General features: G+C 61.4%; 55 protein-coding genes (2 of these 55 running past the window's edge). 38 read left to right on the forward strand and 17 right to left on the reverse strand.

What is annotated here, in order from left to right:
* The 3 genes from gap (ACW9UO_RS04080) to ACW9UO_RS04090 form a co-directional block, all read left to right on the forward strand.
* A protein-coding gene (gap, locus tag ACW9UO_RS04080; protein ID WP_457087706.1) for a type I glyceraldehyde-3-phosphate dehydrogenase crosses the window boundary here: on the forward strand, positions 1-280 show its 3' portion. 725 nt of this gene lie to the left of the window's left edge; the window shows 280 of its 1,005 coding nt (coding positions 726-1,005); its start codon lies off the left edge, out of view; the stop codon is at positions 278-280.
* Positions 281-508: 228 nt separating this feature from the next.
* Complete coding sequence (locus tag ACW9UO_RS04085) at positions 509-1,174, forward strand: cytochrome b/b6 domain-containing protein (protein WP_457087707.1); 666 nt, start codon at positions 509-511, stop codon at positions 1,172-1,174.
* The gene (locus ACW9UO_RS04090; protein WP_457087708.1) at positions 1,116-1,706 is read left to right on the forward strand and encodes a helix-turn-helix transcriptional regulator; all 591 of its coding nucleotides are present in this window, start codon (positions 1,116-1,118) and stop codon (positions 1,704-1,706) included. Before ACW9UO_RS04085 ends, ACW9UO_RS04090 begins: the two co-directional genes overlap by 59 nt.
* On the opposite strand, the gene ggt is transcribed toward ACW9UO_RS04090, so the two are convergent.
* Positions 1,600-3,429, reverse strand: coding sequence for a gamma-glutamyltransferase (gene ggt / locus ACW9UO_RS04095; RefSeq protein ID WP_457087709.1), 1,830 nt, complete (start codon positions 3,427-3,429; stop codon positions 1,600-1,602). The genes ACW9UO_RS04090 and ggt overlap by 107 nt on opposite strands.
* A gap of 160 nt (positions 3,430-3,589) precedes the next feature.
* Between ggt and ACW9UO_RS04100 the strand changes: the two genes are divergently transcribed.
* Both ACW9UO_RS04100 and gap (ACW9UO_RS04105) read left to right on the forward strand, forming a co-directional pair.
* On the forward strand, positions 3,590-3,733 hold the full coding sequence (locus ACW9UO_RS04100) for a hypothetical protein (RefSeq protein ID WP_457087710.1): 144 nt from the start codon (positions 3,590-3,592) through the stop codon (positions 3,731-3,733).
* 109 nt (positions 3,734-3,842) lie between these two features.
* Positions 3,843-4,844, forward strand: coding sequence for a type I glyceraldehyde-3-phosphate dehydrogenase (gene gap, locus ACW9UO_RS04105; RefSeq protein ID WP_457087711.1), 1,002 nt, complete (start codon positions 3,843-3,845; stop codon positions 4,842-4,844).
* A gap of 108 nt (positions 4,845-4,952) precedes the next feature.
* On the opposite strand, the gene coaD is transcribed toward gap (ACW9UO_RS04105), so the two are convergent.
* The 3 genes from coaD to ACW9UO_RS04120 form a co-directional block, all read right to left on the reverse strand.
* Positions 4,953-5,447, reverse strand: a complete 495-nt coding sequence (coaD, locus tag ACW9UO_RS04110) for a pantetheine-phosphate adenylyltransferase (protein ID WP_457087712.1) — start codon at positions 5,445-5,447, stop codon at positions 4,953-4,955.
* A gap of 69 nt (positions 5,448-5,516) precedes the next feature.
* Positions 5,517-5,954: a CBS domain-containing protein gene (locus ACW9UO_RS04115; RefSeq protein WP_457087713.1), complete on the reverse strand. Its 438-nt coding sequence runs from the start codon at positions 5,952-5,954 to the stop codon at positions 5,517-5,519.
* Positions 5,955-6,027: 73 nt separating this feature from the next.
* The gene (locus ACW9UO_RS04120) at positions 6,028-6,927 is read right to left on the reverse strand and encodes a LysR family transcriptional regulator (RefSeq protein ID WP_457087714.1); all 900 of its coding nucleotides are present in this window, start codon (positions 6,925-6,927) and stop codon (positions 6,028-6,030) included.
* Between the two features lie 112 nt (positions 6,928-7,039).
* Here ACW9UO_RS04120 and ACW9UO_RS04125 point away from each other — a divergent pair, with 112 nt between their 5' ends.
* The 8 genes from ACW9UO_RS04125 (at position 7,040) to ACW9UO_RS04160 (ending at position 15,296) form a co-directional block, all read left to right on the forward strand.
* Complete coding sequence (locus ACW9UO_RS04125) at positions 7,040-8,539, forward strand: CoA-acylating methylmalonate-semialdehyde dehydrogenase (RefSeq protein WP_457087715.1); 1,500 nt, start codon at positions 7,040-7,042, stop codon at positions 8,537-8,539.
* 246 nt (positions 8,540-8,785) lie between these two features.
* The gene (locus tag ACW9UO_RS04130; protein ID WP_457087716.1) at positions 8,786-9,205 is read left to right on the forward strand and encodes a hypothetical protein; all 420 of its coding nucleotides are present in this window, start codon (positions 8,786-8,788) and stop codon (positions 9,203-9,205) included.
* An 88-nt stretch (positions 9,206-9,293) separates the two neighbouring features.
* Positions 9,294-10,421, forward strand: coding sequence for a carboxylate-amine ligase (locus ACW9UO_RS04135; RefSeq protein ID WP_457087717.1), 1,128 nt, complete (start codon positions 9,294-9,296; stop codon positions 10,419-10,421).
* Entirely contained in the window at positions 10,418-11,065 is a 648-nt protein-coding gene (locus ACW9UO_RS04140; protein ID WP_457087718.1) for a DUF2161 domain-containing phosphodiesterase, read from the forward strand. The genes ACW9UO_RS04135 and ACW9UO_RS04140 overlap by 4 nt, the downstream gene beginning before the upstream one ends.
* A 115-nt stretch (positions 11,066-11,180) precedes the next feature.
* The gene (locus tag ACW9UO_RS04145) at positions 11,181-12,323 is read left to right on the forward strand and encodes an acyl-CoA dehydrogenase family protein (RefSeq protein WP_457087719.1); all 1,143 of its coding nucleotides are present in this window, start codon (positions 11,181-11,183) and stop codon (positions 12,321-12,323) included.
* The gene (locus ACW9UO_RS04150; protein ID WP_457087720.1) at positions 12,320-13,366 is read left to right on the forward strand and encodes an enoyl-CoA hydratase/isomerase family protein; all 1,047 of its coding nucleotides are present in this window, start codon (positions 12,320-12,322) and stop codon (positions 13,364-13,366) included. Before ACW9UO_RS04145 ends, ACW9UO_RS04150 begins: the two co-directional genes overlap by 4 nt.
* On the forward strand, positions 13,363-14,235 hold the full coding sequence (mmsB, locus tag ACW9UO_RS04155; protein ID WP_457087721.1) for a 3-hydroxyisobutyrate dehydrogenase: 873 nt from the start codon (positions 13,363-13,365) through the stop codon (positions 14,233-14,235). The genes ACW9UO_RS04150 and mmsB overlap by 4 nt, the downstream gene beginning before the upstream one ends.
* 56 nt (positions 14,236-14,291) lie before the next feature.
* Entirely contained in the window at positions 14,292-15,296 is a 1,005-nt protein-coding gene (locus tag ACW9UO_RS04160; protein ID WP_457087722.1) for a hypothetical protein, read from the forward strand.
* Between the two features lie 49 nt (positions 15,297-15,345).
* Here the strand turns inward: ACW9UO_RS04160 and uvrA are convergent, their stop codons facing one another.
* The 3 genes from uvrA to dksA all read right to left on the reverse strand — a co-directional run bounded on the left by uvrA (position 15,346) and on the right by dksA (position 20,041).
* A complete protein-coding gene (gene uvrA, locus ACW9UO_RS04165; RefSeq protein ID WP_457087723.1) occupies positions 15,346-18,225 on the reverse strand; it encodes an excinuclease ABC subunit UvrA in 2,880 nt (959 codons plus the stop codon).
* 144 nt (positions 18,226-18,369) lie between these two features.
* A complete protein-coding gene (locus ACW9UO_RS04170; RefSeq protein ID WP_457087724.1) occupies positions 18,370-19,545 on the reverse strand; it encodes an FAD-dependent oxidoreductase in 1,176 nt (391 codons plus the stop codon).
* Between the two features lie 73 nt (positions 19,546-19,618).
* Positions 19,619-20,041, reverse strand: a complete 423-nt coding sequence (gene dksA / locus ACW9UO_RS04175; protein ID WP_457087725.1) for an RNA polymerase-binding protein DksA — start codon at positions 20,039-20,041, stop codon at positions 19,619-19,621.
* A gap of 181 nt (positions 20,042-20,222) precedes the next feature.
* Between dksA and ACW9UO_RS04180 the strand changes: the two genes are divergently transcribed.
* The 7 genes from ACW9UO_RS04180 (at position 20,223) to ACW9UO_RS04210 (ending at position 26,037) form a co-directional block, all read left to right on the forward strand.
* Complete coding sequence (locus ACW9UO_RS04180) at positions 20,223-21,062, forward strand: AAA family ATPase (RefSeq protein WP_457087726.1); 840 nt, start codon at positions 20,223-20,225, stop codon at positions 21,060-21,062.
* A 522-nt stretch (positions 21,063-21,584) separates the two neighbouring features.
* Positions 21,585-22,049: a GNAT family N-acetyltransferase gene (locus ACW9UO_RS04185; RefSeq protein ID WP_457087727.1), complete on the forward strand. Its 465-nt coding sequence runs from the start codon at positions 21,585-21,587 to the stop codon at positions 22,047-22,049.
* Positions 22,050-22,052: 3 nt separating this feature from the next.
* Entirely contained in the window at positions 22,053-23,429 is a 1,377-nt protein-coding gene (locus tag ACW9UO_RS04190; protein WP_457087728.1) for a DUF2927 domain-containing protein, read from the forward strand.
* Positions 23,430-23,477: 48 nt separating this feature from the next.
* Positions 23,478-23,645, forward strand: coding sequence for an apolipoprotein acyltransferase (locus ACW9UO_RS04195; RefSeq protein ID WP_457087729.1), 168 nt, complete (start codon positions 23,478-23,480; stop codon positions 23,643-23,645).
* A 7-nt stretch (positions 23,646-23,652) separates the two neighbouring features.
* Complete coding sequence (locus ACW9UO_RS04200; RefSeq protein WP_457087730.1) at positions 23,653-24,837, forward strand: vWA domain-containing protein; 1,185 nt, start codon at positions 23,653-23,655, stop codon at positions 24,835-24,837.
* Between the two features lie 226 nt (positions 24,838-25,063).
* Positions 25,064-25,432, forward strand: coding sequence for a hypothetical protein (locus ACW9UO_RS04205; protein WP_457087731.1), 369 nt, complete (start codon positions 25,064-25,066; stop codon positions 25,430-25,432).
* Positions 25,429-26,037 carry a DedA family protein gene (locus tag ACW9UO_RS04210; RefSeq protein ID WP_457087732.1) on the forward strand — a complete coding sequence of 203 codons (609 nt, stop codon included), beginning with the start codon at positions 25,429-25,431 and terminating at the stop codon, positions 26,035-26,037. Before ACW9UO_RS04205 ends, ACW9UO_RS04210 begins: the two co-directional genes overlap by 4 nt.
* A gap of 22 nt (positions 26,038-26,059) precedes the next feature.
* Here ACW9UO_RS04210 and ACW9UO_RS04215 read toward each other — a convergent pair whose 3' ends face one another.
* Positions 26,060-26,254, reverse strand: coding sequence for a hypothetical protein (locus tag ACW9UO_RS04215; RefSeq protein ID WP_457087733.1), 195 nt, complete (start codon positions 26,252-26,254; stop codon positions 26,060-26,062).
* A 291-nt stretch (positions 26,255-26,545) separates the two neighbouring features.
* Between ACW9UO_RS04215 and ACW9UO_RS04220 the strand changes: the two genes are divergently transcribed.
* Entirely contained in the window at positions 26,546-27,232 is a 687-nt protein-coding gene (locus ACW9UO_RS04220) for a M48 family metalloprotease (protein ID WP_457088598.1), read from the forward strand.
* Between the two features lie 219 nt (positions 27,233-27,451).
* On the opposite strand, the gene ACW9UO_RS04225 is transcribed toward ACW9UO_RS04220, so the two are convergent.
* Positions 27,452-27,991 carry an RSP_2648 family PIN domain-containing protein gene (locus ACW9UO_RS04225; RefSeq protein WP_457087734.1) on the reverse strand — a complete coding sequence of 180 codons (540 nt, stop codon included), beginning with the start codon at positions 27,989-27,991 and terminating at the stop codon, positions 27,452-27,454.
* A 93-nt stretch (positions 27,992-28,084) separates the two neighbouring features.
* Positions 28,085-29,278 (reverse strand): RSP_2647 family RNA methyltransferase, encoded by a 1,194-nt coding sequence (locus ACW9UO_RS04230; RefSeq protein ID WP_457087735.1) that lies wholly within the window; start codon positions 29,276-29,278, stop codon positions 28,085-28,087.
* A gap of 173 nt (positions 29,279-29,451) precedes the next feature.
* Here ACW9UO_RS04230 and edd point away from each other — a divergent pair, with 173 nt between their 5' ends.
* Together edd and eda are read left to right on the forward strand one after the other, a co-directional pair.
* A complete protein-coding gene (edd, locus tag ACW9UO_RS04235) occupies positions 29,452-31,257 on the forward strand; it encodes a phosphogluconate dehydratase (protein WP_457087736.1) in 1,806 nt (601 codons plus the stop codon).
* A gap of 75 nt (positions 31,258-31,332) precedes the next feature.
* The gene (gene eda, locus ACW9UO_RS04240) at positions 31,333-31,977 is read left to right on the forward strand and encodes a bifunctional 4-hydroxy-2-oxoglutarate aldolase/2-dehydro-3-deoxy-phosphogluconate aldolase (protein ID WP_457087737.1); all 645 of its coding nucleotides are present in this window, start codon (positions 31,333-31,335) and stop codon (positions 31,975-31,977) included.
* Positions 31,978-32,309: 332 nt separating this feature from the next.
* On the opposite strand, the gene ACW9UO_RS04245 is transcribed toward eda, so the two are convergent.
* Positions 32,310-32,573 (reverse strand): hypothetical protein, encoded by a 264-nt coding sequence (locus ACW9UO_RS04245; RefSeq protein WP_457087738.1) that lies wholly within the window; start codon positions 32,571-32,573, stop codon positions 32,310-32,312.
* A 2-nt stretch (positions 32,574-32,575) separates the two neighbouring features.
* Entirely contained in the window at positions 32,576-35,356 is a 2,781-nt protein-coding gene (locus tag ACW9UO_RS04250; protein ID WP_457087739.1) for a bifunctional [glutamine synthetase] adenylyltransferase/[glutamine synthetase]-adenylyl-L-tyrosine phosphorylase, read from the reverse strand.
* Positions 35,357-35,492: 136 nt separating this feature from the next.
* On the opposite strand from ACW9UO_RS04250, the gene ACW9UO_RS04255 reads away from it, so the two are divergent.
* The 4 genes from ACW9UO_RS04255 (at position 35,493) to ACW9UO_RS04270 (ending at position 37,964) form a co-directional block, all read left to right on the forward strand.
* On the forward strand, positions 35,493-35,969 hold the full coding sequence (locus ACW9UO_RS04255) for a YbaK/EbsC family protein (RefSeq protein WP_457087740.1): 477 nt from the start codon (positions 35,493-35,495) through the stop codon (positions 35,967-35,969).
* 100 nt (positions 35,970-36,069) lie between these two features.
* Entirely contained in the window at positions 36,070-36,546 is a 477-nt protein-coding gene (locus tag ACW9UO_RS04260) for a DUF2852 domain-containing protein (RefSeq protein WP_457087741.1), read from the forward strand.
* Between the two features lie 51 nt (positions 36,547-36,597).
* The gene (locus ACW9UO_RS04265; RefSeq protein WP_457087742.1) at positions 36,598-37,038 is read left to right on the forward strand and encodes an RDD family protein; all 441 of its coding nucleotides are present in this window, start codon (positions 36,598-36,600) and stop codon (positions 37,036-37,038) included.
* 104 nt (positions 37,039-37,142) lie between these two features.
* Positions 37,143-37,964 carry an arginyltransferase gene (locus ACW9UO_RS04270; protein WP_457087743.1) on the forward strand — a complete coding sequence of 274 codons (822 nt, stop codon included), beginning with the start codon at positions 37,143-37,145 and terminating at the stop codon, positions 37,962-37,964.
* Positions 37,965-38,048: 84 nt separating this feature from the next.
* Here ACW9UO_RS04270 and ACW9UO_RS04275 read toward each other — a convergent pair whose 3' ends face one another.
* The 3 genes from ACW9UO_RS04275 to ACW9UO_RS04285 form a co-directional block, all read right to left on the reverse strand.
* The gene (locus ACW9UO_RS04275) at positions 38,049-40,403 is read right to left on the reverse strand and encodes a TRAP transporter large permease (RefSeq protein WP_457087744.1); all 2,355 of its coding nucleotides are present in this window, start codon (positions 40,401-40,403) and stop codon (positions 38,049-38,051) included.
* A gap of 12 nt (positions 40,404-40,415) precedes the next feature.
* A complete protein-coding gene (locus ACW9UO_RS04280; protein ID WP_457087745.1) occupies positions 40,416-41,339 on the reverse strand; it encodes a TRAP transporter small permease subunit in 924 nt (307 codons plus the stop codon).
* A gap of 110 nt (positions 41,340-41,449) precedes the next feature.
* A complete protein-coding gene (locus ACW9UO_RS04285) occupies positions 41,450-42,532 on the reverse strand; it encodes a TRAP transporter substrate-binding protein (protein WP_457087746.1) in 1,083 nt (360 codons plus the stop codon).
* A gap of 239 nt (positions 42,533-42,771) precedes the next feature.
* On the opposite strand from ACW9UO_RS04285, the gene ACW9UO_RS04290 reads away from it, so the two are divergent.
* The 4 genes from ACW9UO_RS04290 (at position 42,772) to ilvN (ending at position 47,690) form a co-directional block, all read left to right on the forward strand.
* Positions 42,772-44,208 carry a cache domain-containing protein gene (locus tag ACW9UO_RS04290; RefSeq protein WP_457087747.1) on the forward strand — a complete coding sequence of 479 codons (1,437 nt, stop codon included), beginning with the start codon at positions 42,772-42,774 and terminating at the stop codon, positions 44,206-44,208.
* On the forward strand, positions 44,205-44,843 hold the full coding sequence (locus ACW9UO_RS04295) for a response regulator transcription factor (protein ID WP_457087748.1): 639 nt from the start codon (positions 44,205-44,207) through the stop codon (positions 44,841-44,843). Before ACW9UO_RS04290 ends, ACW9UO_RS04295 begins: the two co-directional genes overlap by 4 nt.
* Before the next feature lie 463 nt (positions 44,844-45,306).
* Positions 45,307-47,061 carry an acetolactate synthase 3 large subunit gene (locus ACW9UO_RS04300; RefSeq protein ID WP_457087749.1) on the forward strand — a complete coding sequence of 585 codons (1,755 nt, stop codon included), beginning with the start codon at positions 45,307-45,309 and terminating at the stop codon, positions 47,059-47,061.
* A gap of 65 nt (positions 47,062-47,126) precedes the next feature.
* Positions 47,127-47,690: an acetolactate synthase small subunit gene (gene ilvN / locus ACW9UO_RS04305; protein WP_457087750.1), complete on the forward strand. Its 564-nt coding sequence runs from the start codon at positions 47,127-47,129 to the stop codon at positions 47,688-47,690.
* 112 nt (positions 47,691-47,802) lie between these two features.
* Here the strand turns inward: ilvN and ACW9UO_RS04310 are convergent, their stop codons facing one another.
* Complete coding sequence (locus ACW9UO_RS04310; protein WP_457087751.1) at positions 47,803-48,171, reverse strand: hypothetical protein; 369 nt, start codon at positions 48,169-48,171, stop codon at positions 47,803-47,805.
* 297 nt (positions 48,172-48,468) lie between these two features.
* Between ACW9UO_RS04310 and ACW9UO_RS04315 the strand changes: the two genes are divergently transcribed.
* On the forward strand, positions 48,469-49,230 hold the full coding sequence (locus tag ACW9UO_RS04315; protein WP_457087752.1) for a helix-turn-helix domain-containing protein: 762 nt from the start codon (positions 48,469-48,471) through the stop codon (positions 49,228-49,230).
* 56 nt (positions 49,231-49,286) lie between these two features.
* Here ACW9UO_RS04315 and ACW9UO_RS04320 read toward each other — a convergent pair whose 3' ends face one another.
* The gene (locus tag ACW9UO_RS04320) at positions 49,287-50,999 is read right to left on the reverse strand and encodes a divergent polysaccharide deacetylase family protein (RefSeq protein WP_457087753.1); all 1,713 of its coding nucleotides are present in this window, start codon (positions 50,997-50,999) and stop codon (positions 49,287-49,289) included.
* Positions 51,000-51,168: 169 nt separating this feature from the next.
* Here ACW9UO_RS04320 and ACW9UO_RS04325 point away from each other — a divergent pair, with 169 nt between their 5' ends.
* The 6 genes in view from ACW9UO_RS04325 to ACW9UO_RS04350 are tightly spaced (each overlapping or abutting the next) and all read left to right on the forward strand, a layout consistent with a single transcriptional unit that may run on beyond the window.
* A complete protein-coding gene (locus ACW9UO_RS04325; protein WP_457087754.1) occupies positions 51,169-51,750 on the forward strand; it encodes an anthranilate synthase component II in 582 nt (193 codons plus the stop codon).
* Complete coding sequence (gene trpD / locus ACW9UO_RS04330) at positions 51,747-52,763, forward strand: anthranilate phosphoribosyltransferase (protein ID WP_457087755.1); 1,017 nt, start codon at positions 51,747-51,749, stop codon at positions 52,761-52,763. Before ACW9UO_RS04325 ends, trpD begins: the two co-directional genes overlap by 4 nt.
* Positions 52,760-53,413, forward strand: coding sequence for a uracil-DNA glycosylase (locus ACW9UO_RS04335; RefSeq protein WP_457087756.1), 654 nt, complete (start codon positions 52,760-52,762; stop codon positions 53,411-53,413). Before trpD ends, ACW9UO_RS04335 begins: the two co-directional genes overlap by 4 nt.
* The gene (gene trpC / locus ACW9UO_RS04340; RefSeq protein ID WP_457087757.1) at positions 53,410-54,219 is read left to right on the forward strand and encodes an indole-3-glycerol phosphate synthase TrpC; all 810 of its coding nucleotides are present in this window, start codon (positions 53,410-53,412) and stop codon (positions 54,217-54,219) included. Before ACW9UO_RS04335 ends, trpC begins: the two co-directional genes overlap by 4 nt.
* The gene (moaC, locus tag ACW9UO_RS04345; RefSeq protein WP_457087758.1) at positions 54,212-54,688 is read left to right on the forward strand and encodes a cyclic pyranopterin monophosphate synthase MoaC; all 477 of its coding nucleotides are present in this window, start codon (positions 54,212-54,214) and stop codon (positions 54,686-54,688) included. Before trpC ends, moaC begins: the two co-directional genes overlap by 8 nt.
* On the forward strand, positions 54,685-55,708 hold the 5' portion of the coding sequence (locus ACW9UO_RS04350) for a molybdopterin molybdotransferase MoeA (RefSeq protein ID WP_457087759.1). 155 nt of this gene lie beyond the right edge of the window; 1,024 of the gene's 1,179 nt are visible here — the first part of the coding sequence; it begins with the start codon at positions 54,685-54,687; its stop codon lies beyond the right edge, outside the window. The genes moaC and ACW9UO_RS04350 overlap by 4 nt, the downstream gene beginning before the upstream one ends.

A 55,708-nucleotide genomic window follows, 5' to 3' on the forward strand; every position in this document is an offset into this window, starting at 1 on the left:
TCTGACGTTTCAGGCGGGCAAGGATGTCACCGTTGAGGACGTCAACGAAATCGTGCGCGAGGCCGCCGCTGGACACATGGGCGCGGTCCTGTCGTATGACCCCGAGCCCAAGGTCAGCGTTGATTTCAACCACACGCCGCATAGCTCGATCTTTGCGCCGGACCAGACCAAAGTTGTTGGCGGGCGCATGGTTCGCGTGCTGGCCTGGTATGACAACGAATGGGGATTTTCGGTGCGTATGGCCGATGTCGCCGGTGTCATGGGCCGCTTGCTGCACTGATCCTTCCGACCTCACCCAACCCCTTCCGCCAAAGCGCCCGCCCTCACCGGCGGGCGTTTTGCATGGCACACCGGGATTTTGCCCAAAAAACCCGAAACCGGCGTGAACCCAAGTTATACAGCGCCGGATTTGGGCCTTTCGGTGGATGTCATACAAAAGCGTCACAGGGTTATGTCAAACGGCACCCCAAGGCCGCGCCCTGCGGCGTACCGATGATTGAGGACCCGTATGGACCAGACCGCCCCCCAAATCGCAGCCCAAGACTCACAGACCTCAGGTGGGATTCGCGTTTGGGGGCGCATGGTGCGGCTGCTGCATGCAACGATGGTGCTAAGCTATGGTGCCGGAGTCTTTGTTTATGCGCCCGGCAGCACCGGGCATGTGGTGGCCGGTGGTGTGCTGGCGGTTGCGCTGGCGCTGCGGGTGATCTGGGGGCTGATGGGGCCGTATGACGCCGCGCTGTCGAAACTGCGCCCGTGTTGGACGGATATGCGCGACCAGATCAAGGATCTGTGGACCGGCGAAAAGCGGTTTGATATCGGGCTGTCGCCGCTGGGCGTGGCTTTGGCGGTGAACCTTCTGGCCACGATGGCGGGTGTCGCGATCAGCGGCGTGGCGCTTGGCCTCTTGGCCGCATCTGGCGACGGTCTGCTGGCGGACCTCCACGAAGCACTGGTGCTTTGGGCCAACCTGTCGATTGCGGCGCATGTGGCGGCGGTGATCTGGTCTAGCCTCAAAACCGGGGTCAACCTGCTTTGGGCGATGGTTAGCGGTGTCAAACCCCTGCCCGATGCCGTATATTGGCGCGATGAGCGAAACCCCGTCTCCGCGCCCGTTGCATCTGGTCTTGGTGATCCTCGCCCAGATCCTGAGCGCGACGTATTTCGTCGGTGACATCCTCTATGACATCCTGACCGAGGATATCTTTGCGCCCGAAGAGGCCGATCTGTTGCCCGAGGCGCTGATCACCCTGACGCTGGTGCTGGCGATCTATTTCGAGGTGCGTTTCCTGCGCATGCTGACCCGGCGCAAGACCGCGCTGGAACGGCAGGTCAATATCGCCGCCGGGGCGCTGCATGAGGTGATCGCGGATCATTTCGACGCTTGGGCCCTAACCCCGGCAGAGCGCGACGTGGCGCTGTTCACGCTCAAGGGGCTGACGATCCCCGAGATTGCCAGCCATCGCGGATCGGCCGAGGGCACGGTAAAATCCCAGCTTAACGCGATCTATCGCAAGGCCGATGTGGCCGGTCGCGGCGCGCTGTTGAGCCTGTTGATCGAGGATCTCATGCACGCGCCGCTGTTGGAAAATGGGGCCGCTACTCTCCCAGAGCAATCCCCTCACGTCGCGGATCAGCCCCCCCAGACAGACCAGCAGTCGGGCCACCAGTCGGACCACCAGTCGGGCCCTCTGCCAGCGAAATAGCGTGCAGTCCCGAGGTCAGCCCGCGCGCGCTGACCTCAAACCCCATCGCTTCGAGGTCAGCGGTCAGCGCCTCGGCGTCGGTGCCCGCCTCAACATCATAAGTGCCGAACCGGTTGACCAGATGCGGCATCGCCACGGCCTGTTGCACGTCCATCCCCCAATCCAGCACCGCAATGATCGATTGCGCCACATAGCCGATGATCCGGCTGCCACCGGGGCTGCCTGTCACCAGAACCGGCGCGCCGTCTTTGAGCACAATGGTCGGTGCCATGGACGAACGTGGGCGTTTGCCCGGCTCGACCCGGTTGGCGATGGGCATGCCATCGGCATGGGTGCGGAATGAAAAATCGGTCAGCTCATTGTTGAGCAGGAAGCCGCGCACAAACAGCCGCGAGCCGAAGCCGTTTTCAATCGTGGTGGTCATCGACAGCGCGTTGCCCTCGGCATCGACAATCGAGATATGCGAGGTCGACGGCAGCTCGATGCTCTCGTCATCGGCCCACAGCAGCGCGTGATCATATTCCGGCGTGCCGGGGCTTACCTCGGGCAGCGCATCATCGCCCTGCAAGAGTTGCGAGCGCTCGTCGAGATACGGCGCCGCGACAAGGCCCCCGGTCGGCACCGGTACGAAATCGCTGTCGGCCATGTAACGGCCCCGATCGGCAAACGCGAGCCGCGAGGCATCGCCAATCAGCCGCCAAGCCTCGGGCGACTGCGCCCCAAGCGCGGCCAGATCATAGCGGTCGAGCATCCCGAGGATCTGCCCCACGGTCAGCGCGCCTGACGAGGGCGGCCCCATGCCACAGACCTCATGCGCGCGGTACGGCACGCAGACCGCCGGACGCTCTTTGACCGCGTAAAGCGCCAAATCGGTGGTCGACAAAACGCCGGGATTGCCATCGGCGGTGCGCACGGCGGCGGCGATATCCTCGGCCACCGGCCCGGTGTAAAACGCATCCGCGCCGCCCGCAGCAATCAGGCTCAGCGTCTGGGCATAAGCGTTGTTAAACAGGATGTTGCCTTCGGCAAGCGGCCGGCCCTCTGGCATGAAATACGCGGCGGTCTCGGGAAAGCGCCCCAGACGCTCGGCATCCTCGGAAATCAACTGCGCAAGGCGCGGCGACACTGGGAACCCCTCGGTGGCATGCACAATCGCCTGTCCGAAAAGGTCGGCCCAATTGGCCTTGCCCCAGCGGCGATGCGCCTCTTCCATCAGCCGTGGCGTGCCCGGCGTGCCCACCGACCGCCCGCCAACAACCGCATCCCAGAACTGCAAAGGCTCGCCTGCATCGTCCTGAAACAGCCGGGGCGTTGCCGCCAACGGCGCGGTTTCGCGGCCATCAAGCGTGGTGACTTCGCCGCTGGCGGCGTCATACCAAACCAGAAAGGCACCGCCCCCCAGCCCCGAGGATTGCGGCTCGACCAGCCCAAGCATGGCCTGCACCGCCACCATCGCATCCGCCGCGCTGCCACCGGCGCGCAGCACCTCTGCCCCGGCCTCGACCGCAAGCGGATTGGCGGCGGCCACTATCCAGGTGTCGGCCTTGACCGGTGTGCCCGCAGCCTTGGCCGCCATCGCGGCATTGGCGGCGGGGCTCAGCATCTCGAACGCGGAGGATACGGAAATCTCGGCCTCTGGGGCGATCTCATCGGTGGCCTGCTGCGCCGCCAAAGGCCACCCGGCGACAAACGCCAACATTGCAAATCCGGTGATCTGTTTCATCGTGCCAACTCCCAATCGTCCCATTCAATCACAGGGAGAGCCTGCCACCATTTTACCCCAAGTCAAACCCTCATTTGCCCCGCACAGCCCCCGGACACATTTCGCGGTTGCCCCCTGCGACACTCTGCGGCAGGTTCGGGCCAAATCGGAGCCTGACACCATGACCAACCGCATTGCCTTCTATATGGGACTTGCCATTTTGGCTGCTATAGCGGTGGATTACACGCTTTACGGAACCACGCATTTTCTGTTTCTATCCAAGAAACTTTTCGAACTGATCGAGTGGGTCGCATTCTGGCGTTAAGGCCAGCGATTGACTTTCGCACGCAAATACGTTTGTTAGCGTTAACAGAAATCTGAATCGACGGGCGGCTTGGTCCGCCCATTCATAGCGTAAAGTTAGGGAGAACATCATGGCTGTCAAAGTTGCCATCAATGGATTTGGACGCATCGGCCGCAACGTTCTGCGCGCCATTATCGAAAGCGGCCGCACCGACATCGAAGTCGTGGCGATCAACGATCTTGGTCCGGTCGAAACCAACGCGCACCTGCTGCAATACGACAGTGTTCATGGCCGCTTCCCTGTCGAAGTGACCACCGGCGACGACTGGATTGATGTGGGCCGTGGCAAGATCCGCGTCACAGCCGAGCGCAACCCCGCCGACCTGCCCTGGAAAGACGTTGATGTCGTGCTCGAATGCACCGGCATCTTCACCTCGAAACAGGCCTGCCAGGCGCACCTCGACAACGGTTCGTCGCGCGTTCTGATCTCGGCTCCGGGCAAAGACGCTGACAAAACAATCGTTTACGGTGTAAACCACGACACGCTGACCGCCGAAGACCTGATCGTGTCCAACGCGTCTTGCACCACCAACTGCCTGTCGCCAGTGGCCAAGGTGCTGAACGACACCATCGGCATTTCCAAAGGCTTCATGACCACCATCCACAGCTACACCGGCGACCAGCCGACGCTGGATACGATGCACAATGACCTGTATCGCGCCCGCGCCGCCGCGTTGTCGATGATCCCAACGTCGACCGGTGCCGCCAAGGCCGTTGGCCTCGTGCTGCCGGAACTGAACGGCAAGCTTGACGGTGTCGCGATCCGCGTCCCCACCCCGAATGTCTCGGTTGTGGATCTGACGTTCGAAGCCTCGCGCGCAACCACAGTCGACGAAATCAACGCTGCGATCCGCGCTGCTGCCGATGGCCCGCTGAAAGGCGTTCTGGGCTATACCGACAAGCCGCTGGTAAGCTCGGATTTTAACCACGATCCGCATTCGTCGATCTTCCATTGCGACCAGACCAAAGTCATGGACGGCACAATGGTGCGTATCCTCAGCTGGTACGACAACGAATGGGGCTTCTCCAACCGCATGGCCGATACCGCCGTTGCGATGGGCAAGCTGATCTAAACCGCTTCGATTGCACACTGAAAAGCCGCCAGACCTGATGAGGTTCTGGCGGCTTTTTCATTTCTACATCAGCACGTTGCGACGCGACATTACAGCGGCACGCGAAGATTACTTACCGTAGCGTTCCTTCAGCGCCGTGTTCACCGCCGGCGTGACGAATTTGCTAACGTCGCCGTCCAACCGCGCGATTTCCTTGACCAATTTCGAGGCGATGGCCTGATGCCGCGCCTCGGCCATCAGGAACACGGTCTCGATTGAATCGTCGAGCACCCGGTTCATGCCAACCATCTGATATTCATACTCAAAGTCCGCCACCGCGCGCAGACCACGAATGATCACCCCGGCCCCAACATCGCGGGCACAGTCGATCAGCAGGTTCTCGAACGGATGCGCGACAATCTCGGTCTCGGTGTGTTCGGCGAGTTGCGCGCACTCGTGTTCAAGCATCGCAACCCGCTCTTCGAGCGTGAACAACGGGCCTTTGTCGCGGTTGATCGCCACGCCAATCACCAGTCGGTCGACCAATGCGGTGGCCCTTCGGATGATATCAAGATGGCCTTCGGTGATCGGGTCAAAAGTGCCGGGGTAAAGGCCAATACGCATGAAAATTGTTCGCTCGTTTCAGATCGTTTTCAGGGTCTTGAAGGTATCAGCTTGAAAATGCAAGCGGGCCTAGTGGCCCATAATCATGCCTTCCAGCGCGTCTTTTTCCATCGCCAATTCGGACAGTCGCGCCTTGACCACATCGCCGAGCGTGATCAACCCGACAAGTTCGCCATCCTCGATCACCGGCATGTGGCGAAAGCGGCCTTCGGTCATCCGGGCCAGCACGCTGTCGGCCTGTTCATCGCGGGTGGTGGTTTGCAGGTTCGAAGTCATGTGATCCGCGACCTTCTCATCAAGACAGCTCGGCCCGATCTTGGCCAGCTCGCGCACGATGTCACGTTCCGACAGGATGCCCGAGGCGGTTTTGCCGCCGTCGTCGGATATGATCACTGTCCCGATCCGCTTTTCCGCAAGGATTGCGGTCGCTTCCGAGACAAGCGTGCCAGAGGTCACGGTGACCACAGAGGTATCCGCCTTGGACTTGAGAATTTGCTGGACCAGCATGTCGCGTTCCTTGCCTTCGTTGTTTCTCTCAGCTTTCCCGCAAGTCCTTCTGCTGTCAAGCAATCCCCGAGACTTATTGCACCAAGGCCTCTAACCGGGCCAGTTCCGCGCGCATTTCACCGGCCAGCGCGGCGGCAAAGCGGTTCATCCGGTCCAAACGCCGGTCATCCGCGTGCCGAACAAGGTAAAACGCCCGCGAAAGGGAAACGTCCTGCGCCAGAACCTTGCGCAACTCAGGGGCAAACGGCAGCGCAAAGTCGTGAACGAATCCGACGCCGCCGCCCTGGCGCAGCCAATTAAGCTGGACCGAGACCGAATTTGACGCCAGTTGCACCTGATCGAGCCCCATTTCAGACAGGTAATCCAACTCGCGGTCAAAGATCATGTCCGCAATATAGCCAACGATGCGGTGGCTTTTCAGATCGCTCACCTCGGTGATCTCGGGGCGTTGATCAAGGTAGTCGCGCGCCGCCGCGATGTGCAGGCGATAGTCGGCAATCTTCTGCACGCTAAGCCGCCCCGCCGTGGGTGGGCTGACCGAAATCGCCAGATCCGCCTCGCGCTTGGACAGGTTGACCACGCGTGGCTGCGACAGGATCTGGATTTCCAGCTCGGGATTGTCGCGCGACAGCGCCGCGCAGACCTGCGGCAGCAGAAAGTTGGCACAGCCGTCCGGCGCGCCAATGCGAATTTGCCCGCTCAGCCCGCCGGTTTCACCCGCCAGCGCCTCGGCCGCGCCTTGCGTGGCAAGCTCGGCCCGTTCCGCGTGGGGCAACAGCCGCTGCCCTGCATCGGTCAGCGCGTAACCCTGCGGTGACTTGGCAAACAGCGGCTGGCCCAACGTCTGTTCCAACCGGGCAATCCGCCGCCCCACCGTGGCCGGATCAATCCGCAGACTGCGCCCGGCGGCCGAAAGGCTTTCATGCCGCGCCACTGCCAGAAAGATCCGAATGTCGTCCCATGAGTCCATCACAGTGCCCTAGCAGAGAGCTTTGCATAAATGCAAAACCTGTTTGGAATATTGCCGCTTCCCGTAGCGAATTTGCAAGACTATCGTATCGTCAACCGAACTGGAGGAGACCCCCATGGAAATGATCAAAAACTACATCGACGGTGCCCTTGTTGAAAGCACCTCGACCCGCACCGCCGACGTGATGAACCCCGCCACCGGCGAAGTGCAGGCGCAGGTCAGACTGTCGAGCAAAGCCGAGCTGGACGATGCCGTGGCCCGCGCCGCCCAAGCCCAGAAGACCTGGGGCGCCACCAACCCGCAGCGCCGCGCGCGGGTGATGATGAAGTTTGGCGCGCTGATCAACGAGAACATGGACAAACTGGCCGAGCTGGTCAGCCGCGAGCACGGCAAGACCCTGCCCGACGCCCAAGGCGATGTGCAACGCGGTCTCGAAGTGGTCGAGGTGTGCATGGGCGCGCCTGCGATGCTCAAAGGCGAATACACCGACAACGGCGGCCCCGGCATTGACCTCTATTCCATGCGCCAGCCGCTGGGCGTTGTGGCCGGGATCACCCCGTTCAACTTCCCCGCGATGATCCCGCTGTGGAAAATGGCCCCGGCGCTGGCCTCGGGCAACGCGATGATCCTCAAACCGTCCGAGCGGGTGCCCTCGACCTCGCTGATGCTGGCGGAACTGCTGAAAGAAGCGGGCCTGCCCGATGGCGTGTTGCAGGTGGTGAACGGCGACAAGGAAGTTGTCGATGCGATCCTCGACAATGAGACAATCGCCGCCGTTGGCTTTGTCGGCTCGACCCCAATTGCGCAGTACATCTATGGCCGCGCCGCGAATAATGGCAAGCGCGCCCAATGCTTTGGCGGTGCCAAGAACCACATGATCATCATGCCCGACGCCGATCTCGACAAGGCGGCAGATGCGCTTGTTGGTGCCGGTTTCGGCGCGGCTGGCGAACGCTGCATGGCGATTTCGGTCGCGGTTCCGGTGGGCAAGGAAACTGCCGATGCGCTGATGGAACGGCTGATACCGCGGGTCGAAAAGCTCAAGGTCGGGCCGTATACGTCGGGCGACGATGTAGATTTCGGCCCGGTCATCACCGCGCAATCCAAAGCGCGGATCAACGGTCTGGTCGACAGCGGTGTCGAGCAAGGGGCAAAACTGGTGATCGACGGGCGCGACTTTAAACTGCAAGGCTATGAAGACGGATTTTTCGTTGGCCCTTCGCTGTTTGACAACGTCACGCCGGACATGGACATCTATAAAGAAGAGATCTTTGGCCCGGTGCTGAGCCAGGTGCGCGCCGAGACGTATGAAGATGCGCTTAATCTGATTATCGACAATGATTATGGCAATGGTACTGCCATTTATACCGCCGATGGCGACACCGCGCGCGACTTTGCCCATCGGGTGAATGTTGGCATGGTCGGGATTAACTTTCCGATTCCCGTGCCGCTGAGCTATCACACCTTTGGCGGGTGGAAAAAATCGGCATTTGGCGATCTCAACCAATACGGTCCCGATGCATTCCGTTTTTATACAAAAACAAAAACCGTGACCGCACGCTGGTTCTCGGGGATCAAAGACGGCGGAGAATTCAACTTCAAGGCGATGGACTGACGTCTCGCAACCATTTGAAAACATGTATCATGGGCGGCCGTCTGGCCGCCCTTTTTCGTGTCGCTCGTTAGCATTCGCAAAGCCGCCTGGTACGATTATTTCGCAAAAGTGTGGGAAAATGGGACTAAATTTCCCGCGATTTCTCAAAATTTAAGGCTTGTAGCGCGCAGAAAGTCCTTTAATAATCTTTGTAGATTAATACAGCACGTGATATTCTGCGTGCTGACGGTCTAGGAGGCCGATAGTATGAGCATTGATTTTTTCCATGAACCCCGACACCAACTCGCGATAATTCGTGTAAGCGGAACGGTGTCCACAGACACCTGTACCGAAGTTTTTAGCAAGCTGGTCGAATTCAATCCGGAGACCGCCTCGAAAAAGGTGTTCTATGACATGTCCGGCGTTGAAAAGTTCGAGTTGGATTTTGACGATTTGCATGACCTCGTTGCGCTGCGCCGCGATTATTACGGGGCGGATCAGGTGACGCAGATTTCGATCTGGGCGATGCAAGATCTCGCCTTTGGGATGAGCCGAATGTACAGCTCGCTTCTTGGACAATTTAAATCCATCGAAGTGGATGTATTTCGCGATCTGACCTTGGCGGCTGAATACCTCGACGTTCCGATCGAGCTGATCGCCCCTGACAAGATTGCGCGCCGCGCCTGACAGCCGCCCCCTTGCCCCCGATTTGGCGATTGTGTCAATGTGACGGGCAACACGCCTGACCACCACGGCGTCGATCTGAGGGCTTGCCATGCACACTCCTGATTTCACGATTGGAATCGAAGAAGAATACCTGTTGGTCGACCGCGACAGTCTTGCCTTGGTCGAGGTGCCCGACGCCATGCTGGCCGACTGCAAGGCCGCTTTGGCCGATCAGGTCAGCCCCGAATACCTTCAATGTCAGATTGAGATTGGCACCGGCGTATGCCGCACAGTGGCCGAGGCGCGCGACGATCTCCGCCGGTTGCGCAGCACCATCGCCGAGTGTGCGGCCAAACATGGTGCCGCCCCGATTGCCGCCTCCTGCCACCCTTTCGCCGATTGGAAAAACCAGCACCACACCGACCGCGAGCGCTATAACCAGCTGCGCCAGGATTTGGGCGGCGTGGTGCGGCGGATGCTGATTTGCGGCATGCATGTGCATGTCGGTTTGGGCGACGATGCCTTGCGCGCCGATCTGCTGGGACAGCTCAGCTATTTCCTGCCGCATCTGCTGGCGCTGTCCACTTCCTCGCCGTTTTGGCAGGGCGAAGACACCGGCCTAAGCTCGTATCGTATCTCGATTTTTGACAATCTCCCCCGCACCGGCCTGCCGCCCCAGCTTAATTCCTGGGATGAATACACCCGTTCGGTTGATGCGCTTGTCGATCTTGGGTTGATCGAAGACAGCAGCAAGATCTGGTGGGATTTGCGGCCCTCGCATCAATATCCGACGCTGGAGACCCGGATTTGCGATGTCTGCCCTCGGATGGAAGACACGCTGACGCTGGCGGCGGTGATCCAATGCCTCACCCGGATGCTGTGGCGGCTGCGGGTGAAAAATCAACGCTGGCGGATGTACGACCGGTTTCTGATCGCGGAAAACCGTTGGCGCGCACAGCGCTATGGCATCACCGAGGGGCTGATCGATTTCGGCCGGGGCGAGATTATCCCGATGGCGGAACTGGTGTCAGAGCTGACCGAGCTTTTGGCCGAAGACGCCGAGGCCCTGGGATGCACCGCCCAACTCGAGCATTTGCAGGTCATCCTTGACCGTGGCACTTCGTCCACCCGGCAACGGGCGGTGCGCGCCTCGGCCGAGGCGGCGGGGGCCAATCACGAAGCGCAGATGCGGGCGGTTGTCAGCCATCTGATCGAGGAATTTCAGGCCGATCTGTGAAGGAAACCGAGCTTTATCCGTATGTTAAGGCCCTGCTCGAAAGTCAGGGCTATGAGGTCAAGGCCGAGATCGGTGCCGCCGATGTGGTGGCGTTGCGCGACGGCGATGACCCGGTGATTGTCGAGCTGAAAACCGGCTTTGCGCTGACCCTGTTCCATCAGGCCATCGCGCGCCAAACGGTAACGGATTGCGTCTATATTGCCGTGCCGCGCGTCACCGGCAAACGGTTTCAGCGCGCGCTGAAAGAGAACAAGAGCCTGTGCCGCCGGCTCGGCCTTGGGCTGATCACCGTCCGGCTCAGCGATGGCCACACCGAAATTCACCTTGATCCCGCCGCGTTCACCCCGCGCAAGGTCAAATCCCGCCAGACCCGGCTGCTGCGTGAATTTGCCCGCCGCGAGGGTGATCCCAATCTTGGCGGTGCCGCCCGCAACAGCCCGCTGGTGACGGCCTATCGGCAAGACGCGCTGAAACTCGCCGCGCATCTTGCGACGGAGGGCGCCTGCAAATGCGCCGATATCCGCAAAGCCACCGGCGTGTCGGCGGCGACGCGGATCATGGCAGACGATCATTACGGCTGGTTCGAACGGGTTGCGCGCGGGGTCTATCAGCTTACGCCGCGCGGGGCGAACGCCCTGCCCTAAACCCACGCTTTGTTTGCGCCACCACCGCCGGATTCGCGCTATTATTTCCTTGCATTTAACCTGCACCTTGCCGATAATTGAACAGACATTCAATTCACGGCAGAGGGGGGCTTCCATGGATTTTGCACTCACCGAAGAACAGACCGCCATTTTCGACATGGCCTACGCGTTTGGACAGGAACAGATCGCGCCCCACGCGCGCGACTGGGAGGCCGCGGGCAACATCCCAAAAGAGCTTTGGCCGCAGATCGGCGAACTCGGGTTTGGCGGGTTGTATGTGTCCGAAGACAGCGGCGGCTCCGGCCTCACACGGCTTGATGCGACGCTGGTGTTTGAAGCGCTCAGCATGGCCTGCCCCTCGGTCGCGGCGTTCCTGTCGATCCACAACATGTGCGTCAAGATGATCGATACCTTCGGCTCTGACGACCTCAAGGCGCGCTATCTGCCGGGCGCAATGACGTTGGACACGGTGTTTTCCTACTGCCTGACCGAGCCGGGATCGGGGTCGGACGCCGCCGCGCTCAAGACCCGCGCGACCAAGACCAACGAGGGCTATCGCCTTACCGGCACCAAGGCGTTCATCTCGGGCGGCGGCTATTCCGACGCCTATGTGGTGATGTGCCGAACCGGCGAAGACGGCCCGCGCGGCATCTCGGCGATGGTGGTCGAAGACGGCACCGAGGGGCTAAGCTTTGGCGGGCTCGAAGACAAGATGGGCTGGAAAAGCCAACCCACCCGGCAAGTGCAGATGGACGATTGCCCGGTTCCGGCGGAAAACCTGCTCGGGGAAGAGGGCAAAGGTTTCAAATACGCGATGGCGGGGCTTGATGGCGGGCGGCTCAATATCTCGTCCTGTTCGCTGGGCGCGGCGCAGACCGGGCTTGATATGACGCTGAATTACATGAGCGATCGCAAGGCCTTTGGCAAAAGCATCGACCAATTCCAAGCGCTGCAATTCCGCCTCGCAGACATGGAGATCGAAATGCAGGCCGCGCGCACCCTGCTCCGCCACGCCGCGTGGAAGCTTGACACTGGCGCGCCCGATGCCACGCCGTTTTGCGCGATGGCCAAGAAGTTTGTCACCGAAACCGGCAGCTCTGTGGTTGATCAATGCCTGCAATTGCACGGCGGTTACGGCTATCTTGCCGACTATGGCATCGAGAAACTGGTGCGCGATCTTCGCGTCCATCAGATCCTTGAAGGCACCAATGAAATCATGCGCGTGATCGTCGCGCGCCATCTTCTGGCGAACCGATGAGCGATATTTCGATCCGAAAAACCGGCCGCACCGGTCGCATCACCCTCACCCGCGCAGGCGCGCTTAACGCGCTGAGCTATGACATGTGCATGGCAATCGACGCGGCGCTTATTGATTGGGCCGATGATCCCGAGGTTGCGATGCTGGTGATCGATGCCGAGGGCGAAAAGGCGTTTTGTGCCGGCGGCGATATTGCCGAAATGTATGCCACCGGCACGGCGGGCGATTTCGACTATGGCCGGCGGTTTTGGCGCGATGAATACCGGATGAACGCCCGGTTGTTCGAGTTTCCCAAACCTGTGGCAAGCTTTCTGCAAGGCTACACCATGGGCGGCGGCGTTGGCATTGGCTGTCACGGCTCGCACCGCGTGGTCGGTGACACCTCGCGCATCGCCATGCCCGAATGTGGCATTGGCCTTGTGCCCGATGTTGGCGGCAGCCTGATGTTGGCGCGCGCGCCAGGGCGGCTTGGCGAATACCTGGGCTTGACCGGCACCCGCATGGGCCCTGGCGATGCAATCTATGCCGGTTTTGCCGATTTCTACATCCCCGAGGCCAACTGGCCGCAGCTGATCACCGAGCTCGAGCGCACCGGCGACTGGGACCTGATCGACAATGCGGCCTCTGCGCCGCCCGACAGCCCGCTTGCCGCGCAACAGGCCGATATCGACGCGACGTTTGGCGGCGAAACCCTGCGCGACGTGCTGAATGCATTGGACCACGCCGGCACCGCTTTTGCCGCCGGCGCGCTTAAAACGCTGGCGCGCAACAGCCCGCTTGGCATGGCCTGCGCTTTGGAGATCATCCACCGCAATCGCGGCCCCGGCGGCACGATCCGCCGCGCGCTGAAGATGGAGTACCGCTTTACTGCACGCTGCATGGAGCATGGCGACTTTATCGAAGGCATTCGCGCCGCCATAATCGACAAAGACAAAAGCCCGAAGTGGCGCGATGATCTGCGCGAACTCAAACAGCTGCGGGTGACACAGATGCTGATGCCGCTGGGTGCGGATGGGCTGACATTTGGAGAGACGCAGACATGAAAATCGGGTTTATCGGGCTGGGCAACATGGGTGGGCCAATGGCCGCCAACCTTGCAAAAGCGGGCCACGCTGTGACCGGCTTTGATATGGCAAACGTGGCGATTGACGGCGTTGCAATGGCCGGATCGGCGGCCGAGGCCGCGCAGGGCGCGCAGGTGGTGATCACCATGCTGCCCAACGGCGATATTCTGCGCGCCGTGGCCGGCGACATTGTGCCGGTGATGGACAAGGGCGCGGTGTTCCTCGACTGCTCGACCGTCGATGTGCAAAGCGCGCGCGACGTGGCCGAACTGGCGCAAAATGCCGGGCTCGAGCCGCTGGATGCGCCGGTCTCGGGCGGTGTCACCGGGGCGGCGGCAGGCACGCTGACGTTTATGGTGGGCGGCTCCGATATGGGCTTTGCTGCGGTCAAGGAGCTGTTCGATGTGATGGGCCAAAAGGCGGTGCTTTGCGGGCCATCAGGCAATGGCCAGGCCGCCAAAATCTGCAACAACATGATCCTTGGCGTCACCATGATTGCCACCTGCGAAGCCTTTGCTTTGGCTGACAAATTGGGCCTCGACCGGCAGGCGATGTTCGATGTGGTCTCGACCTCCTCGGGCTATAGCTGGACGATGAACGCCTATTGCCCGGCCCCCGGCGTCGGCCCCAAAAGCCCCGCTGACAATGGCTATCAGCCGGGGTTCGCCTCGGAACTGATGCTCAAGGATCTGAGGCTCAGCCAACAGGCCGCCGAAGCCGCCGATGCTGACACCCCGATGGGCCGTGCCGCGCGCGATCTTTATGCGCAGTTTGTCGAGGCCGAAGACGGCAAGGGCCGCGACTTTTCGGCCATGTTGCCCCGGTTCGAAACCCGGGGACGCGGCTAAGGAACTTGCGGAGAGCTGAGGCGTTGTGGTGTCAGAATTCAAACGCTGAGGACCATATGACCCGTTTCATCTCTCCGCTCGCCCTCGCCGCCGCGCTGTCCTTGCCGCTCTCGGCAGAGGCCGCGCCAACCCATATGCCGCAATTTGACGCGTCCCTCACCGCGCAGGCCGAAACTGGCCCGGTGCTGATCAAGTCCGAAGGCAAGGGCAAGGCGAAGGGCAAAAAGAAAGCCAAGCAGAAAAAGAAGAAGTCCAAGGGGAAAGACAAGGGCAAGTCCAAGGTCAAAATCAAAGACGATAAGGCCAAGATTGAGATCAAGAACGGCAAGAACAAAGCCAAAGTCGAGGTCAAGGACGGCAAATCCAAGATCGAGATTGACGGCGACGCTGATTTCACCCGCCAAGCGCTGTCGCGGATGTCCGCGCTTGGCGTGCCGCTGGCCGTGCTGGGCACCGCGGGTCTGACAAATATCCTGATCGATTGCCCGCCCGGTTTGGCCCTGGAAGACGTGCCCTGCGTGCCGCCCGGACAGGCGAAAAAGGGTGTCACCGCCGAGGAATGGGCCAGCCGCAATGATGACGACGTGCGCCTGCATCTGGTCGAGCGCCAACGTGAGATCGACGTGACTATCGAGGAAGAGTACGAGTTGGATGTCGAGATTGACAACGACGTCGACCTCGATCCTTTCGTCAATGATTTCGCGCTGACACAGGACCGGATTGTTGACCTTTTCGCGCTCGATCCCGCCCCCGAAGACCACGCCTATATCATCATCGACGGCCAGCCGGTGCTGCTTGATATGGAGAATTATCGCCGTATCCGCCTGCTGCGCGGCTTGCAGGATGTGCGTGTTTTCGAGGTCGAAGATCTCGATCTGATGTCGATGGCCGGGCACGACGGGCTGGTCGCGTCTTATGATCTGCCCGAGCCCGACGCCGAGCATTACTATTCCGCCGTGGATGGCGAAGTCCTGCTACTGCCCGCGCGCGCTTACGAGATGATGCAACTGTTGCGCATCGCGGCAATCGCACCCTCGGCACAGGTTGCGCAAACCCGCTAACCTATTGATGTAAAAGCGAACGGCCGGGCAGACAAACCCGGCCGTTTTGCTATTCCGCCGCCACTTTGCGGGGTTTGAGCATCGGCGCAAGGTAATGGCCAGTATAGCTCGCTTTGACCTTGGCCACCTTTTCCGGCGTGCCGGTCGCCACGATTTTACCACCGCCATCGCCGCCCTCGGGGCCAATATCGATGATCCAATCGGCGGTTTTGATCACGTCGAGATTGTGCTCGATCACCACAACCGTATTGCCACCCTCAACCAATTCATGCAGCACTTCCAACAGCTTGCGCACGTCTTCAAAGTGCAGGCCGGTGGTCGGTTCATCAAGGATATACAGCGTGCGCCCGGTCGAGCGTTTGGCCAGTTCCTTCGACAGTTTGACCCGCTGCGCCTCGCCGCCCGAAAGCGTTGTCGCCTGCTGGCCAACCTTGATATAGCCAAGGCCCACCCGCATCAGCGCATCCATCTTGTCACGGATCGATGGCACCGCCTGGAAAAACCCCTGCGCCTCTTCAACTGTCATATTAAGAACGTCGGCTATGCTCTTGCCTTTGAACTTAATTTCCAAGGTTTCGCGGTTGTAGCGCGCGCCTTTGCACGTCTCGCATTCAACGTAAACGTCGGGCAAAAAGTGCATCTCGATCTTGATCACACCGTCGCCCTGACAGGCCTCACAACGCCCGCCCTTGACGTTAAAGCTGAAGCGCCCCGGCTTATAGCCGCGCGTTTTGGCCTCGGGCAGACCGGCAAACCAATCGCGGATCGGGGTGAAAGCCCCGGTATAGGTCGCTGGATTTGAACGTGGCGTGCGCCCAATGGCGCGTTGGTCAATATCGATGACCTTGTCGAGATGCTCCAACCCCTTGATCGTCTCGCAGGGCGCGGGCGTTTGGCGCGCGCCGTTCAGACGCATCGAGGCGGTTTTGAACAGCGTTTCAATCGTCAGCGTCGACTTGCCGCCGCCCGAGACGCCGGACACGCAGACGAATTTGCCCAGCGGAAACTCGGCAGTGACCTTGCGCAGGTTGTTGCCCGTCGCCTTGACCACCGTGACCGATTTGCCATTGCCCTTGCGCCGCTCGGACGGCACTGCAATCTCGCGCTGACCAGAAAGATACTGCCCGGTCAATGACTTGGGGTCCGCCGCGACTTCATCAGGGGTGCCGCGCGACACCACTTCGCCACCATGCACCCCGGCCCCGGGACCGATGTCAAAGACGTAATCCGCCTCGCGGATCGCCTCTTCATCATGCTCGACCACGATCACCGTATTGCCCTGATCGCGCAGGTTTTTCAGCGTGCCAATCAGGCGGTCGTTGTCGCGTTGGTGCAGGCCAATCGACGGCTCATCGAGCACATAAAGCACCCCGGTCAGGCCAGAGCCGATCTGCGAGGCAAGCCGGATACGCTGGCTTTCGCCACCCGACAAGGTGCCCGCATTCCGGCTAAGCGTGAGGTACTCCAAACCAACATTATTAAGGAATCCAAGGCGTTCTCGGATTTCCTTAAGGATGGCGCGGGCGATCTCGTTCTTCTGTTTCGACAGCTGATCGGGCACCGCGGTGCACCAATCATAGGCCTCGCGGATCGACATCTGCACCACTTGGCCGACATGCAGCAGCCCGGCGTCCGACGAGCCAATCTTGACCGCCAGCGCCTCTTCACGCAGGCGGTAGCCTTCGCAAACCTGACAGGATCGGTTGTTCTGATAGCGCTCAAATTCTTCGCGAATCCAGTTGGAATCGGTCTCGCGATAGCGCCGCTCCATATTGGGAATGACGCCTTCGAACACGCGGCTGATCTGATACACCCGCCCGCCTTCGTCATAGCGAAATTCGATTTCCTCTTCGCCGGAGCCATAGAGAAACGCCTGTTGAATGTGCGCCGGCAGGTCTTTCCAACGGGTGTTCTTGTCGAATTCGTAATGCTTGGCCAGCGCCTCGATGGTCTGGAGGAAATACGGGCTTTTGCCCTTGCGCCACGGGGCTAGCGCGCCGTCGTAAATCTTGAGCGTGGCGTCGGGCACCACGAGCCGTTCGTCGAAAAACAGCTCGACCCCAAGGCCATCACATTCCGGGCAAGCGCCAAACGGCGCGTTGAAGGAAAACAGCCGTGGCTCAATCTCGGGAATGGTGAAGCCACTGACCGGACAGGCAAAATTCTCGGAAAAGGTGATGCGCTCCGGCTCGCCCTCGTCTTCACGCGGGGCGGTTTCCAGCACGGTGATGCCATCGGCCAAATCCAGCGCGGTGCGGAAACTGTCGGCCAGCCGCGTTTCCAGCCCCTCGCGCACGACGATCCGGTCGACCACCACATCGATGTCATGGCGGTATTTTTTGTCCAGCGTCGGCGGCTCGTCGAGCTCGTAGAACGCGCCATCCACCTTGACGCGCTGAAACCCCTGCTTGCGCAACTCGAGGAATTCCTTGCGGTATTCGCCTTTGCGGTCGCGGATAATGGGTGCGAGCAGATAGCCGCGCGTGCCCTCGGGCATCGTCATCACCCGGTCGACCATATCCTGCACCTGCTGCGCCTCAATCGGCTTGCCGGTGGCAGGCGAATACGGCGTACCGGCGCGGGCAAACAGCAGCCGCATATAGTCATAAATCTCGGTCACAGTGCCGACGGTCGAGCGCGGGTTTTTCGAGGTTGTCTTCTGCTCAATCGAGATCGCCGGGCTGAGGCCCGAGATGTGATCAACGTCAGGTTTCTCCATCATATCAAGGAACTGGCGCGCATAGGCCGAGAGGCTCTCGACATAGCGGCGCTGGCCCTCGGCATAGATCGTGTCAAACGCCAGTGACGATTTGCCAGACCCCGACAGGCCCGTGATCACCACAAGCTGATCGCGCGGAATGTCCACGTCGATCCCCTTGAGGTTATGTTCGCGCGCACCGCGCACCTCGATAAACTTATGTTCCGGCATAAAACGTCCTCGTTCGGCAGAACCTAACACATAGTGAATGATCGCCCGTTCGCCAATGAAAAAGAGAGAACACAAGAGGAACATCGCTTATGGCGCGGAAATCGCGGTGTGGAATGCCGCTGGGTGTGGCGCAGGCAGGCGGAATTAATCCGCGCGCGTGACGTCAAAACCGTAAAGCCAGTCGAATTGCCCAAGCAAACGGCGCGGCGCGATCCGGCTGCCCAACCAAAGCGCGCTATGCGCTGCAAGCCGCAGCGGCCCCGGCCGCAGGTGGTATTTCCAGGCGTTGCCAGTGGCGGTGTCAACGATGCGGGTGCAGCGCGGCAGGCGGGCCGCTTGATAGGCGGCAAGGCCAGCGGCGATGTCGTCATGATTGGCCAAAGCCGCGCCAAGCGCCCAAGCATCCTCGAGCGCCATGTTCGCGCCCTGCGCCAGAAACGGCAGCGTTGGGTGCGCCGCATCGCCAACCAACGCGCAGTTGCCACCAACCCAGCGCGGCGCAACCGCGTGGCGGAACAAGCCCCAGAGCATGACCTCGTCGACCGCCGACAGCATCTCCTGCACCTTGGGGCCAAAACCGGCAAAGGCGGCGCGCAGGTTGGCCGGGTCGTCGGCGTGGTGCCAGCCTTCCTCGGCCCAGTCGTCGCGTTCCTGCGCCGCCACAAGGTTCAATTTCGACCCGTCGCGCAGCGGATAACACACCAGATGCCGCCCCGGCCCCATATGCACCTGCACCTCTGCGCCCTGCCCGGTCACATTCGGAATGACGGCCCGCCAGGCGACCTGTCCAGTGAATTGCGGTGCGGCCGGCCCGATCAGCGCATCGCGCAGCTTTGAATGCAGCCCATCCGCGCCCACCACCAGCGCCGCCTCATGCCGGGTGCCATCGGTCAGCAATATTTCAGGCCGCGCGCCGGGGCGAATTTCAGCAACCTCGCGGTTCAATTCGATCCGCACGCCAAGATCGCGCGCCGCCGACGCCAACAGCGCAATCAGATCAGCGCGGTGCACGAAGTGATATCGCTGGTCGGGCGGCAACAGCCCAAGATCAAGCCGCGCCACCTCGCGCCCCGCCCGAAAGTCGCGCAACGACACCGCGCGCCCCTGCACGGCGGCAGCGGACAAAGTATCGGCCAGCCCCAGCGCCTCGATCACGCGCAGGCCATTCGGGCTGATCTGCAGCCCGGCGCCAACCTCGCGCAGCGCCTCGGCCTGCTCTAGCACCGTGACCTGCGCACCGCGCCCAGCCAGACAGAGCGCGGTGGTCAACCCACCGATACCACCGCCAACAACACAGACCTCAAGACCAAGCAAGCTCATCACGTCCCTTCCCTCGCAAAAACGCCGGAGCATGAGCCCCGGCGTTTTCAGAATGTCATCATGGTGCCGCGGCTCAATCGTCGCGGTGGACCTTTTCCCGGCGCTCGTGGCGTTCCTGCGCTTCAAGGCTCATCGTGGCGATGGGCCGCGCATCCAGACGCTTGAGCGAGATCGGCTCGCCTGTCACTTCGCAATAGCCAAATTCGCCCTCTTCAATCCGGCGCAGCGCCGAATTGATCTTGGCGACCAGCTTACGCTGACGATCCCGGGTACGAAGCTCGATGGCGCGGTCAGTCTCCTCACTGGCGCGGTCGGCGACGTCGGGAATGTTGCGTGTGCTTTCCTGAAGGCCTTCAAGTGTGTCGCGGGTGTCGTCCAGCAACTCATTCTTCCAAGCGATCAACTTGAGGCGAAAATACTCAAGCTGTTTGTCATTCATGAATGGTTCGCCCTCAGCGGGACGATAGTCTTCCGGTAGAAACGATTCCTGTTTCATATCCGCTCCCTTGTTCTCGCCAGAGTCAGATGAAATCAATTTTGAACTCCTTACTACCGGCTACCCCTGCGCGCTCGGGTTACTCCCTGAGAGCGAGAATGTCACTACACAAAGCGCTGTATTGCAGCGATTTCCCGGAAACTATAGGGTCCGGGAAATACGGCCATTTCAAGGAGCGGGCATGAAATTCGAAGGCACGGAAAGCTATGTTGCGACAGAAGATCTGACGTTAGCGGTAAACGCCGCAGTGACGCTGGAACGCCCGCTTCTGGTCAAGGGCGAGCCCGGCACTGGCAAGACCGAACTGGCCCGGCAAGTGGCCGATGCGCTGGGGTTGCGGATGCTCGAGTGGAACATCAAATCCACCACCAAAGCGCAGCAGGGGCTTTACGAATATGACGCCGTGTCGCGTCTGCGCGACAGCCAGCTGGGCGAAGAGCGGGTGCACGACGTGCGAAATTACATCCGCAAGGGCAAGCTCTGGCAGGCGTTTGAGGCGGATGAAAAAGTGGTGCTGTTGATTGATGAGATCGACAAGGCCGACATCGAATTTCCCAACGATTTGTTGCAAGAAATCGATAAAATGGAATTTCATGTCTATGAGACCGGCGACACCATCAAGGCCCGCCACCGGCCGATCGTGATCATTACCTCGAACAACGAAAAGGAACTGCCTGATGCGTTTTTGCGGCGTTGTTTCTTTCACTACATCCGCTTTCCCGACGAGGCGACGATGCGCCAGATTGTCGAGGTGCATCACCCCGGCATCAAAGATGCGCTGCTGACCACCGCGCTGACGCAGTTCTATGAGATCCGCGATCAGGCCGGCTTGAAGAAGAAGCCGTCCACCTCGGAAGTTCTGGACTGGCTCAAGCTTTTGCTGGCCGAAGATCTCAGCCCCGAAGACCTAGCCCGCGACGGAGCGGATGCCCTGCCCAAATTGCACGGAGCCCTGCTCAAAAACGAACAGGATGTGCATCTGTTCGAACGGCTGGCCTTTATGGCACGACGGGCCCGCTAGGCGCGCGTCCGATCTGTTGACAGATCGGCACCGATCCATTGATGGATCGGTCTCACCCACGACGCGGCAAAGGCCCCGCCCAAACCGCACGGCGCTAGACTGATGCGCGAACAATACGCGCATCAGCTCGTACCACCGGCCTTTGTGGCGCGACCGACCCGCCAAACGCGCGCCCGATCTGTCAACAGATCGGCACCGATCCATCAATGGATCGGCCTCGGCCGCGTTGGTTGTATTTTGCACTTTGTTAATTGTCTGTGAGCCATCTCACATATCCAATTGTTTGACGCGGCTTTGGATTGCGTCACGCCGCCATGCGCTCCGCCCACTACATCTGGTGGCGAGATATTAATTCTCTACAAGCCAACCCTTTGAAACGACTGAATTGCAACGGTTTCATACGCCGCGACATTCTGGCCGAAATGCGACTTAGGATTTCTTGACATTGCCCTATACTCACCTCAAAGGCGACACAGGCGTAAAGGATGTCTTAGGGCATCTGAGAGAACAGGCAGACTATTCATGTCCCAAAACGCTAAGGGTATATCCCCAAATATCCGCGATTTGCGCCCCGATGACCGGGCCCAATGGCAGGACCTGTGGCACCAATATCTGGCGTTTTACGACACCGAGCTTCCGGCCGAAATCTACGACACCACGTTCCAGCGGTTGCTGGGCGATGATCCACGGGATTTCAATGCGCTGGTGGCCGACGTCGACGGACGCCTTGTCGGACTGACCCATTACCTTTTTCACCGGCATGGCTGGAAGCAAGAAGAGGTCTGCTATCTGCAAGACCTCTTTGCCAGCCCCGACCAGCGCGGTCGCGGCATTGGCCGCAGGCTGATCGAAGCGGTCTATGCCGCTGCCGATGCAAAAGGTGCCCCCGCCGTCTACTGGCTCACTCAGGAGTTCAACCAGACCGCCCGCGATCTTTATGATCGGATCGGTGTGCTGACCCCTTTCCTCAAATATCAGAGAGCCTGAGCCATGCGCCGTACCCGCCGTCTGTTGCTTCCGATCTATCTCGTGCTCAGTGCTTGTATGCCTATTGCCTCGGCTGACATGCCGACCCGTGCCGCCAGCATCGAGTTGACGTTGCCTTCGATGAAAACCTTCTCGGTGCCGCGTCCGGTGCCGGCGCTGCGGTCAAATTCCGACATTTCGCGCGATTTCATGGACCTGCATTTCCAACTGGAAAGCGGCCGCTCCCTGCCCACTTTTTCGCGTTTTGAAGGCCCGATTGCCGTGCGTGTCACCGGAGATGCGCCCCCCCAGCTTGATCGCGATCTCAAGCGCCTGCTGCACCGGATGCGCACCGAGGCCGGGCTTGATATCTGGCAGGTCGCCCCTGATGCCGCCGCCCAGGTGACGATCCAGGCCGTGAGCACCGCCGAGATCCGCAAGGCGCTGCCGATGGCCGCCTGTTTCGTGGTGCCCAACGTCGGGTCGATGGCCGAATACAAACGCATGCGCCGGTCGCAGGCGCTGAACTGGGCGCAGGTCAAACGCCGCGAGAAAGTGGCGATCTTCGTGCCCAACGACAGCACGCCGCAGGAAATGCGCGACTGCCTGCACGAAGAACTGGCGCAATCGCTCGGCCCGCTTAACGATCTGTATCGCCTGTCGGATTCGGTGTTCAATGATGACAACGTCCACACCGTTCTGACCGGGTTTGACATGCTGGTGCTGCGCGCCACCTATGACAAATCGCTCCAATCTGGCATGAGCCGCAACGAGGTCGCCACCCGCCTGCCCGGCATTCTGGCCCGCCTCAATCCGCGCGGTCAGGGCATCGCCACACGCCGCCAATCCCGCACCCCGCGCGTCTGGATTGAAGCCGTTCAAACCGCGCTTGGGCCGGGCACCGCCTCTGCCGCCCGCCGCCGCTCGGCCACCGAATCGCTCAAGGTCGCCTCGGCGATGGGCTGGCAGGATCACCGCCGCGCCTTTTCGCACTACGCCATGGGCCGCATCCTTTTAGCCACCGACCCCGAACAGGCCCGCGCCGAGTTTGAGGCCGCCGGACGGTTCTATCGCCAAACCCCGACGACCGATCTGCATCAGGCCTATGTCGCCTCGCAGCTTGCTGCGTTGGAGCTGACCCGCTCCAACCCCGAGCGTGCGCTCACCCTGATTGCGCAGCATGTCGACACCGCCGCGCGCTATGAAAACGCCGCCCTGCTGGCGACGCTGCTGTTGCTCCGGGCCGAGGCGCTTGACCTCACAGGCCGGGTGTCCGAGGCCCGCGAGGTCCGGATGGACTCTCTGGGTTGGGCGCGCTACGGCTTTGGCGCGGATTGGGCGGTACGGGCAAAGCTTCGTGAAATCGCCTCGCTCAGCCCGCTCAAAGGCCCGCGCAGCTAGGGCACATCGCCCGCTGCGCGACAGCGACCATATGAAGGACAAGAGCGGATGTTGGTATTTTTAGGCGCACTGATTGGCGCCATCATCGGCGGCACCATCGCCAAGAAACGCGGCGGCAAGACCCTCGATATCGTGCAATATGTCGGCATCTATGCGCTGGCCTTTGCGCTTGTGGGCATGGTCGCCACGCTGATTGTCCATCGGATGGCGCTCTGAGGCCGCGATGTTCGTCCCCTTCTTCGAGACCCTGCGCCGTGCAGGTGTGCCGGTGTCACTGCGGGAATATCTGACCTTTCTCGAGGGGCTGACCGCCGGTCTCGCCACCTATGATGTCGAGGCCTTCTATTACCTCGCCCGCGTGTCGATGGTGAAGGACGAGCGCAATCTTGATAAGTTCGACCGCGCCTTTTCGCATTGCTTCAAAGGGTTAGAGGAGATTTCCGCGCAGGACGTGCTGAACTCCGTCGACCTGCCCGAAGAATGGCTGCGCAAGATGGCGGAGAAGCATCTATCGCCCGAAGAGATGGCCGAAATCGAAGCGCTTGGCGGCTTTGACAAGCTGATGGAGACGCTGAAACAGCGGCTTGAGGACCAGAAAGGCCGCCACCAGGGCGGCAGCAAATGGATTGGCACCGCTGGCACCTCACCGTTTGGGGCCAACGGCTACAATCCTGAAGGCGTGCGCATCGGTCAGGACAAAAGCCGCCATCAGCGCGCGGTCAAGGTTTGGGACAAGCGCGAGTTTCGCAATCTCGACGATCAGATCGAACTGGGCACCCGCAACATCAAGGTCGCGCTGAAACGTCTGCGCAACTGGGCGCGCACCGGGGCGGCGGATGAGCTTGATCTTGACGGCACCATTCGCGCCACCGCTGAGCATGGCTATCTCGATGTCAAAACCCGCCCCGAGCGCCACAACGCCGTCAAGGTGTTGCTGTTTCTCGATGTTGGCGGCTCGATGGATGCCCATATCCGTGTGGTCGAAGAGCTGTTTTCCGCCGCGCGCACCGAGTTCAAGCACCTCGAATATTACTACTTCCACAATTGCCTGTACGAAGGCGTGTGGCGCGACAATGCCCGCCGTTGGTCTGAAGTCACCCCGACGTGGGAGGTGCTGCGGACCTATGGCGCGGATTACAAATGTATCTTTGTCGGCGATGCCTCGATGTCGCCGTATGAAATTGCCTATGCCGGCGGCGCCAATGAACATTGGAACGAAGAGGCCGGGCAGGTCTGGCTTGAGCGGGCGCGCGAACAGTGGCGCTCGAACCTCTGGATCAACCCGGTGCCGGAAAAGCATTGGCAGTACACCCAGTCGGTGCGGATGATCCAAGACATCTTTGAAGGCACAATGGTGCCGATGACGCTCGAAGGATTAGAGCGTGGGATGAAGGGCTTGGTGCGCTAGCGCCTCGACTGGGCGGGTCTGGGCGGATCTGGGCGGGTCTGCATCGCCTTTATAAGCGGCATGTTCAGCAAACGAGGCTTGGCGTGGTTTGCTGCGGATTGTACCTTGGGTGCGATCTATCACAGGATATCCGCATGTCCCAAGCCGCCCCAGTCCACTCCAACCCGGTCCCATCCGCCCCCGTCCAAGGCATCCCTATCTGCCCCTTGTGCCCGTGGCCGCCGCGATGAGCGCTCTGCGTACTTTGTGGCGCGACAACAAGCTTTTGTTGACCGGCTTTGTGCTGGCGCTGGCGCTGATGGCGTTCTTTGCCATTCGCTCGGTCATGTTCTGGGTCTATTGGGCCGATCCGATGCATCGCAATCAGGCGATCGAGCCGTGGATGACGCCGCGCTATATCGCCCATTCCTGGGATGTGCCGCCGCAGATCGTTGGCGAGGCAATGCACCTCGACCCCAGTGGCGGGCGCATCACGGTGGCCGAGGTTGCCGCGCAGCAGGGTGTGGCCTCGGGCGAGATTGTCCGCGTTGTCACCGCCGCGATCCTTGACCACCGCGCCACACGGCCTGCAACACGCGAGGCCATGGGCAAGTGAGCGACGCGCTGTTCCAACTCGTGGCCGATTACGGCGTCTGGCTGCTGGCGGCGTCGTGTTTCCTGTCGTGCCTGCTGGTGCCGATCCCGTCGTCGCTGTTGATGCTGGCGGGCGGCGCTTTTGTGGCGGCGGGCGATCTTGATCTTGGCAATGTGCTGGCGGGGGCGTGGCTGGGCGCGGTGCTGGGCGATCAGACGGGTTTCGCCATCGGACGCAAAGGCGCGCATGTGCCCGACCGCATCGCCACCCGCTGGCCCCGCCAAGCGCCAACCCTCACCAAGGCGCGCGATTTGGTGGCGCGGCGCGGTGCAATGGGCGTGTTCTTCTCGACTTGGCTGGTGGCCCCGCTCGGGCCGTATGTGAATTTCATCGCCGGGGCGACCGGGCTTGGATGGGGCAAATTCACGCTCTGGGATGCCGCAGGCGAGGCGATCTGGGTCGCCACCTATATCGGCCTGGGCTATGGGTTTTCCGACCAACTGGCGATGGTGGCCGATGTCGCCACCAACGCCTCGGGCTTTCTGGCCGCTATGGCTGTGGCGGTCGTTTTCGGATGGCTGCTGTTGGCCAAAATGCGCAAGGTGCCAGCCAAACCCGTTCAATAACCGCGCGCACCTTGCACAGTCCTCACACTGCGAGCCCCCAAAGCCCCAAAACAGTGGTGGGCACAAAAAGCCAGCCCTGTGGCACGCGGCGATAGCTTTGGCCGATCATCGGGATTCCAATGATCCCGAGCAGCATGAAAGCCGCAGACAGCGCGGTTGCAGCAAGTGCGAGGCCGGAGGTGATGCCAAATGCATCCAAGGCAAAGAAACCGGCCATGAACAATAAAACCAAGCTCACCATGTGCCAGCAAAACCAAAAAACATCGCGCACCATCGGGTCAATCTGCACGGTGGCGCGCAAAGGCTGGGCAACCTCTCACCCGCCCACAAAGACATGCACAAGACACCACACAAGTGACATCACTGCGGCACTGATCAACAACACATTCATCGCGCACTCCGATATGACAGGGGAAACCACCCAGGGTTGCAATGAGGCTGCCGATTTTCACAGCGACGGCCAATGTGGCAACTTGTCCATTGCGCCGCCCTGCCCCATATCTTGGATATGTTGAAGTTTACCCCCATCCTTCTGGCCGTGCTCTACGCGCTGGCGATGTATCACTTCTCGGCGTGGCGCACCCGCAAGGAGTTGGATTCCCGTTCGACCGAGCTCGCCGATCCGACGCTGAGGAAGCTGACCGACCGGATGGCCGCCGCGCTCGATCTGGCGCGGATCAAGGTGCATATCTACGAGATCGATCCGGTCAATGGGCTAGCCGCGCCGGATGGGCGGATTTTCATCACCCGCGGGTTCTTTCGCAAATATCGCAATGGCGAGGTGACGGCCGAAGAGCTGGCCAGCGTGATTGCGCATGAGTTGGGGCATGTGGCGCTGGGTCATTCGAGGCGGCGGATGATTGATTTTTCGGGGCAAAACGCGCTGCGCACCGCGCTTGGCATGGTGCTGAGCCGGTTCCTTCCGGGGATCGGCGTGTGGATCGCCGGGGCGCTGACCTCGCTGTTGGCTGCGCGGTTGTCACGGTCGGATGAGTATGAGGCGGATGCCTATGCGGCGGCTTTGCTGACCAAAGCCGGGATCGGTGTGGCGCCGCAGATCAGCCTGTTCCACAAGCTCGACGCCCTAACCGCCAGCCGGTCAGGTGCGATGCCAGCGTGGTTGATGAGCCATCCCAAGACGGCGGAACGGATTGCGGAGCTGCAGAAACTCGACGGGCGCTGGGGCAAGTCCTGAGCCGCAAACGCAAGCCGGGGGGCTTTCTTAGGCGCGGAGTCAAGGCCGCAGGCCGCCGCGCATCGCCGGGCCGCCCCCCGGCACGGCGATTTGGCTGGCACATCGCGATACTGTCACGTCGTTCGGATTTGGCGGGGATTAAGTGCATTTTATAGAATGTCGGATCGCCGTACCACGGCCCAGCGATGCGCGGCTCGTCACCACGGGCTGAGCGATCCACTAGCCCAGCGCTTTGGCCAACCTCGGCAACCGCGCCTTTTTCAGCAAGGGTCGCATGTCCCAATCATGCTCGGACAGGCTCAGCGCCTTGGCCAGCACCTGATCGCCGACATGCGCCACCAAGTCGGGCTGCGCCTGCCAGATGCCGTGCAGGAACCCGTCCGGGTCCAGCCGCGACAACCCCTCTTCGGCCAAGATCTGACGCGGGAAATCCTTGGCGTTCATCGTGCAGATCATATCCGCCGACCCGGCAATCGCCGCCGCCAGCACATGCACATCCGCCGGGTCCGGCAGCCACAGACGCGCCTCGAGAGAGGGCGGCCATGTCACCGCAGCCCCCGGCCACGCCACCGCCATCATGGCAATCTCGCCGCGCGCCTGCACCTCGGCCTCGGGGCCGATCTTGCGCGTTGCGCGCGCCCATTCCTCAAGGATTCGCGCCGACCACAGCGGTGTGAACGCGCCCTGGCCCGCCACCCCGACCAGCATCTCGCGCATGACCGTGGGATAGATCACGCAGGCGTCGAGCAGAACCTTCATCGCGGCGGCTCCGGTTGCGGGGAAAAGGGGCGTTGCCCCTCGGCCTGCGGCCTCACCCCAGGATATTTGTCAGCCAGAGAAGCATGGGCGCTCTTACAGCCGATAGAACAGCGCCTTGAGATACCCCGATTCCGCCAGTTGCGGCATCAAGGGATGGTCCGGCCCGGCAAATCCGGTGTTGATCAACGCGCCCTGGCGCCCGGCGCGGCCAATGCCACGGGTACACGCGGTGCGGAACGCGCCAAGATCAACGGCATGCGAGCAGGAACACAGCCCAACATACCCGCCCGGCTTGACCAGAACCGCCGCAAGCCGCGCAATCCGTTCATAGGCGCGCAAGCCGGCCTCCAACGCTTGTTTCGAGGGCGCAAAGGCGGGCGGATCACAGATCACCACATCAAACTGCGCGCCGTCCTCGGCCAGCTTGGCCAAGGCGTCAAAGGCATCGCTTTGCAGGATTTCCAGCGTATCGCCCTGGCCCGAGGCCGCGGCACCCGCAACTGCCAGATCCAGCGCCGGGGCCGAGCCATCGACGCAGATGGCGCGCGCGGCGCCCGCCGCCAACATCGCAAGGCCAAAGCCGCCGACATGGGAAAACACATCGAGCACTGTCGCCCCGGGAGCCACAAGCCGCTGGGAAAACCGGTGATTTTCGCGCTGGTCAAAGAACAGCCCGGTTTTCTGTCCACCGGTCAGATCGGCCATATAGGTCGCGCCGTTCATCACCACCGGCAGCGGCCCATCCGGGGCCTGCCCCGCCAAAACGCCCGAGACATCATCAAGCCCTTCAAGCGCCCGCGTCCGTCCGCCGGCGTTCTTGAGAACATGGGTCACGCCTGTCACCTCTTGCAAGGCGGCGGTCAGTTCGTCGAGCCGCACGTCAAGCCAGGCGGCGTTGGGCTGCACCACGGCAGTATCGCCAAAGCGGTCGATCACCAGACCGGGAAGCCCATCAGCCTCGGCATGGACCAAACGGTAGAACGGCGCGTCATACAGCTGTTCGCGCATGGCAAGGGCGCTGGCAAAGCGCGCGGCAAACCACGCCTGATCGACGGTCTCGGAGGTGTCATACGACAACACCCGCCCGATGATCTTGGACACCGGGTTGGCCGCCACCAGCGCAATTGGTGCGCGGTCGGCATCTTCAAGCACAGCCAAGGCGCCGGGCGCGATGGTGCGGGTTCGGCGGTCTGTCACCACTTCGTTGGCATAGACCCAAGGCGCGCCGTGGCGGATTGCGCGGGCGTTGGCTTTGGGTTTGAGGCGGATCACGGGAATATCTGTCATCCTGCCCTGATAGGGCTTTGCGCGCGCCGAGGAAAGACCCGACGCGACCAGAAGTGAATGCGACATTCTGGACGGCGACGAGGGTTGCAATCATAGTGGGACAGGACTAGAAGAGATCCAAAGTTAGCGCTAACAGCCGCGTCTGAGCAAGATCGACGCCGATAGGAGCCAGCATGACCTTGAATGCCACCATTGCCGATGTCACCGATCGTATCCGCAAACGCTCTGAGGCGCGCCGCGGCGCCTATATGGAAAAGATGCGCCGGGCCGCCGATGAAGGCCCCCGCCGCGCGCATCTGACCTGTGGCAACCAGGCCCACGCCTATGCCGCGATGGAAGAGGACAAGGGGTCGCTGGTTGCGACGCAGAAGCCCAACCTTGGGATTGTCACTTCCTACAATGACATGCTCTCGGCGCACCAACCGTTTGAAACCTATCCCCAGCTGATCAAGGCTGCCGCCCGCCGCAATGGCGGCACCGCACAGGTCTCGGGCGGGGTTCCGGCGATGTGTGACGGCGTGACCCAAGGCCAGGTCGGCATGGAGCTTTCGCTGTTTTCGCGTGATGTGATCGCGCTCGCCGCTGGGGTGTCGCTGTCGCACAACGTTTATGATGCCGCTGTTTACCTTGGTGTCTGTGACAAGATCGTGCCCGGCCTGATCATTGCCGCCGCGACCTTTGGCTATATCCCCGGTCTGTTCATCCCGGCGGGTCCGATGCTTTCGGGCATCCCCAACGATGAAAAATCCGCAGTCCGTCAGAAGTTTGCCACCGGCGAAGTGGGCCGAGAAGAGCTGATGGCGGCTGAGATGGCCTCGTATCACGGTCCGGGCACCTGCACCTTTTACGGCACCGCCAACACCAACCAGATGCTGATGGAATTCATGGGCCTGCACCTGCCGGGCACCAGCTTTGTCAATCCCGGCACCGAGCTGCGCGATGCGCTGACCGAGGCCGCAACGGCGCGCGCTTTGGCAATCACCGCTCTGGGCAATGAATACACCCCGGTTTGTGATGTGCTTGACGAGAAAGCCTTTGTGAACGGCATCGTCGGGCTGATGGCGACAGGCGGATCGACCAACCTCGTGCTGCACCTGCCAGCGATGGCGCGTGCTGCGGGTGTTGAGCTTGAGCTTGAAGATTTCGACGCGATTTCCAACGCTGTGCCGCTGATGGCGAAAGTCTATCCTAACGGTCTTGCGGACGTGAACCACTTCCACGCCGCGGGCGGTCTGGGCTTTATGATCGGCGAATTGCTTGATGCGGGCCTGTTGCATGACGATACCGTCACTGTGGCCGGTGGCGGGCTGGCGGCCTATGCGCAGGAACCCAAGCTGAAAGACGGCACTTTGATCTGGGAAGACGGCGCGAAAGTCACCTTGAACGAAAAGATCCTGCGCCCGGTGGGCGAGGCGTTTCAGGCCACGGGCGGTCTTAAACAGATGCACGGCAACTTGGGCCACGGCATGATGAAGGTCTCGGCTGTCGCGCCCGAACGCCACATCATCGAAGCCCCGGCGCGGATTTTCCACGACCAGGATTCGGTGAAAGCGGCGTTCCGCAACAATGAATTCACCGGCGACACCATCATTGTCGTGCGTTTCCAAGGTCCGAAATCCAATGGCATGCCGGAATTGCACGGCCTGACGCCCACCCTCGCGGTGTTGCAGGACCGGGGCTATAAAGTGGCGCTGGTCACAGATGGCCGGATGTCGGGCGCGTCTGGCAAAGTGCCCTCGGCGATCCACATCTCGCCCGAAGCCGCCGCCGGCGGGCCGTTGGCCAAGCTGCGCGATGGCGATATCGTGCGGGTTGACGCCACCAATGGCCGGATCGAAGCGCTGGTAGACGACTTCGACTGCCGCGAAGTCGTCACCGCAGACCTGTCGGGCAACAGCCACGGCGTGGGCCGCGAACTGTTCGAAGCCTTCCGCAACAACGTCGGCCTTGCGTCGAACGGTGCGGCGGTGGTTGTGTGATCGCGCGGAATATGTTTCTTCTCTGCCGGTATTCAAGTATCCCAGATATACCCCAATCAGAAAGGCCATTTTGACATGACCCCCCAAGAAGCCTGCATCCAGACCGAAGAACTCTGCCGCCGCGCGCCCGTTGTTCCGGTGCTGGTGGTCAATGACGTGGCCCACGCCCGCCCGCTGGCCGAAGCGCTGGTGGCCGGTGGCCTTCCCGCTCTGGAAGTGACCTTGCGCACACCTGTCGCGCTCGAGGTGATCCGCGAGATGGCCAAGGTTGAAGGCGGGATTGTCGGGGCAGGCACGCTGATCACGCCTGCGGATGTGAAAGCCGCCAAAGAGGCAGGCGCGCGGTTTGGCGTGACGCCGGGCTGTACCGATCTGTTGTTGAGCGCGGTGGAAGCGGCGGACCTGCCGACCCTGCCGGGGGCTGCCACCACAACCGAAGCTCTGCGGCTGCTGGAACGCGGCTATACGGTGCAGAAGTTCTTTCCGGCCGAAGCCAATGGCGGTGCCAAGGCGCTCGGCTCGATCGGTGGCCCGCTGCCGCAGATCAAGTTCTGCCCCACGGGCGGTGTGTCGCTGCAAAATGCGCCGGACTACTTGAAGCTGGCCAACGTGCTGTGCTGCGGCGGCAGCTGGGTTGCGCCGGCGAAGATGGTCGAAGCGGGCGACTGGGCTGGCATCGAAGAGCTGGCCCGCGAAGCCGCCGCGCTCGCGCGTCCGTAAACCAACAGCGCCGTCAAGCGATTGGCGGCGGCTCAGATCGGCCCGCCTCACCCGCGCGGCCGATCTGTTGACAGATCGGTGCCGATCCATTGATGGATCGGGTTGCGCCTGAATGCGGCCCAGACCACCGATCCCGCAACCGCCACCCCTCGCGCCAACGCGACTGATCTGTCAACAGATCAGTACCGATCCATCAATGGATCGGATTGCGCCCGAATGCGGCCCCGGCCACCGATCTCGCGACCGGCCCCCTCCGCGCTAACGCGACTGATCTGTCAACAGATCAGCACCGATCCATCAATGGATCGGGTTGCGGCTCAATGCGGCCTTGGTCAGCGATCCCGCGACCGCCACCCACCTCGGCGGCGCGGCTTGTCAGACCCAACCAAGCCCTCGCGCAACACCGCCGTCATCGGGTGATCGGGATGCGCCACGCCATAGCGTTCCAGCATCGCATCAATCGCAATCCGCATCTCCGTATCCACCGCCAGCGCCCAATCCAGAAAGATCGACCGACACTCGCCTTCGGTGATCCCGTCTATCCGATAACTTTCAAGGATCAATCCCCGCGGATCCAGCGCATCGCCCTTAACCATTTTCACGCCTCCGTTCCCGGCAAAGCCGTGGTGATCGCCGCCGCAGCGCACGCGCGCAGATCGCCAAGTTTCACGTCCAGCTCTTCCAATGTCGCCACCCCGCATTCGCGCAGCACAAACCCGGCCCCGCCGCCCGCCAGTTTGCCCGGATCAAGCGGTGTGTCACTCAGCAACCGCGACGACATCTGCAACGCCCCCTGCACCTCATAGGCCTCTGACAGCACAGCGGCGTCTGCGTCGGATACGATCCCGGCCCGCGCCGCAGCGGCAAGACCCGCCTGCGTGTCACGCTCGGCGCAGCCTTCGATCAAGGCACCAGCCTGGGCAAACAGTTCAATATCCTGCATCCGTCCCGGCCCGATCTTGGCATCCAAGCCGCCCTCGGGCGATTTCGACGCGGCAATCCTTGCGCGCATCTTGGCCACTTCGGACAACACGTCCTCCCGCCCGCGCTGGCCCAGCAAATCACAGCGCAGGCGCTCGACATCCTCGCCCAAACCCGTCGCCCCTGCCACCGCACGCGCGCGGGTCAATGCGAGATGCTCCCAAACCCAAGCCTCATTCCGTTGGTAATTCTCGAAACTCTGCCACGAGGTCGCCACCGGACCCTGCGTGCCCGACGGCCGCAAGCGCATGTCCACCTCGTACAACCGCCCTTCCGACATTGGCGCGGTCATCGCCGTCACCAAAGCCTGTGTCAGCCGGGCGTAATAGGCGCGCGCAGCCAGCGGGCGACGGCCTTCGGAACTCTCAACCCCCTCAGCGTCATAAATCACGATCAGATCAAGATCCGATGACGAGGTCAGCCGCGCCGCGCCAAGCGACCCCATGCCAAGTACAACCGCCCCGCGCCCCGGCGCAGGCCCGTGTTTGATGGCAAATTGCGCCATGACCTCGGGCCAAAGCGCCGCCAGATTGGCCTCGGCCAGCTCAGCGTATTGCTGCCCCGCCTGCCCCGCGTCGATCAATCCGCGCAGATGATGCACGCCGATGCGGAAGTGCCATTCCTTGGCCCAACGCCGCGCCGCATCAAGCTTGCTCTCGTAGTCGCCTTCGCGCGCCAGAACCTCACTCAACCCTTGGGTCAAGGCCGACTGCCCCGGCCAATCGGCAAAGAAATCCCCAACAATCACCGCATCAAACACCGCCGAATTGCGCGACAGATAGCGCGCCAAGGCCGGCGAAGTGCCCGCGATATCCACCAGCAGATCAATCAATTGCGGATTGGCCTCGAACAGCGAAAACAGCTGCACCCCCGCCGGCAACCCCGACAAAAACCCGTCAAAGGCGTTCAACGCATCGTCGGGCCGCGCGGTCTCGGACAACCGGCACAGGATCTCGGGGCGGATGCGGTTAAAAATTTCGACCGCGCGTGGACTGCGCAGCGCGGCATAGCTGCGCCAGCGTTTGGTCACGGTGGCATCGAAGTCGGCCATCGGCGCGGCGTCGGTCTCTGACACCGGATCAGGCGCGAAAAAGCCCTCGGTCCGGCTGTGCACCTCGGTCAAGCGGCGCATCAGATCGGCATCGAGCGCATCGCGTTCCATCCCCATCATCGCCGCGATCCGCTCAAAGCCATCGTCGGAATTGGGCAGCGTTTGCGTCTGCGCATCGGCGACCATCTGCAACCGGTGCTCGACCTCGCGGTGAAACCGGTAGTGCCCGGTCAGCACGTCGGCCAAATCCTTGGGCAGCCAGTCTTTGCGCGCCAGCACCGCCAGCCCGTCGACCGTGCCCCGCACCCGCAGGTCCGGGTCGCGGCCGCCGGCGATGATCTGTTGGGTCTGGGTAAAGAACTCGATCTCGCGGATACCGCCGCGGCCAAGTTTCATATTATGGCCGGGTAAGGTGATCGGCCCACCCAACCCCTTGTGTGCGCGAATGCGCAGCCGCATGTCATGCGCGTCCTGAATGGCGGCGAAATCCAGATGTTTGCGCCATACGAACGGCCGCAACTCGCCAAGAAACCGCTCACCCGCCGCAATGTCCCCGGCGCAGGCCCGCGCTTTGACATAGGCGGCCCGTTCCCATGTCCGGCCAAGGCTCTCGTAATAGCGCTCCGCCGCCTCCATCGTCATGCAGACCGGCGTCACCGAGGGATCGGGCCGCAGCCGCAGATCGGTGCGAAACACATAGCCCTCGCCAGTGGGATCGTTGAGCATCGACGACATCTTGCGTGTGGCGCGCACAAGGCTGGCGCGGGCCTCAAGGTAGTCATCCCGCTCAAACTGGCTCTCGTCGAACAGGCAAATCAGATCGATGTCAGAGGAATAATTAAGCTCATAGGCGCCCATTTTTCCCATTGCCAGCGCCACCATGCCGCCCCCGGTTTCGGCATCTTCCTCGGTTTTCCCCGGAAGCTTGCCCCGGCGAATTTCATGGCCAACGCAGGCGCGGATCGCCAGATGGGTGGCGAGATCGGCAAAGCGGGTGAGCGTGCCCGTCACCTCCTCAAGCGACCAGACACCGCCGAGATCGGCCAGCCCCGCCAGCAGCGCCACGCGCCGTTTGCCCATGCGCAACGCTGATGACAGCTTGTCGGGCGCAACCTCCTTCAGTTCGCCAAACAGCACCTCGATCGCGGCTTCGGGGCCGTCGAACGTGGTGGACAGCCAGGCCTGCTCTTTCTCACACAGCCCTTTAAGGTAGGGGCTGCACCCGCCGGTGCCCTCCAACAGATCGGCCAATTCGCCGCTCACCTCGGGGAAAAGCGCGCGGGTTTCGGCCCCGCGTTCGGGGTCATACGGGCGGGGCAAACGGGTGATGCGGCTGGCAAATGTCATGGCCTGAGTTGCGCATGAGGGCGGCCAAGGGTCAAGTGGTGCGCAGCCCTTGCGTCCTGCCAAAATGCGCAGCGCAATACTGTGGTTGACCTCTCCGCCGGCTCTGCGATTTTCGCGGCAGGACTTGGAGGCAAAGATGAGCAAATCTCTCAAACGGGTGGCGCGCGCGCTCGACGCGGCCGGAATTGAAACCGAAATCGTCGAGGTGGGCCAATCGCGCACCGCGCAAGAGGCGGCGGATGCGGTCGGCTGCCACATCGACCAGATCGCCAAGTCCATCATCTTTCGCGGCGAGACCAGCGGCACAGCGCTCCTGTTTCTGACCGCAGGCGGCAACAAAGTGGACGCCGACAAGGCCAGCGCAGTCGCGGGCGAACCCCTGGGCAAAGCCGACGCGGCGCTGATCCGGGCGCAAACTGGCTTTGCCATCGGCGGGGTCGCACCTTTGGGCCATATCAACCCGATCCGGGCGTTTTTGGACCCCAGACTGCTCGAATTCAGCGAGATTTGGGCCGCAGGCGGCACGCCGCGGCATGTTTTCGCCATGCAGTCTGACCAACTTCAGCCGGTGACCGGCGCGCAAGTCGCTGATTTCACTGCGCTATCAAAATAAATGTAATAAACATTCACATAGACCCTTGCGAAAACACTGGCCAATCCTCATCTGTTGTAATGTGAAAAGCATTCACATTGAAAAACAACGGAGAACCTCAATGACAACCGTCGCAACAGAAGTCCAACCGATCCGGTCCAATCTAGGCTGGTTCGCACGCAGTGAGGCCTGGCTCGACAGTAAAGGCAAGGGTGCCTGGATTGCTGCGGTGGTCCTTGGATTCATCTTCTTCTGGCCTGTCGGCCTTGCCCTTCTGGCTTATACGATCTGGAGCAAACGCATGTTCGGAAAATGCAACAAATCCCGCAACCTTGGCCGTCATTCGGCACATTGGAACGCCATGAAGCCCTCGGGCAACCGCGCCTTTGACGCCTATAAAGAAGAGACGCTGCGCCGCCTGCAAGACGAGCAGCAGAACTTTGAAGCCTTCCTCGAGCGCCTGCGGGCCGCCAAAGACAAGGCCGAGTTTGACGAGTTCATGGAAGACCGTTCGCGCGATGCCGCACGCAACCGTGCGGACCGGGCAGAGCGGGACGATCGCGATGACCGCAACAGCGAACCCCGTCAGAACGCCTGACCTGACACACGAGTGGCCCCAGCCTCGGGGCCACTCTTTCCAACGGAGGACATGATGTATACCGCCGCCCTGCCCGATCCCCAGTTCCAACCCGAGTTCTATGCCGACATCCCGCCCAAACGCCTGATGGCCTGGGTGATCGATGTGGCCCTGACCCTTGGCCTGACGCTGCTGATCCTGCCCTTTACCGCCTTCACCGGCTTGTTCTTTTTACCGTTTCTCTATGCCACCCTCGGCTTTATCTACCGCGTGATCACGCTTTCGGGCGGGTCGGCCACGCTTGGCATGCGGGTCATGTCGGTGGAATTGCGCAGCGCCCAAGGTGAAAAACTCACCCTCGGCAACGCGTTTCTGCACACCGTCGGGTACTATGTCAGCTGGGCAATGGCGCTGGTGCAACTGGCCAATGTGGTGCTGATGCTGTCCTCAGAGCGAGGCCAATCGCTGACCGATATGGTGATGGGCACGGTGATGCTCAACCGCCGGGCCTGACACAAATCCAGTCAACACCGGGCAATCCCCCGCCGTCGCCAAAGCCTAATGCTTGGCGGCGGCGGTTTTCGTTGCTATCTTGAACGCAACCAAGGGATACCTCGATGCGCCACACACTACCGCTCGCGCCGCAATTTTATGTGACGGCACCGCAGCCCTGCCCTTATTTGGACGGACGGCTGGAGCGGAAATTGTTTACCTCGCTGCAAGGCGACTCTGCGCAAAAGCTTAACGACAGCCTGTCGAAACAGGGGTTTCGGCGATCGCAGAACGTGCTGTATCGCCCGTCTTGTACCGAATGTTCGGCCTGCATGTCGGCGCGGATCGCAATTGACGAATTCACCCCCACCAAGAGCCAAAAGCGCACCCTGCGGCGCAATGCCAACCTTGAGCGGCGCGCCACCTCGCCTTGGGCGACCGACGAACAGTTTGATCTGTTTCGCGAATACCTTGAAAGCCGGCACGCCGAAGGCGGCATGGCCGACATGGATGTGTTCGAATTCGCTGCGATGGTCGAGGAAACGCCGATCCGCTCGCGGGTGGTGGAATATGTCGACAAGGACAGCAACGACCTGACGGCGGTGTGCCTGACCGATGTGCTCGATGACGGGCTCAGCATGGTCTATTCGTTTTACCAGCCCGACCTGCAACGCCAGTCGCTGGGCACCTATATGATCCTCGATCATATCGAGATCGCGCGGCAAACCGGCCTGCCCTATATCTATCTTGGCTACTGGGTGCCGGGCAGCCCCAAGATGGGCTACAAGGCCAAGTTCTCGGGGCTTGAGGTGTATTCGGGCGGCAAATGGATCAAGATGCGCGATCCGGAGGCCTATGCCGCCGAGGAACACCCGCTCTCGACCGATCCGATTGCCGAGCAGGTCGCCAATATCTCATTGCCGGATATGAGCCCGCGCGGCCGCTGACCGCTTAACAAAACCCAACGCTCCAAACGCAAACAACCGGCCCTGAGGCCGGTTGTTTTTTTTGTTATAGGCATGAACCCGAAATCAATTCGGGATCAGATCCGGCACAATCGTCACAATCGACGGGAAGAACCACAAGATCGCCAGCCCGGCCACCTGGATCAACACGAACGGAATAACGCCCTGATAGATGTGGCCCGTGGTGACTTCTTTCGGGGCAACGCCGCGCAGGTAGAACAGCGCAAAGCCAAATGGTGGCGTCAGGAACGAGGTCTGAAGGTTCACCGCAATCATGATCGTCACCCATTTCGGATCGAAGGTGCCCCCATAGATCACCGGCCCGACAATCGGGATCACGATGTAAATGATCTCAAGAAAATCAAGCACAAAGCCCAGAACGAACAGCACCAGCATCACGATCAGAAAGACTTTCAACTCATTGTCGAAGCTCTGAAGGAAGGTCTGGATATAGTGTTCGCCCCCGAATGAGATCACTACGAGGTTGAGCAACTGTGAGCCGATCAGGATGGTGAAGACCATCGAAGTGACCTTGGCCGTTTCCCGCACGACAGGCGTGAGCACGCCGCCAGCAAACAGCACCCAGAGCGCATAGAACAACCCGAAGATCGAGAACAGGTAAGCCGCCTGCGCCACGAAGAACGCGATCCAGCTTTCCGCTGTGACGGTCTCGAGCCCGACCCGGAGGTCAAAGTTCACCCCGACGAGGATCATGATCGTGACCGCAAAGGTGGTCCAGAGGATGATCTTGCCCGACTTGTTCTCATCCGCCAGCTTGCGATAGGCCGCGAGCATGATCGCCCCGCCTGCCCCAAGTGCCGCTGCCGGCGTTGGGTTGGTGATGCCGCCAAGGATCGAGCCGAGCACCGCAATGATCAGCACCAGCGGCGGGAACACCACGCGGAGCAGCTCATTCTGTGACAGGATGCCCGCCGCATAGCGCACGCCATAGATGGCCATCGCCAGCGGGATCAGCAGGATCAGGAAGGTCACACCGGGCGACGTCAGCGGCGACACAAACAGCGCATCCGCCAGCAAGCCCAGCACCACCCCGGCCCCGCCGATCAACAGCGGCACAGGGTTGGCGGTGGGCGAAACGCCCCGCGCCGTGGTCAGCACCAAGGCCAGCATCAAGAAGCCAATCGCGATGCCGGTGCCGATTGGCGCGGCATCAGACAGTTTGGTCTGAAGCGCGTCGGCGCGTTCTTCATCGCTTAGCGCGCGGGATTCCGCGACGCCACCGGCCTCGTCAATGGTCTGTTGTTGCGCGATGGCCGTGTCCCAGGCCTGTTGGCCATGCAGATCAATCATCGCCGCTTGGCAGCTTTCATTGACGTTGGTCCGAAGGCTCGCGGTCTGGCCCGCGTCGGAATAGCTGTCGACCGTCACGTTCTGCGTGCCAACGATATTGACCTGCCCCATGGCGATGATTAAAGCGATCAAACCGATGGGCACAAACAGATACCACGTCAGCGCTTCGCTGCGGGTGACAACCTCGCCGCCGCCATCGTCAAGCTCGACCGCAGGAGCCTTGGACGGGTTGATCAGCGCATAAACAAAGGCATAGGTGCCATAAAGCACCGCCAGCAAGATCCCCGGCAACAGCGCCGCTTGGAACAGCGTGCCGACCGAGACAACCGCCGGTTCGCCGAGATAGGTCAGCGCGTCGGAGCAGCCCAAAAGGTTGGCCCGTTCTTCCTGCGCGGCGGAATAGAGATCGCCCGCAAGTGTGCCAAGCAGAACGATCACAATCGACGGCGGGATGATCTGCCCCAAGGTGCCTGAGGCCGCAATCACACCGGTGGCCAGTTGTGGCGAATAGCCTGCGCGCAACATGGTGGGCAGCGACAGCAGGCCCATGGTCACAACAGTCGCACCGACGATGCCGGTCGAGGCCGCAAGAAACGCGCCCACAACAACCACCGAAACAGCAAGACCGCCGGGCAGCGGGCCAAACACCCGTGCCATGGTTGTCAGCAGGTCATTGGCGATGCGCGAGCGTTCCAGCGTGATGCCCATCAGGACGAACATCAGAACCGCCAGCAAAGTCTCAATCGACTGCCCCGCCAGAACCCGTTCGTTCATCCGGTTGACAACAAACGAAATATTCCGGTCGAGCGCGGTTTCCCAACCCTGCGGGAACACCGGTTCGCTGTATCTTGGCAACTCGGGATAGCGGAAGGTCGAAATCGCCTCGCCGCGCACCCCCTGCGCAATCAGATCGGCATACATCGCCGATCCGGTGTCAATTGCCTGGTGAATCAACAGCCCGGCGCTGTCGAGTGCTGCGATGATCGCAAATGAAATGACCCCCGCGCCACCGATGGCAAAGGCCACCGGAAAGCCCGAGAGAATGCCTCCGAAGAGACATAGGAAGACGATGATCAGGCCGATCTCGACGCCATCAAGTCCGAATAGCATGTGCCCTGCCCCTTAGTGTTTTTCTTCGATCGCGTGCACGAGTTCGGCTTCTTCGCTGCCAAGCACGTCACGGTCGAGATATTTGCCTTCGCTCTCGGGTCCTTCGCGGAACTCCAGATACGAGCGATAGAAGAAGGCCCAAGCATGGATAAACACCAGCCCGGCATAGGCCACGAGCAGCACCTTGAAGAGGAAATAGGCGTCAAAGCCGTTGGGCGAAAAGCCGATGGTTTCCACATTCCAACGCAGCGCGCGCGCCTTGGTGATCAGCCGATCAAGGCTGTCCGAGGCCGATGGTTTGGGCACCACAAGGTGACGCCACAGGAAGTACCAGCCATACATCCACGTCAAAACCGCCGAGGGCAGCATGAAGATCATGCAGCCAACCATGTCGACCACCCGTTTGGCGCGGAAGGAAATCGAGGAATACACCAGATCGACCCGCACATGCCCTCCCTGCACAAAGGTGTAGGTTGCGCAAAGCGCGACGATCATCGCGTTGTAAAGCTTGAGCTCTTCGCCCCACCAGCTCACATCACGGGCCAGCATGGTGCCGAAGCCGATCGAGATTTCGGAGGCGGCAAAGATGCGCTGCATAAAGACGATGATGATCTGTTGCAGCACCATCAACAGCCCGGCCCAGGCAAAGAAACGCCCGATGGCGTTGGCAAAGCCTTCCAACGTGCGGGTGACGCCCCACAGGAAGCGATTGCTCCAAAGCCCGAAAGCAGTGATCACGAGGAAAAAGACGAGGGCAACAAAGAAAAACTCGACGGAGCCGCCGTAATAGATAAAGCGCATCAGCGCTTCTTTGTCTTCGGTCTCTTCAAGACCTCCAAGCCAGGCAAGCCACGATCCGGGTTGCGCGAGTGCAGCAACCAGATTGTAGAATGCCAGTCCGATACTCTGGAATATCCAGACGAGACCGTCCAGCATCAGATCCCCCTTCCAATGTTATGGCAGTGCCGCTTTTTTCGTGCGGCTTGTGCAACAAGGCCCCCGGCAGCCTGTGCCGGGGACCCCGTGTTGTTCATGTCGTCAAAGGCTTAGCCCAGAACGCGGTCACGCTGGCTTGCGAAAGCGTTGATCGACTTGTTGATCCAGCCCGAGGAGGATTTCATCGACTCGTCCGCGCTGTTGCGGATTTTTGCGAAGAGTTCGTCGTCCATGTATTCGTCGAGCGTGTCGCTCGCCGCTTGGCCAAAGGCATCCCAAACGCTGTCGGGGAATTCCAGAACCTTGACGCCCGAAGCTTGCAGACGTTGCAGCGCCGAACCGTTGTTGGACAGGAACTGGGTGAGGTTCCACGAGTGGGCTTCGGCAGCGGCCACTTCGATGATAGCCTGATGCGCGGGCGACAGGCTGTCGAACACATCGCGGTTGGTGGCCAGCGACAGGGTTGCTGCGGGCTCGTGGAAACCGGCGGTGTAATAGATCTTGGTGATTTCCTGGAAACCGGCTTTTTCGTCCGCCCAGGGGCCGATCCACTCGGTGCCGTCAATCGCGCCGGAGGCCAGCGCCTGATACACTTCCGCACCGGGAAGGTTTTGCACCGATGCGCCCAGTTTGCCAAGCGCCTGGCCGCCCATGCCGGGCATACGGAACTTCAGACCCTGGAAGTCATCGGGGCTGGTGATTTCTTTATTGAACCAACCGCCCGCTTGCGCGCCGGTGTCGCCGCCGAGGAAGGATTTCAGGCCAAAGATCTGACCCAGTTCGTCGTGCAGCTCTTTGCCGCCGTCCTGATAGTACCAGTTGGCCTGCTCTTGCGAGGTCATGCCAAAGGGAACAGCCGTAAAGAACTGATAACCCGGATGCTGGCCGGTGAAATAATAGTCGGCACCGTGGTACATGTCGGCCTGACCGGCGGTCACGGCGTCAAACACCTCGAATGCGCCGACGAGTTCGCCAGCCGCTTTGAGATCAATCGTCAGGTCGCCACCGGTCATCGCGGTGATGGTGTCGGCGCAGCGCTGGGCCGCGTCATGTACACCGGCAAGGCCACGGCCCCAGGTGGTAACCATCGTCAGGGTACGTTTGCCCTGTGCATAGGCCGGCGCTGCCAGCGTTGTTGCTGCTGCAGCCGAGCCACCAAGTGCCGATGTTTTCAGAAAAGAACGACGATCCATTTAAGGTCCTCCCATGTCGTTTATAGGCCCGTCTGTGTCCTTTTTTCTTCCCAAGGACAGGTTCGGGCAGGTCGTATTCGTGCGGCGACCCTAGCCGCAGAGTGTTTGACTTGAAATACCTACAAACACGTAGACCCCGCCCAAAACTCGAAAAAATCGTCTGAATATCGGGCGATGACGGCACTTCCCCCGCGCGCGGCCCTAGGCAAGCCCCCCGGTTTCGGCGTATCGAATCGTACATGTTGCACAGGTTTGCACGTCTTCGCCTGACATACGGGCAAAAGCTTTTCTTTATCGCCACCGTGCCGCTTGTCATCGCGGCGGCGGCGATTGCGGTGCTTGTGGCGATCCAGTCGCGCCAGCTTGCCGACCGCGAGATTGCCGCGCTTGAGGCGCAGTTGATCGAGACCAAGAAGGCCGAGCTGAAGAATTACATCTCAATCGCGCGCACCGCTTTCATCAATATCTATGGCCGTGCCGCCCCGGATGACGCCGAGGCCAAGCTTGAGGTCACGCGCATCCTTGCCTCGATGCTTTATGGCCAGGACGGCTATTTCTATGTGTTCGATTACGATGGCATCAATATCGTTGCCCCGCGCCAGACCTATCTGATTGGCAAGGATTGGTCGGGGCTACAGGATCTGAACGGCACGCCGATCACCGACGAGCTGATCCGGGTTGCGCGCTCGGGCGGCGGCTATCACAGCTTTGACTGGCCCAAACCCTCGACCCGGAAAACCGCGCGGGTGGTGACCTATTCCATCGGCTTGCAGGATTGGCGCTGGGTGGTGGGCACCGGGGTGTTCATCGATGATGTGCTGGAAACCGTGGCGGCGGCGCGCGCCGATGTCGAGGCGCGCATTCGCGACACCTTTGTTTATATTGGCGCGATCACCTTGGCGGCGCTGCTTGCGGTTTATCTGTCGGGCATTGTGCTTAACATCCGCGAACGGCGGCTGGCGGATGCCAAGCTCAAGGCGCTGACGCAACGGGTGCTCGACGCCCAAGAGGAAGAACGCGGCCGCATCGCGCGCGAGTTGCACGACGGGATCAGTCAGATCCTCGTGGCGATCCGCTATGCGCTCGATATCACCCGGCGGCGGATGGACAAAGGCGACGACCGCGCCTCGGAAACGCTCGACAAGGGGATCGACACGCTGGCCGGTGCCATTCAAGAGGTCCGCCGCATCAGCCGCGATCTGCGCCCCGGCGTGCTTGACGATCTGGGGCTTGGCCCCGCCGTACGCACTTTGGTCGAGGATTTCGGCGAACGCACCGGGCTTGAAACCAAGTTTGAAACCGTGCCGTTCCGCAATCGGCTCGAGACCAACGCCAAGATCGCGCTCTATCGGATTGCGCAGGAAGCGCTGACCAATATAGAGCGGCACTCCGGGGCCACGCGGGTCGAGGTGGATGTGCGCGGCCACAAAAACGGCGCGACCCTGCGGATCAGCGACAATGGCCGCGGGTTCGAACCAAAGGACAGCAGCGGCGGGTTGGGCCTGCGCAATATGGCGGAACGGATGGAGCAATTGGGCGGCACGCTGCGGGTGATAAGCGCGCGCGGGTCGGGCACGGTGATCGAGGTCGAAGTGCCTCTGAGCCACATGCTCACCCCCGAGATGCCAAGCGCCAGCCCGCCAGACGAAGACAGCAAGGGAAAGGCCAGCGCATGACCGAGCGGACGAAAGTTGTGATCGTCGACGACCATCCGATGGTGGCCGAAGGGATCGAGGCGATCCTCGAGAGCTATGACGACATCGAGGTGCTCGCGACCCTGTCGAACGGACGCGAGATTATCGAGCGGGCGGGCGAGTTGGCCCCGGATGTGATCCTGCTCGACCTCAATATGCCCGGTGTTGGCGGGCTGACGGCGACGGAAATGCTGCTCGAAGAACGGCCGGAAACCCGGATCCTGATCCTGTCGATGCACGACAGCCCGGAATATATCTCGACCGCGCTTGGCCACGGGGCGATGGGCTACGTTCTGAAAGACGTGCCCACGGATGAGATCAAGCGCGCGATTGACAGTGTGATGGCGGGCGAACGCTATCTGTGCACCGGGGCGCGGGGGTCATTGGAACCAACACCGGGACGCGAGCAGCTGACCAATCGCGAACAGACCATCCTTTTGCAATTGGCGCGGGGCAAGTCCAACAAGGAAGTGGCGATTGCACTCGATATCTCGGTGCGCACGGTGGAAACCCACCGCAAAAACATCCGCCGCAAACTCGGCATTTCCTCGACCGCCGGGTTGACCCGCTATGCGATGGAACACGGGGTTTTGCAGGGCACCGGCACCGATCTCTGAGCGCGCCCGATCTGTCGACAGATCGGTACCGATCCATCAATGGATCGGATTTGGGCGCCAATGGTGGAAAACCGCCGCATGCCTCCATCGGGTTTGATGCAGAACATTTGGGATCGCGACGTCGGGTCCGAACCGATCTGTTGACAGATCGGGGCCGATCCATCGATGGATCGGCGTTGCGCCCTGAATGATCCGTTCACGATATTTCTCCCGGCGACGAATTATCGCAACTTTCGCAAAGAAAGCCACCCAACAGCGGTTGACGCCCCTGCCCCCCTCTCTTAGTGTCGCGCCCACGTACGCAGAAGGAACACTTCAAATGACACATCTCGTCGTCGTAGTAGACAAGTGGCGCATGGGCCGGTAACGGACACCCTCAACGGTACCCCATGCGCCCCCGAAGGTTTCGGGGGTTTTTTTGTGCGTAAAAGTAAAGTTATGACGTCATGATCGGAGCAACAAAATGACACGTCAGATGACCGGAGCAAAAATGGTGGTTCAAGCCCTGAAGGATCAGGGTGTGGACACGGTATTTGGCTATCCCGGCGGTGCCGTCCTACCGATTTATGACGAGGTGTTTCAGCAAAACGAGATTCGCCACATCCTCGTGCGCCACGAGCAGGCCGCGGTGCACGCCGCCGAAGGCTATGCCCGTTCGACCGGCAAACCCGGTGTGGCGCTTGTGACCTCGGGCCCCGGTGCCACCAACGCGGTGACCGGCCTGACCGATGCGCTGATGGACTCGATCCCGATCGTGGTGCTGACCGGCCAGGTGCCGACCTTCATGATCGGCTCGGATGCCTTTCAGGAGGCCGATACCGTTGGCATCACCCGCCCCTGCACCAAGATGAACTGGCTGGTCAAAGACACCAAGGATCTGGCCTCGACCATCCACGAGGGCTTTCACGTTGCCACCCAAGGCCGTCCCGGCCCGGTGCTGATCGACATTCCCAAGGATGTGCAATTCGCCAGCGCAACCTATATCCCCCCGGCGAAGGCCGATCTCGGCCATTACCAGCCGCAGGTCAAAGGCGACATGAAGACCATCACCGAGTTGGTTGAAGCCTTGGAAACCGCGGAACGTCCGGTGTTTTACACCGGCGGTGGCGTGATCAACTCTGGCCCCGCCGCCAGCCAGCTTTTGCGCGAACTGGTCGAGGCCACAGGCTTTCCGATCACCTCGACCCTGATGGGGCTCGGGGCCTATCCCGCCAGCGGGCGCAATTGGCTGGGCATGTTGGGGATGCATGGGCTTTACGAGGCCAACCTCGCGATGCACGGTTGCGATCTGATGATCAACATTGGCGCGCGCTTTGACGACCGGATCACCGGCCGGCTTGACGCGTTCAGCCCGCACAGCCGCAAGGCCCATATCGACATCGACCCCAGCTCAATCAACAAAGTGATCCGCTGCGACATGCCGATTATCGGTGACGTGGCGCATGTGCTTGAAGACCTGCTTAAGGTCTGGAAAGCGCGTGGCCGCAAGGTCAACCGGGAAGGGCTGCAACGCTGGTGGGCGCAGATTCAGGACTGGCAGGCCGTCAACTGCCTCGATTTCAAGAACGACGGCCCCAACATCAAGCCGCAATATGCCTTGCAGCGCCTTGAAGCGCTGACCAAGGGCCATGACCGCTATATCACCACAGAAGTTGGCCAACACCAGATGTGGGCGGCGCAATACCTTGGGTTCGAAGATCCCAACCGCTGGATGACCTCCGGGGGATTGGGCACGATGGGCTATGGCTTCCCGGCCTCGATCGGGGTGCAGATCGCACATCCCAAGTCGCTGGTGATCAACGTCGCGGGCGAAGCCTCGTGGTTGATGAACATGCAGGAAATGGGCACGGCGATGCAATTCGACGCCCCGGTCAAGCAGTTCATCCTCAACAACGAGCGTCTGGGCATGGTGCGCCAGTGGCAGGAACTGTTGCACGGCCAGCGCTATTCGCATTCCTGGAGCGAGTCATTGCCGGATTTCGTCAAGCTTGCAGAAGCCTTTGGTGCCAAAGGGTTCCGGGTGTCGGACCCCGCCGATCTTGACGATGCGATCATGGAAATGATTGCCTATGACGGGCCGGTGATCTTTGATTGTCTGGTCGAGAAACACGAAAACTGTTTCCCGATGATCCCGTCGGGCGAGCCGCACAACAAGATGCTGCTCGGTCAGGCGTCGACCAAGGATGCCATCGGCGCAAAAGGCGCAGTGATGGTCTGAAGTGACGAACCCCGGGGGCGCTGCCCCCGGACCCCCGGGATATTTATAAAGCCAGAGAAGAGATCATGTCCGCACTAAAGATCAAAAAGGGTTCGAACAAACATTCCGCCTATAACCTGCGCCCGACGTTTTCGGATGTGCAGGAAAGCCATACGCTGGCCGTTATCGTCGATAACGAACCGGGTGTTCTGGCGCGGGTGATCGGGCTGTTTTCGGGCCGTGGCTATAACATCGAAAGCCTGACCGTGGCCGAGGTCGACCACACAGGGCACCTGTCGCGCATCACCGTTGTCACCACCGGAACGCCGCAGGTGATTGAACAGATCAAAGCGCAGCTGGGTCGGATTGTGCCGGTGCACGAGGTGCATGATCTCACGGTCGAGGGGCCTTCGGTCGAGCGCGAATTGGCGCTGATCAAGGTGACCGGCCAAGGCGATGACCGGGTCGAGGCGTTGCGGCTGGCGGATGTGTTCCGCGCGCATGTTCTCGACAGCACGCTGGAGAGCTTTATTTTTCAGATCACCGGCGCGCCTGACAAGATCGATGCCTTTGCCGAACTGATGCGGCCGCTGGGGCTGGTTGAAGTGGCACGCACCGGCGTTGCCGCGTTGAGCCGGGGCAAGGAATAGCCCGCAACCGCGCACAACCATGTGGAAAATAAAACCGCCGCAGTGTCTGGAAGGACGCTGCGGCGGTTTTCGTTTTGATGTCCGGTGCCCCCATCTGCACCGGTCACCGCGATTACGCGGTGACGTGAGTGGTCGGCGCAGAAGTGCTCCAGTCGCGCGCGCGTGGGAAGGGAACAACGTTGGCCCCCCACCCTTCGCCCGGACGCGCCTTGTCTGAATTGGCGCAGCTGCCGAGCTGGCGCACCAGTTCCGGCGCATGATCTTGCGCCAGCAAGGTTGGATTGGTCACGCGGCGAAACTGGCGTTCCTCGCGCAATTCGAATTCAATCAGGTCGCCAGCATCCAGCGCGACCCCTGACAAAGCACTGTCCTGTGGCTCGACGTAAAAGGCCAGGTTGCCCTGGTCTTCGCACCAGACCACAGCTTTTTGATCGTCAGGATTACTCCACAGTACGACCCCGCACATGCGTCTGAGTGACATTGACTTCACCTTTATTGCGTCCCGTTCGGGTTAAATGTTGCATAATTTTCTGCCGTGCGAATGTGCGAACCGGGTCACCAACTCTTGTAATTTGTGCCAGCTTGGTACAGTTTTGAAGCTAATTCGCGTCGCCTGATGCTAAACAGCATCAAAACACAGGCCGTCCGTCCGGTTTCGTGAGTTGTCACAACGATTTGTACCTGAAAAGACCAACCCACACTCTACGAGAAGTCAACTGTGCCCCAATCTGCCACATCAAAGCCCAGAGCGTCCGCATCGCCCGCAGAATTGCGGGCCATGTTTGGCGCAAACCTCAAGCATTTATGCCGGAATGCCACCTCTATTTCTGCTCTGTGCCGCGATCTTGGCATCAATCGGACCCAGTTCAACCGCTACCTGAGTGGCGAGAGTTTCCCTCGCCCCGACGTGCTGCACCGGATCTGTACCTTTTTTGACGTTGATGCGCGCATACTTCTGGAGCCGGTTGAGCAAATAGCGTCAACCTCGAGCCTTGTGATGCACCACCCCGAATTGGCCGGGTGCATGGGGCCGGAAGTGACCAACATCAGCCAGGAACTTTTGCCCAATGGCTTTTACCGGTTCATCCGCCGCTCCTTTATGGATCAGCAGAAATTCGTCGAGGCGTTGGTCTATGTCTATCGGCTGGGGGATTTCTGTTTTGTGCGCGGCCATGAGGCGCGCGAAGCGATGAGCCGCTTTGGCCTACCTGAAAGTCCGCGCACCCGCGAATTTGGCGGCTTCTTTTTCCGCCAAGAGCGTGGCGTGGCCGCCATTGTGGCGCGGCGCGGGGCGACCACCGGATCGTTCACGTTTCTGCACCGGGTGCCCTCGGTCGAGAACAACACCTGGACCGGCTACACCGCCCGGATCATCCACGAGAGCGAAAACAGCCTGCGGATGACCCGGATTGTGTGGGAGCATTTGGGCCACGACACCGGGCCTGTGCTGCGCGTGGCCCGCGCCGCCGGGTTCCGCAGCTTCAACCAGCTGTCGGACAGCGATCAATCACTGCTGCGGCCCGACAAGCCCTTCGCCTGACGCGCGCCCCCGACCGGTTGACCTGTCAGGCGGACGGGCCAGCCCTCAGCGCGGCTCTAGCCGCCTGTGGCGTCGGTCATCAGCACATGTGACACCGGCACAAAGGCCACCCGGCTGGCGCGGTCTTGCAGGCCCCAGATCAGCAAAGCCGAGATCGTCTCGGCGCGCAGGCGGCCCAGCATAATCACCGCGCCCTCCTGCCCGGCCTTGAACGCGGCTTGATCAAGGAAGCGGCGTATCACCGTCGCGGTCTGGCCCTTTCCATCGAAATCCCGAAACAGCGTCGCGGATTTCACCCCGGCGCGGGCCGCGATGGCCTGCCCGGTGTTAAGCCCTTGGGGATAAAGCACCAACCCATGGCCGCTGTCGGCCAAGATACGCGCCACCTGGTCAGACACATCGCGGTTTTCCTGCAATCCGCCGGTGTCCCCTTCGAGCACCGCCACCGCCTCTGGCACCACCGCAAGCGCCGAGGACAGCGTCACTTCGGCGTCCTGCGGCTGTGCACCCGTGGGCAGATTGGCCAGCGCCATGACTTCGAACCCGGCGTCGCGGTAGCTGCGCATCGCCTCTTGCGCGCCGGTCCAGCTGGTGTCGACGGCGAAGGTGATCGGATAGGGAAAGCTTTCCAACGCATCGAGGCCCATCGGCGTCGACCCATCATCAATCAGCACAATCGCCATCAGCGGCTTGTCGTCCACTTCGTCAACCTGAACCGCAAAGCGCTGCAATGGCGTTGCATCCGCCTCGGCTTCGGTCTCGGCGCCAAGCGTCGGCAAGCGCCCGGTTTTGACCCCGGAGGCCCGGTTGCCAAAGGTGCCGGCCGGTTCGCCAATTGTGGGTCGGCCTGCCTCGGCATCGCGGTCCACCAGCGCCGAGACCTGCGGGCGGGTCTGCGCGACGGCGGGCGTTTCTTCGTCTGCGCTCACGATAGGCACGGCGGGCGCGACCGGGGCCTCGGCCACCTCGGTGGCAACCACCGGCGGCGTGGCCGCCGGCGCGGCGGCCGGGGCTTCGGGGGAGGCTTTGGTGTTTGGCGCATCGCTGTCAGGTGTCGGGCTGGGCAGCACGTCGACCTCGGCGATGTCGACCGGAGTCGCAGGCGCGGTCTCCTCGGCGGTTGGGGGCGCGGGCGGCGCATTTGATACGACCTCGGGGGCGGCTTCGGCCTCGTTCGCGGCGGGCGCAGTTTCTTTGGCGGCTGTCGTAACGGGCGTATCGGCCTGCGGGGCCACCGGCGTATCTCCGGTTTCCGTCGGCACCGCGCCCAATTGCGGGGGGGCTTCGTTGACCGAAGGCAGTGGCGCGGCGGGCTGCTCAGGATTGGTTGAGATCGACAGTTCGTCGGCGTCGGGGCGCGCAGGCGGCGTGCCGGGGGCCGCAGGGGCCACCGGATCCATGATGCTGGCCGCGACTGTGCCACCGTCTTCGTCGGCGGGCGCATCGCTTAACGCCTCTGCGCCGCCGGTCTCGGGCACCCCGGTCGACGCGGTATCGGCCAGCCCGGCGGCAATCTCTGCCCCCGAATCGGGTTCGGGAATCCCCGGCGACGGCATCTGGGGCGATGCCCCATCGCCGACCCCGGCCTTGGGCAAACCATCGGGCTCTGTGGCGGGCGGCGCACTGGCCGCACCGGCCCCATCTGCCACAGCCTCGCCCACATCCGGGCGCGGCGACAGCACCGGACCGGTCAAAACCGACACCGTCCCTGCCCCGATACCCGCCACAACGACGCCCAAAAGCGCCCCCGTCAGAAATCCGCGTGCCATGCCTGTCTACTCCTCGAAACTCGCGCCGCGCCTCTTTTCACCGGGCGCGGCCTGCACATCGGCCCACCGCGCCCCTTGACGCTGGCGGCCAAGCCTGAACATGTATACCCCGATCTCTATACTGCGGTGAAGACCCTGCGTCCCAGCCCCTAAAGGCAAAGTTCATCAGATGCTGCTACTCATCGATAATTATGACAGTTTCACCTACAATCTTGTCCATTATCTTGGCGAATTGGGCACGGAAGTTGCAGTACACCGCAACGACGCGCTGAATGTGCAAGAGGCGATGGCGCTGCGGCCCGCTGGCATCCTGCTGTCGCCCGGCCCCTGCGACCCCGATCAGGCGGGCATCTGCCTTGCCTTGGTCGAGGCCGCTGCCGAAACCGGCATTCCGCTGATGGGCGTCTGCCTTGGGCATCAGTCCATCGGGCAGGCGTTTGGCGGCAAAGTCGTGCGCTGCCACGAAATCGTGCACGGCAAGATGGGCACGATGCATCACACCGGCAAGGGTGTTTTTGCCGGGCTGCCCTCGCCCTTTGCCGCGACGCGCTATCACTCGCTGGTGGTAGAGCGCGAGAGCCTGCCGGATTGCCTCGAGGTGACCGCCGAGCTTGAGGATGGCACGATCATGGGGCTTCAGCACAAGACCCTGCCGATCCACGGGGTGCAGTTTCACCCGGAATCGATCCGCTCCGAGCATGGCCACGCTTTGCTCAAGAATTTCACCTACCTGATGAAAGTGCCCGCATGAGCGACCGTTTAAAGCCGCTGATCGGCGCTGCTGCTGATCGCCCTCTGTCTCGTGCCGAGGCCGAAACCGCCTTTGACATCCTGTTCAACGGCGAAGCCACGCCAAGCCAGATCGGCGGGTTTTTGATGGCGCTGCGCACCCGTGGCGAAACGGTCGAGGAATACGCCGCCGCCGCCGCCGTGATGCGCGGCAAATGCCACCCGGTGAAGGCCCCCGAGGGTGCGATGGATATCGTTGGAACTGGCGGCGATGGCAAAGGCACGCTGAACATTTCGACCGCGACGGCCTTTGTCGTCGCAGGCGCGGGTGTGCCGGTGGCCAAGCATGGCAACCGCAATCTCAGCTCGAAATCCGGCGCGGCGGATGCGCTGACCCAGATGGGCGTCAACGTTATGGTCGGCCCGAAAGTGGCCGAACGCGCCTTGGCCGAGACCGGCATCTGCTTCATGATGGCCCCGATGCACCACCCGGCGATTGCCCACGTGATGCCGACGCGGCAGGAACTGGGCACCCGCACGATCTTTAACATTCTCGGACCGCTGACCAATCCGGCGGGGGTCAAACGCCAACTCACCGGCGCGTTTTCCCGCGATCTGATCCGGCCAATGGCCGAAACGCTGCTGGCCCTCGGGTCCGAGCGCGCCTGGCTTGTGCACGGGTCGGACGGCACCGACGAGCTGGCAATTTCCGGCGTCAGCTGGGTCGCCGCCCTTGAAAACGGCACTGTGACCGAGCGCGAAATTCACCCCGAAGATGCGGGCCTTGCCCCGCGGCCCTTCGAAGAGATCATCGGCGGCACGCCCGAGGAAAACGGCCAGGCCTTCGCCGCACTGCTTGATGGCCACCCCTCGGCCTATCGTGACGCCGTCCTGCTCAATTCCGCGGCGGCCCTGGTGGTGGCCGAGAAAGCAGGCGACCTTAAAACCGGCGTCGAACTGGCTGCGCAGTCGATCGACAGCGGCGCGGCCAAAGCCCGGATCATCGCGCTGGCCCAAGCCACACAGAGCGTATGACGGCCCGGCCCATTCCGGCCGCTTGGGCGCATCTGCCGTTCTTCTCCACCAAATGGACCGCGCTGGAACAAAGGCTGGACAGCGATCCCCGCCTGCTTTTGCCGCCAGCGCCACAGACCTTTGCCGCGCTCGAAGCCTGCGCACCGGACAAGGTGCGCGTGCTGATCCTTGGTCAGGATCCCTACCCCACGCCCGGCCATGCCCACGGCCTAGCCTTTTCGGTCGCGCCGGGTGTGGCCCCGTTGCCCCGCTCCCTGCGCAACATTTTCGCAGAGATGACCGACGATCTCGGCGCTTGCCCCGACACCGGAGATCTGCGGTTCTGGGCACAGCAGGGTGTCCTGCTGCTCAACACCGCGCTCACGGTGCCCGCCGGCGATGCGGGTGGACACCTCAAACTCGGTTGGCAGGATCTCACCGCCGACATCCTGCAAGCGCTCGATACCAAGCCACGCGCCTTGCTGCTTTGGGGCAAACCCGCGCAAAAGCTGGGCAATGCCCTTGTGAACCCCGCCCATCTGCGGATTGAAACGGCCCACCCATCGCCCCTCTCGGCCCGGCGCGGATTTTTCGGCGCGCGCCCCTTTAGTCGGGTCAACGACTGGCTTACAAGCATGGGCGACACAGCGATTGACTGGACAGGTAAATGACCCAGACCGTTCTCGACAAGATCAAGGCGTATAAGCTCGAAGAGATTGCCGCCGACAAGGCCACAACGCCACGTTCCGCAGTGGAAGACGCGGCGCGCGCCGCCAGTCCGGTACGCGGCTTCGCCAAGGCGCTGACGGAAGCCTCGCGGAGCGGCTATGGGCTGATCGCGGAGGTCAAGAAAGCCTCCCCCTCCAAGGGCCTGATCCGCGCCGATTTTGATCCCGCCACCCTCGCGAAAGCCTATGAGGCGGGCGGCGCAACATGTCTTTCTGTTCTTACCGATACACCATCCTTTCAAGGGGCCAAAAAGTTCCTGACCGATGCGCGCGACGCCACCAGTCTGCCGGCACTTCGTAAAGATTTCATGTACGACACCTATCAAGTGGCCGAAGCCCGCGCCCTGGGGGCCGACTGCATCCTGATCATCATGGCCTCGGTCTCGGACAGTCAGGCCGCCGAGCTGGAAGACGCGGCCTTTGGCTGGGGCATGGATGTCCTCGTCGAAGTGCACGACGGTGCAGAGCTTGACCGCGCGCTGGCGTTGAAATCGCCGCTCCTTGGGGTAAACAATCGCAATCTCAAGACCTTCGAGACCTCGCTTGATACCACGCGCGACCTGTCAAAGCGGGTGCCCAGCGGCAAGTTATTGATCTCCGAAAGCGGGCTGAATTCACCCGCAGACCTTGCTGATATGGCCAGATACGGCGCACGCACTTTTCTGATCGGAGAGAGCCTGATGCGGCAAACCGACGTCAAAGCCGCCACCCGCGCGCTATTGGCCGATCCGGTGGCTGCCGATGGCTGACCTCACCCACTTCGATGCCAAGGGCGACGCCCATATGGTAGATGTCTCCGACAAGGCCGTGACCTCTCGCGTAGCCATTGCCGAAGGCTACATTAAAATGGAACGGCAAACCTTTGATATTATTACCGAAGGACGCGCCAAAAAGGGCGATGTCATCTCCGTTGCCCGGTTGGCCGGGATCATGGCAGCAAAGCAGACCTCGACGCTCATTCCCTTGTGTCACCCGCTGCCGATCACCAAAGTTGCCGTCGATCTGCACCCAGATTCGGATTTACCGGGCCTGCGACTGTCGGCGACGGTCAAAACGACAGGACAGACCGGCGTCGAAATGGAAGCCTTGACCGCCGTTTCCGTGACCGCCCTGACGGTCTATGACATGGCCAAAGCCGTGGACAAGGCAATGGAAATCGGTGGCATCCGGGTAACACTAAAAGACGGCGGAAAATCAGGGCGTTACGAAGCAAAATGATCTCTGTACCTGAAGCCTTGGACACGTTGTTTTCGCTGGTTCGCCCGGTCGAAAACATATCGGTTCCCCTACTTCAGGCCTCGGGCCGTGTCTTGACCTCAGACGCGATTTCCACGCGGGATCAGCCGCCATTTGCAGCCTCCGCAATGGACGGCTACGCGGTCTTTGGCAGTGAAGCCATCCCCGCCGCCCAGTTCGACGTGATCGGAGAGTCCGCCGCTGGCCATCGATTTTCAGGCACGGTTGGACCCGGCCAAGCTGTACGCATATTTACAGGTGCCCCCGTCCCGACGGGTGCAGACAGGGTCATCATCCAAGAGGATGTGACCCGCGAGGCAGATCGCATCACGCTTCGCCAAACCCTCGACGCTGGCACTCATATTCGCCCCGCCGGTGGCGATTTTCGTATCGGCAGCAAACTGGCAGCGCCTCGCAGGCTTATGCCCGAGGATATCGCCCTTCTTGCATCGATGAATGTACCGCGTGTAACGGTGGCCCGCCAACCAACGGTTGCACTGATTTCGACGGGTGATGAACTGGTCATGCCCGGTGAAACGCCCGGACCCGATCAGATCGTGGCGTCCAATACTTTTGGTCTCTACGCACTCCTTCAATCTCTTGGCGCTTCGCCCCGCCTGCTTCCAATTGCGCGGGATAACAAGCCCTCGCTTGCATTAAGCCTTGAACTGGCCGCCGAGGCCGATCTTATCGTAACCATTGGCGGTGCCAGCGTCGGCGATCATGACCTTGTCGCTCAAGTCATGGCCGAACACGGCATGGACCGCGCATTTTACAAGGTTGCCATGCGCCCTGGCAAACCCTTGATGGCCGGGCGGTTGGGCCGGTCCATGATGATCGGTCTCCCGGGAAACCCGGTTTCGGCCATGGTCTGCGGCCATGTGTTTTTGGCACCGGTGATCCGAGCCATAACCGGCCTGCCCGCAACACTGGCGCCGCGAAAAACCGCGCCTTTGGCGCAAGCGCTGCCAAAGAACGGCCCGCGCGAGCACTATATGCGCG

It is taken from the genome of Marinovum sedimenti (assembly GCF_054052205.1).

What these genes read in the sequence shown, in the direction of transcription:
- ACW9UO_RS04085 (WP_457087707.1), top strand. Translation starts at nt 509, where the DNA reads ATGGACCAGACCGCCCCCCAAATCGCAGCCCAAGACTCACAGACCTCA.
- ggt (WP_457087709.1), bottom strand. Translation starts at nt 3,429, where the DNA reads ATGAAACAGATCACCGGATTTGCAATGTTGGCGTTTGTCGCCGGGTGG.
- ACW9UO_RS04100 (WP_457087710.1), top strand. Translation starts at nt 3,590, where the DNA reads ATGACCAACCGCATTGCCTTCTATATGGGACTTGCCATTTTGGCTGCT.
- gap (WP_457087711.1), top strand. Translation starts at nt 3,843, where the DNA reads ATGGCTGTCAAAGTTGCCATCAATGGATTTGGACGCATCGGCCGCAAC.
- coaD (WP_457087712.1), bottom strand. Translation starts at nt 5,447, where the DNA reads ATGCGTATTGGCCTTTACCCCGGCACTTTTGACCCGATCACCGAAGGC.
- ACW9UO_RS04115 (WP_457087713.1), bottom strand. Translation starts at nt 5,954, where the DNA reads ATGCTGGTCCAGCAAATTCTCAAGTCCAAGGCGGATACCTCTGTGGTC.
- ACW9UO_RS04125 (WP_457087715.1), top strand. Translation starts at nt 7,040, where the DNA reads ATGGAAATGATCAAAAACTACATCGACGGTGCCCTTGTTGAAAGCACC.
- ACW9UO_RS04130 (WP_457087716.1), top strand. Translation starts at nt 8,786, where the DNA reads ATGAGCATTGATTTTTTCCATGAACCCCGACACCAACTCGCGATAATT.
- ACW9UO_RS04135 (WP_457087717.1), top strand. Translation starts at nt 9,294, where the DNA reads ATGCACACTCCTGATTTCACGATTGGAATCGAAGAAGAATACCTGTTG.
- ACW9UO_RS04145 (WP_457087719.1), top strand. Translation starts at nt 11,181, where the DNA reads ATGGATTTTGCACTCACCGAAGAACAGACCGCCATTTTCGACATGGCC.
- ACW9UO_RS04150 (WP_457087720.1), top strand. Translation starts at nt 12,320, where the DNA reads ATGAGCGATATTTCGATCCGAAAAACCGGCCGCACCGGTCGCATCACC.
- mmsB (WP_457087721.1), top strand. Translation starts at nt 13,363, where the DNA reads ATGAAAATCGGGTTTATCGGGCTGGGCAACATGGGTGGGCCAATGGCC.
- ACW9UO_RS04160 (WP_457087722.1), top strand. Translation starts at nt 14,292, where the DNA reads ATGACCCGTTTCATCTCTCCGCTCGCCCTCGCCGCCGCGCTGTCCTTG.
- uvrA (WP_457087723.1), bottom strand. Translation starts at nt 18,225, where the DNA reads ATGCCGGAACATAAGTTTATCGAGGTGCGCGGTGCGCGCGAACATAAC.
- ACW9UO_RS04170 (WP_457087724.1), bottom strand. Translation starts at nt 19,545, where the DNA reads ATGAGCTTGCTTGGTCTTGAGGTCTGTGTTGTTGGCGGTGGTATCGGT.
- dksA (WP_457087725.1), bottom strand. Translation starts at nt 20,041, where the DNA reads ATGAAACAGGAATCGTTTCTACCGGAAGACTATCGTCCCGCTGAGGGC.
- ACW9UO_RS04180 (WP_457087726.1), top strand. Translation starts at nt 20,223, where the DNA reads ATGAAATTCGAAGGCACGGAAAGCTATGTTGCGACAGAAGATCTGACG.
- ACW9UO_RS04185 (WP_457087727.1), top strand. Translation starts at nt 21,585, where the DNA reads ATGTCCCAAAACGCTAAGGGTATATCCCCAAATATCCGCGATTTGCGC.
- ACW9UO_RS04190 (WP_457087728.1), top strand. Translation starts at nt 22,053, where the DNA reads ATGCGCCGTACCCGCCGTCTGTTGCTTCCGATCTATCTCGTGCTCAGT.
- ACW9UO_RS04195 (WP_457087729.1), top strand. Translation starts at nt 23,478, where the DNA reads ATGTTGGTATTTTTAGGCGCACTGATTGGCGCCATCATCGGCGGCACC.
- ACW9UO_RS04200 (WP_457087730.1), top strand. Translation starts at nt 23,653, where the DNA reads ATGTTCGTCCCCTTCTTCGAGACCCTGCGCCGTGCAGGTGTGCCGGTG.
- ACW9UO_RS04205 (WP_457087731.1), top strand. Translation starts at nt 25,064, where the DNA reads ATGAGCGCTCTGCGTACTTTGTGGCGCGACAACAAGCTTTTGTTGACC.
- ACW9UO_RS04215 (WP_457087733.1), bottom strand. Translation starts at nt 26,254, where the DNA reads ATGGCCGGTTTCTTTGCCTTGGATGCATTTGGCATCACCTCCGGCCTC.
- ACW9UO_RS04220 (WP_457088598.1), top strand. Translation starts at nt 26,546, where the DNA reads ATGTTGAAGTTTACCCCCATCCTTCTGGCCGTGCTCTACGCGCTGGCG.
- ACW9UO_RS04225 (WP_457087734.1), bottom strand. Translation starts at nt 27,991, where the DNA reads ATGAAGGTTCTGCTCGACGCCTGCGTGATCTATCCCACGGTCATGCGC.
- ACW9UO_RS04230 (WP_457087735.1), bottom strand. Translation starts at nt 29,278, where the DNA reads ATGACAGATATTCCCGTGATCCGCCTCAAACCCAAAGCCAACGCCCGC.
- edd (WP_457087736.1), top strand. Translation starts at nt 29,452, where the DNA reads ATGACCTTGAATGCCACCATTGCCGATGTCACCGATCGTATCCGCAAA.
- eda (WP_457087737.1), top strand. Translation starts at nt 31,333, where the DNA reads ATGACCCCCCAAGAAGCCTGCATCCAGACCGAAGAACTCTGCCGCCGC.
- ACW9UO_RS04245 (WP_457087738.1), bottom strand. Translation starts at nt 32,573, where the DNA reads ATGGTTAAGGGCGATGCGCTGGATCCGCGGGGATTGATCCTTGAAAGT.
- ACW9UO_RS04250 (WP_457087739.1), bottom strand. Translation starts at nt 35,356, where the DNA reads ATGACATTTGCCAGCCGCATCACCCGTTTGCCCCGCCCGTATGACCCC.
- ACW9UO_RS04255 (WP_457087740.1), top strand. Translation starts at nt 35,493, where the DNA reads ATGAGCAAATCTCTCAAACGGGTGGCGCGCGCGCTCGACGCGGCCGGA.
- ACW9UO_RS04260 (WP_457087741.1), top strand. Translation starts at nt 36,070, where the DNA reads ATGACAACCGTCGCAACAGAAGTCCAACCGATCCGGTCCAATCTAGGC.
- ACW9UO_RS04265 (WP_457087742.1), top strand. Translation starts at nt 36,598, where the DNA reads ATGATGTATACCGCCGCCCTGCCCGATCCCCAGTTCCAACCCGAGTTC.
- ACW9UO_RS04270 (WP_457087743.1), top strand. Translation starts at nt 37,143, where the DNA reads ATGCGCCACACACTACCGCTCGCGCCGCAATTTTATGTGACGGCACCG.
- ACW9UO_RS04275 (WP_457087744.1), bottom strand. Translation starts at nt 40,403, where the DNA reads ATGCTATTCGGACTTGATGGCGTCGAGATCGGCCTGATCATCGTCTTC.
- ACW9UO_RS04280 (WP_457087745.1), bottom strand. Translation starts at nt 41,339, where the DNA reads ATGCTGGACGGTCTCGTCTGGATATTCCAGAGTATCGGACTGGCATTC.
- ACW9UO_RS04285 (WP_457087746.1), bottom strand. Translation starts at nt 42,532, where the DNA reads ATGGATCGTCGTTCTTTTCTGAAAACATCGGCACTTGGTGGCTCGGCT.
- ACW9UO_RS04290 (WP_457087747.1), top strand. Translation starts at nt 42,772, where the DNA reads ATGTTGCACAGGTTTGCACGTCTTCGCCTGACATACGGGCAAAAGCTT.
- ACW9UO_RS04295 (WP_457087748.1), top strand. Translation starts at nt 44,205, where the DNA reads ATGACCGAGCGGACGAAAGTTGTGATCGTCGACGACCATCCGATGGTG.
- ACW9UO_RS04300 (WP_457087749.1), top strand. Translation starts at nt 45,307, where the DNA reads ATGACACGTCAGATGACCGGAGCAAAAATGGTGGTTCAAGCCCTGAAG.
- ilvN (WP_457087750.1), top strand. Translation starts at nt 47,127, where the DNA reads ATGTCCGCACTAAAGATCAAAAAGGGTTCGAACAAACATTCCGCCTAT.
- ACW9UO_RS04310 (WP_457087751.1), bottom strand. Translation starts at nt 48,171, where the DNA reads ATGTCACTCAGACGCATGTGCGGGGTCGTACTGTGGAGTAATCCTGAC.
- ACW9UO_RS04315 (WP_457087752.1), top strand. Translation starts at nt 48,469, where the DNA reads ATGTTTGGCGCAAACCTCAAGCATTTATGCCGGAATGCCACCTCTATT.
- ACW9UO_RS04320 (WP_457087753.1), bottom strand. Translation starts at nt 50,999, where the DNA reads ATGGCACGCGGATTTCTGACGGGGGCGCTTTTGGGCGTCGTTGTGGCG.
- ACW9UO_RS04325 (WP_457087754.1), top strand. Translation starts at nt 51,169, where the DNA reads ATGCTGCTACTCATCGATAATTATGACAGTTTCACCTACAATCTTGTC.
- trpD (WP_457087755.1), top strand. Translation starts at nt 51,747, where the DNA reads ATGAGCGACCGTTTAAAGCCGCTGATCGGCGCTGCTGCTGATCGCCCT.
- ACW9UO_RS04335 (WP_457087756.1), top strand. Translation starts at nt 52,760, where the DNA reads ATGACGGCCCGGCCCATTCCGGCCGCTTGGGCGCATCTGCCGTTCTTC.
- trpC (WP_457087757.1), top strand. Translation starts at nt 53,410, where the DNA reads ATGACCCAGACCGTTCTCGACAAGATCAAGGCGTATAAGCTCGAAGAG.
- moaC (WP_457087758.1), top strand. Translation starts at nt 54,212, where the DNA reads ATGGCTGACCTCACCCACTTCGATGCCAAGGGCGACGCCCATATGGTA.